A 43,538-nucleotide genomic window follows, 5' to 3' on the forward strand; every position below is an offset into this window, starting at 1 on the left:
ACTATATCAAAGCTCACCTTTATTCACACAGAGCATTTCATGGTAAAAAACATCTTCTTAGCATTTGGCTTAACATTACCCTTAATTGGCTGCGTGACCACGACCTCTCCAGTAGCGACCACCAAAAGCTACATCGTGGACAGTAAAACCTACCAAGCCACTGGCAAAAGCGAGCGCATCAAAACCATCGTCCTGCACTATACGGTGTCAGACAACGACAGATCGATCAAAACACTGACCACAGGCAAAGTCAGCGCCCACTATTTATTGTTAGATAATGACGATGATAAAATCTATAATCTAGTCCCAGAAAACGAGCGGGCTTGGCATGCAGGTGATGGCGGCTTTGCAGGACGGACGATATTGAACGATACCTCTATTGGCATAGAAATCGTCAATGCAGGGATTGCGCCTAAGTATCAAAATGCATTAAAAGACGGTAAGTTGGCGTATCATCCTTATGAGCATTATGTCGCCTTTAATGAGTGGCAGATTAAAAAGGTCGCGGAGTTGGTGCAAGATATCACGGCGAGATATGACATTTCACCAAAGAATATCATCGGTCATTCTGATATGGCACCCTCGCGCAAAATAGACCCCGGTGCAAAGTTTCCTTGGGAGCAACTGTATAAGCAATATGGCATCGGTGCTTGGTATGATGACGCTGATAAGCTTGCTTTTATGGATACAGACACATTTGCAGCGGCCACGATACCTGAGCTTAAGCAGCAATTTCGAGACTATGGCTATCAGATTAACAGTAGCGACGAGTGGGACAAAGCCAGTCGCGATGTCGTCTATGCGTTTCAACTGCACTTTAGACCCCGTAACCCAACAGGAACGGTAGACTTAGAGACTTATGCTATTTTAAAGGCATTGAATAAGAAGTATGCTGATACCAATGATTTTTATTAGGGCATGTCCTCATTTTAAAAATGGTAATAAAAATGAGATAAATTTCCGTCAAACGAGGAAAATAGCGTAGATAATATCAGGATATTAACCAGCTATTTGACGATGTATGGCAAGATTTAGCCATTTTTAGCCCATTTAGAGGATACTCAATTGAATTGAGGACACGCCCTAATTATGTCATCAATAATAAACGAGCTGTACAAGGAATTTTATGAGCACATTGTTTAGCGTAAATTTGAATAAATTGGCTTTAATCCGTAACTCGCGCGGTACTGATTACCCTAACTTGTTGACCTTTGTGAAAAAGCTGATTGACCTAGGGGTTAAAGGCTTTACCGTACACCCGAGACCCGATGAGCGTCATATCAGATACCAAGATGTCTATGATATCAGTGCATTCTTAAAGGACTACCCAGAGATTGAGTTCAATATCGAGGGCAATCCAAACGAGCAGTTCTTAAAGATTATCCGTGAGGTAAAACCGCATCAATGCACGCTCGTGCCAGACAGTGACGATCAACTGACCTCCGATCATGGCTTTGATATCATCACTCATCATGAGTTTTTATCAACGTTGAGTAAAGAGCTGCAAGCCTTTGGTACGCGCTGTGCGGTATTTATCGACCCTGATATCGAGCAAATCAAAGCGGTCATCGAGAGTGACGTACAGACGATCGAGATGTATACCGAAGAATGGGCGCGCGCCTACAGTAATGGTAAGAGCGATGACAAGTTTGATTTCGATGAGGTCAAGCAACGCTTTAGCGACTGTATTAATCTAGCCAATCAAAACGGTATCCGCGTCAATGCGGGTCATGATTTGAATTTGGATAATTTGGCTGATCTGCTTGCGCTTAGTGATATCGCTGAAGTGTCGATTGGTCATGCATTTACGATTGAATCATTGGAGCAAGGCATGGAGAATGTCGTGCGTCAGTATTTAGCAATTTGTGGTTAGTTCATACTAGGGCGTGTCTTCAATTCACTCGATAGTCATCTCAATGGGCTAAAAATGGCTAAATCTTGCCAAACATCGTCAAATAGCTGGTTAATATCCTAATATTATCTGCGCTATTTTTCTTGTTTGACGGCAATTTATCTCATTTTTATCACCATTTTTGAAATGAAGACACGCCCTAATAAGCAAATAGTTTGGTTCTATCAGTAGTCTTAATATCTACATTATCAGCGCAAACGCTAATAATATTAAAAAAGGAATCTTTATGTATCAAGACTTTCAGAAACACCTACAACAAGAAATCAATGATATACGCGCGGCAGGACTGTATAAAACTGAGCGCGTGATCACCTCTCCGCAAGATGCGCTCATCAAGATCACTGATGGCCGTGAGGTGCTTAACTTCTGTGCCAACAACTACCTTGGTTTGTCTGACCACCCTGAAATTAAAAAGGCGGCTATCGGAGCTATTGAAAACTCAGGTTATGGCATGTCATCAGTGCGGTTTATTTGTGGTACGCAAGATTTGCATAAGCAATTAGAAGCGGCGATTTCTAAGTTTTTTAATACCGAAGATACGATTCTTTATGCGGCTTGTTTCGATGCCAATGGCGGTGCATTTGAGCCACTGCTGACTGCTGAGGATGCCATTATTTCTGATTCGTTAAATCATGCCTCAATCATCGACGGTGTGCGCCTGTGTAAAGCAGCACGTTATCGCTATGCCCATGCAGATATGCAGGATTTGGAGACGCAATTACAAGCGGCGCAAGCACAGCGTTTTCGTTTGATTGTCACCGATGGTGTGTTTTCGATGGATGGTAACGTGGCGCCGATGGATGAGATCTATGCGTTGGCACAAAAATATGATGCCATGGTGATGATTGATGAGTCGCATTCAGCAGGCGTGGTCGGTCACACTGGTGGCGGCGTGACTGAATTGTTTGATCTACGTGGTGACATTGAGCTGATCACTGGTACTTTGGGCAAGGCCTTTGGCGGTGCTATTGGCGGCTTTACCACAGGTAAAAAAGAAATCGTTGAGATGTTGCGTCAGCGCTCACGCCCGTATCTGTTTTCAAACTCCATTCCTCCTATGGTGGCAGCGGCTGGGGTAAAAGCATTTGAGATGCTGTCGCAAGACAACACTCTACAAGATAAACTGCATGAAAATACCGCCTATTTTGTGAAGAAAATGCAAGATGCAGGCTTCGATATCAAGCCTACCGAATCGGCAATTTGTGCGGTCATGCTTTATGACGCCAATGTCTCGCAACAAATGGCAGACGCACTGCTTGAAGAAGGCATTTATGTGATTGGTTTCTTCTATCCTGTCGTGCCCAAAGACGAGGCTCGAATTCGTGTCCAGCTCTCTGCCGCCCATACTCGCGAGCAGCTCGACCAGTGTATCACTGCCTTTATCAAAGTCGCCAAGCAAATGAAAGTGATTGATTAAGCGTCGTTCGGTATTTGTTCGGTATTCACTCGCTAGATTCAACCATTAAGTACAACACCGTTAAATAAGAGAAAAGTATGAAAGCACTGGTTAAAGCCCATGCCAAAAAAGGCATCTGGATGCAAGACATGCCAGAACCTACTGTTGGCATCAATGACGTTAAAATTAAAATTAAAAAAACCGCCATTTGTGGTACAGATTTACACATTTATAAGTGGGATGAGTGGTCAGAACGAACCATCAAAACGCCGATGATCATCGGACACGAATACGTCGGTATCATTAGCGAAATAGGCGATGGTGTGAAGCACTTTGAAGTGGGCGACCGAGTCACTGGCGAAGGACATATCGCTTGCGGGCATTGCCGTAACTGCCGCCGTGGCAAGCTGCATGTGTGCGAAAACACCATCGGCGTGGGCGTCGACCGCGATGGCGCGTTTGCCGAATATTTGGTGATACCTGCCGATAATGTCATCAAGCTTGATGAGCGTATCAGCGATGAGATGGCAGCCATCATGGATCCCTTCGGCAATGCCACGCATACTGCCCTTTCATTTCCTGTCCTTGGTGAAGATGTGCTAATCACTGGTGCGGGACTGATTGGTTCTATGGCGACAGCGATTTGCCGCTTCGCAGGGGCGCGTAATATTGTGGTCAGTGATATCAGTGATTATCGCCTAGCGCTTGCCAAAAAAATGGGTGCGACCATGACCATCAACCCAGCCAAAGGTGAAACCATTGAAGGCGCCATTGCTGAGTTAAAAATGCACGGCTTTGATATTGGGCTTGAGATGTCAGGCTCGCCTCAGGCTTTTGATTCGATGATTAGTAACATGTATAACGGCTCTAAAATCTCTCTATTAGGCATTTTACCTAACACTACCACGGTGGATTGGAGCAAGATTATTTTTAAGGCGTTAACCCTAAAAGGTATTTATGGGCGCGAGATGTGGGAGACGTGGTATCAGATGGAGCAAATGCTGATTAGCGGTATTGATCTATCGCCCATCATTACCCATCGCATGCACATCGATGACTTTCAAGAAGGCTTTGATATCATGGAAAGTGGACAATGCGGTAAGGTGATTTTAAGCTGGGATTGATAACGTGGTGAGTCAGTAGTTGAGGAGTCGTGGTTAGGGTTTACATTATCACGACTAATAAAACGGCACTGAGTTCAGTGCCGTTTTTTATATGGTAAAAATTATACGAGGGATAAACTATGGGCGATTCTGAAGCTGAAAAACTTGAAAGGTATTTGGAAGAAAAAGCCAAACAAGATCAGGAAAAAGAGCATGTATCTGAGCCGCTCTCTGCTTATGATGCTTGTGTGCTAAAGGAAAGTGCTAAGATTCATGAATTGATAGCGGAGGCTCAGAGAATTATTGAAAAGTAAATCTGTGGAATATAAAACTGAAATATAAGAGGTGGGCTTTTTAGCTCACCTTTTTTGTGTATATAGATTGAGAACCAAACTAAAGCCCTCATTTAAATTGGTAGTAACGGACTATTGACTCACAAATATCTAAGGACTCAAATTGAAAGTATCCGCATCCAATATAATTAGCTGGGTAGAAAACAATAATAAAATAGCGCAGCAAGAGCTACCTCAAATAATAAGGCGGCTCTGCTTTCATGCAAAAGATACAAAGGCAATCTCGTTCCCTGCTGGTGACTCTACTTTTATGCCATCATGGGACGGAACTCTTGAATCAACTGACGGGAATGCATGGATTCCTGCTGGGAAATCCGTTTGGGAGATAGGTACAGATAGTTCAATAGGTAGTAAAGCTAATAGTGATTTTGGGAAAAGAACAGAAGACGCTTCAGAAGAGTTTAAAGCTGAAAATACTTATATCTTTATTACTCCCCGACGTTGGAAGAATAAAGAAAGATGGATTACTGACAATAAAAATACAGAAGGCTGGAAAGAAGTTAGAGCATATGATGCTACTGATTTAGAGGAGTGGATTGATAGTCAGCCTTCAAATGCAGTCTATATTGCAGAGGTTCTAGGGATTGGTGGCTACGGCATTAAAAGTGCTGAAGTTTATTTCAATGATTGGGCGCATCAATGTAAACCAGCTATAACTAAAGAAGCGCTAACATTAGGAAGAGAAAGCTCTTTCGAATCATTGGATAAAGAATTTACTAACAATTTTATTAAGGACAATTATTCAGTTATTAGTGTGTACTCTGACAGTATTGAAGAGTCTGTGATAAGTGCTATCGTTACCGTAATTAATAATAACAAGCTTCTCTTAAACTCTCTAGTAATTACTAATGAACAAGGTTGGCAATACGTTCAAAATAATCCAGAAGTTAAAATCATAATCTGTGCGTCACCTGAAATTGCTAAACAACCTAGTGTTAGAAACGACTTAACACTAATATCACCTCAATCATTAGGCAACAAACCTGCTGATGAGAAAAATATTATTCTAGAAAGAGCCAGTTACTCAGAGTTTGAGAAAGCTTTAGTAGCTTTAGGAGAAGAAGAAAGCGATGCAAAACGCTTATCACATCAAGCAGGTAGGTCATGGTCAGTTTACCGAAGACTTAAAGCTATCAATCCAGCTATCTCCAAACCTGACTGGTCAGACGGAAATTCTCTAGCTCTTAGTTTATTATCCCTGATTGGTTCATGGGACGGAAACAATGCAAATGATAAGGCTTTTGTGTCTTCTATTGCACAAACTGAATATCAAAATATTGAATCGGAGCTTTTGAAGTTAGCTTCTATTGATGATACGCCTGTAATGAAAATTGAGCAGGTATGGAAGATCAAATCCCCTGTAGAGGCATTACCTTTTGTTAGTAGTTCCATTAGCAGTGAGTTAGTCCAACACTACTTTGATAGTTTGCTTGAATTATTTTTAACAAAGCATCCAAAGTTTGAACTAGATATCAATCAACGCTATATGGCTAAAGTCATTGGTAAACAATTCCCTTATTCAGAAGTATTGCTTGAAGGTATTACTAACTCATTGGTTAAGCTCGCTGTCATAGGTGATAGATTCGTCAAGCTAACAGCTACTAATTTTCAATTTGAAATCAATCAACTGATAAAAGAAATATTATCAAACAATAGTAGAGAAAACTGGTTGACACTAGAGCCGTACTTTAGAAGCTTTGCAGAAGCTAGTCCAGAAGAATTCTTGGGTTCGATAGAAAAAGACCTTCAAAGAGACACTCCTTTAATTCAAACTTTATTTACAGAGAGTAGTAGTGACGTCATGACTGGTCGACGTTATTTCAATAACCTATTATGGGCATTCGAAGTTTTAGCTTGGAATCCTCGATACATTACTCGTGCCTGCAAAATTTTAATTGTGTTAGATAAATTTATAGTTCCTTCAAACTGGTCTAATAGTCCATTTAACACTCTTTATTCCTTCTTTAGACCATGGTTTCCACAGACCAATACAACTGTAGAACAACGTATAACACTGCTAGAACGAATCATAACGCTTGACGAAGAAACTGCTTTCAAAATATTTTTAAGACAAATAGATTTGAGGGGTGATCATGCATATTCAAATGCTCAGCCAGTTTGGCGAGATGATAATGCTGGTCATATTGTATTAGAAGCTGATATGCATAAAGGCATAGAATATGCGAATGACAGCATAATAAAATTAGCAAATCTTAATTCGGATAGAATTTTACAAATTCTTGAGTTATATATATTTGATAGTTTAGACTTATGGCAAAAAGTACTTAACTTGCTTTATGATTTGGCTAAATCATATATAGAAGACGATGTTCGTATACGCTTTCAAAGTAAATTAAGACAATTTAAAAATCATCACCCAAGAACCTCTTTGAATTCTGAGGATCTAACACGTCAGCTGGATTATTATATTGAAATTTTTAAACCCGAATCTATTGTTAATGAGTATTTATGGCTATTTACTAATCAAGCTGATAGCTGCTTTAAAGGAGCTTCTAATGATTACGATTACAAAGAGCGCCAAGAGATAGGCGATAAAAAAAGAATTGAAGCTATCATAGTAATCTATGAAAAATATGGAAAAGAAGTAATATTTAAACTACTAGCTAAATCAAATAATAAAAGACTCTGCTCAGTTGCAATCATTCAATCCAAAATTTTAGAGCCCAAAAATATCATAGATTTGTTAGTACAGAATATCGATTTATATGATCTTGATATCCTAGATAGTATTGTATGGTCTGAAGGCAACTCAAAAGTTATCACAAACTTTAAATTAATCATGGATGAATCAAATATATCTTCTATATTGAATAATGAAGATAAAGTTAGTTTGCTTTTGAACTTACCGTTTAATAAAAACGTATGGGATACAGCAAAGCTATATAACCTTGAAGATGAATACTGGGACAGGTTTAATGGTTATTTAGCTTGGATAGGCGATGTACAGGACAAAGAATACTGTATCGGGAAGCTTATAGAAAGACAACGTCCAGTGGCTTTATTAAATGCTATTAGCTTAAAGTTTACAGTCTTACCAGTCGAGCAGCTTCTACAAATTTTAGAGCTTTTTATTAACAACCCTGAAGATCAGTATAAAAATTTCGACAGTCATATAATTAAAGAGATGATTGAATATCTTGAAGAGCAAAGTGGTTTTGACGAGTCAAGATTGGTATATATAGAATATCAGCTGTTTTCATTACTTGGGTACGATGAAGCGATCAGGCTAAAAACTCTTTATAGAAATATAATGAATGACCCAAATTTCTTTATACAATTACTTCAGTCATTTTACTTAAAAAATGATGATGCACCTAAACAAGAAAAACCTACAACTCTGCACAACTACAAAATACTTGATGAGTGTGAGTTTTTACCAAGTATTAATAAAGATATGGAACTTAATGAACCTGATTTTAGAGCTTTTGTTAAAGAAGTTAGAGTGCGAAGCGAAGCTCTTGGTATTTTAGAAGCTTGCGATAGAGTACTTGGTCGAATATTATCTCACTCTCCACATGAAGACGATGAAAAAAGTATATTGACGATGGTGGCAGATGTTTTAGATTTGTTTGACGCTGAAGATTTGAGACGAGGGTTCTATTCAGGTACTATCAACCAAAGAGGTGCTCACTGGAGGGACAAAGGTGGAAAACAAGAAAGGGCTTTAGCAGACAAGTACAGACAGTATGCTAAACCGTGGATTATTTCACATCCTTATGTAGCTGAAATGTTTGAGAATATGGCACGTTCGTATGAAGATACAGCTAAATACTGGGACAACCACGATAAGCTGATGTCTGAAAATCTTCGTTAGCTACAAATAGTGGCCTTGAGACGCGTTTTAGCCCCGACTGTAGCGGTATCCTGCTGGTTTGGGCAAGTTGCGATGGCTAGGTTTTGGGGTGTCGACGCGAAGCAAGCGACGATCCAAACCGTAGACAGCGCCGCGCCCAGACTGGCAGATACAAGCGTAAGGCGGGAAATAGCTCCCCTACTCTTAAAAACACCCAAATCCCAAACACAAAAAAGGTGAGCTTTGAGCCCACCTTTTTATTTTAAAAAACCGCTATCTAAAACTATCAGCAATTGCTAGAGGTTTGAGTAGCGAGGAAAACATGCGCAAGCACTACATGTCGTAGGCTCAGCAAGTTTGACGAAGCTAATCAAGCATCTAGGTTTGCGACTAGCGCAACCAAGCACGAGCGTTACGGAACATACGCATCCACGCGCCGTCTTCATCCCACTCTTCTGGTTTCCAGCTGTGGTTATAGGCTTTTAGGTTACGCTCAGGATGTGGCATCATAATCGTCACACGACCATCAGTGCTACACAGACCCGTGACACCGCCGACCGAACCGTTTGGATTGAGCGGATACGTCTCAGTTGGATGACCTTGGCTATCGACATAACGCATCGCAAGCTGACCGTGTTTGGCCATACCGTCAATCTCTGTGTTGTCTAGTGTGGCATAGCCTTCACCATGCGCCACAGCGATAGGCAAGATGCTGTCTTGCATGCCTTTGAACAGGATAGACTTGGTACGCTCGATTTTTACATTGACCGTACGCGCTTCAAAGCGAGCTGACTCGTTAGCGATGAAGCGTGGGAAGTTATCTGCACCTGGGATGAGGTCTTTTAACTGAGCCATCATCTGACAACCGTTACAGACACCTAGTGAGAAGGTCTCAGGACGGGCAAAGAAGCGGACAAACTGCATGCGTAGTTCGTCATGGAACAAGATAGAGTTTGCCCAGCCAGAGCCTGCGCCCAATACATCACCATAACTAAAGCCACCACAAGCGACTAAGCCATCGAAGTCACGTAGATTGATACGACCACTGAGTAGATCGCTCATGTGTACATCGACCGCTTCAAAGCCAGCTTGGGTAAAGCCTGCTGCCATCTCTGTCTGACCGTTGACGCCTTGCTCACGCAAGATAGCAACTCTTGGTTTGCTATTATCAGAATCAGCGCGACTATTTAAGTACGGCTCTTCAACTTTTTGATTCAAATCAAAGTTCGGCGCAGCGATTAGGCCTTGATGGCTTGCATCAGCGATTAAGTCATACTCTTGCTGTACACAGGCTGGGTTATCACGGCGACGGGCGATTTGATAGCTGACCTGAGTCCACGCTTGCTGTAATTCGGTACGGCTAAAGCTAAGAGTATCATCACCCATGAGCGTTGGCGTTTGGATAAGCAGACTGTCTTCTTCCGAGCTTTGACCCACGAGGCTGAGCATATCAGCAACGTTAAACTCTTCTGCCAATTGCATTAGAGCCGCGACGTTTTCTGGTAATACTTGGATGACTGCACCCAGCTCTTCACTGAACAGCTGACCGAGTAAGTTATCATCCGTCAATGACAGCTTGATACCTTGACGGCTGGTGAACTGCATCTCAGCGATAGTTGCCAAGAGACCACCATCACCGATATCGTGATAGGCGCTGATGACGCCTTGTGCGTTACCCGCTTGGATAAAGTTAAAGAAATCGACCAAGTCGCTTGGCTGTGCCAAATCTGGGCAATCGTTACCCAATTGGCTCAGCGTTTGCGCAAGGATTGAACCGCCTAGACGCAGCTTGCCTTTAGACAAATCAATACGGTAGAACGCGCTGTCGCCATTGATTAGCTCCGGGGTTAGCGTTTTTGCCACATCAACCACAGGAGCAAAGGCAGTAATCACCAAACTCATTGGTGATACGACTGATTTATCCGCCTCACCTGCTTCACTACTGTCAGTCCAGTTAGCACGCATCGATAGCGAGTCTTTACCGACTGGAATAGCGATACCCAATGCTGGGCACAGCTCTTCACCGACTGTATATACCGCGTCAAATAATGCTGCGTCTTCCGCATCATCGCCACATGCTGCCATCCAGTTCGCTGACATCGTGATATCAGACAACTGAGCAATGCACGCACCAGCGATGTTAGTAATCGCTTCACCAATGGCTAGTCGTGCTGACGCTTGTGGGCTGATTAGCGCAACTGGTGTACGCTCACCGATACTCATGGCTTCACCGCTCATCACCTGACCATCTAACGCCACTAAGCCTGACGCTGTCACTGCACAATCAGATACGGGCACTTGATAGCGACCCACATACTGATCACGCACGACCATACCCGTGATAGAACGGTCACCAATACTGATCAAGAATGATTTGCTAGCGACCGTTGGATGACGCAACACGTCTTTGATAGACTCAGCTAAATTGACATCGCCAAGCTCTAATGCAGGTAAGCTGCTGTCATGACGCTCAAAGCTACGCTTCATCTTCGGCGTGCCACCGAGCAATACTTGCATCGGCATATCAACTGGCTGCTCATCCAATAACGTATCGTCAACGACCAGCTGACGGACATCGGTGGCTGTTCCCAAGATAGCATACGGGCAACGCTCACGTGCGCAGATGGCATCGAATTGGGCTTCGCTTTCTGGGTGAATCGCAAGGACATAACGCTCTTGCGCTTCGTTTGACCAGATGGCCATTGGTGACATGCCGGCTTCTAATGATGGAACTTTACGCAGATTTAGTATCGCACCCATCTCGTGGTCATTGACCAGCTCTGGCATCGCATTAGAGATACCGCCCGCGCCCACATCATGCAATGACACGATAGGGTTGCCGTCTTTGCCATTATTACTCACATCGACATCACTACCCGCTAGTGCCCAGCAGCGATCTAAAACTTCTTGGCAACGACGCTCCATCTCAGCGTTATCACGCTGCACAGAAGCAAAATCCAAACCTTCATCAAGGTCACCACTATCAACCGAAGATGCTGCACCACCGCCTAGACCAATCTGCATCGCAGGGCCACCAAGGACGATTAATAAATCACCTTGCTGAATGGTGTTTTTTTCAATGAGGTTGCGCTTGATATTGCCGTAACCACCTGCCAGCATGATTGGCTTATGATAGCCGCGCATCTCGCTGCCGTCTTTTGCCGCTGAGGTATCAAGCTGAAAGCTACGGAAATAACCACACAGATTTGGACGACCAAATTCATTTGAGAAGTTGGCTGAACCGAGAGGCGCTTCGGTCATGATCTCAAGACTGGTTGCCATACGATCTGGCGTACCGTAATCCTGAGTACTCAACTGACCTGATTGCTCCCATTTTTCAGCGAGCTCTGGGATATGCAAGTGTGATACATGAAAGCCTGTTAGACCTGCTTTTGGCTTACCGCCACGACCAGTCGCGCCTTCATCACGAATCTCACCGCCCGCACCTGTCGCCGCACCCGAATAAGGGGCAATCGCGGTTGGATGATTATGGGTTTCGACCTTCATTAAAATATCGATTTCTTCTTGATGAAAGCCATAAGGATGAATTGAATTGGCATCCATCGCGTCAGTCGGGATAGGATAAAAACGTATGCCGTTAGAACCTGCCATTACCGCGGCATTGTCTTTATACGCTGACAAGATACCTTGTGGATTGGCTTTATAAGTGTTCTTAATCATTTGGAACAGTGACTTTGGCTGTACTTCGCCATCGACTGTCCATTCAGCGTTAAAAATCTTATGACGGCAATGCTCTGAGTTTGCCTGTGCAAACATCATCAGCTCAACGTCCGTTGGGTTGCGTTTCAACTCATTGACATAAGCATTGATCAAATAATCAATATCTTCGACAGATAGCGCAAAACCAAACTCTGTGTTGGCTGCTTCTAGTGCCGTACGACCTTGTCCAATAACATCGATATGATTCAGTGATGCTGGCGCTTGATCGTCGAACAATTTACTGACATCGCTCAAGTCATAGACCAAGCTCTGCGTCATACGGTCAAACAACACCTGCTCAGCGGCAGTAGACAGCTTTTCACTGATCTTGCTATCGATGGTCAGCGTATAGACAACGACACGCTCGACGCGATTGATCGCAATTTCACAGTTATTAAAAATATCGGTAGCTTTACTTGCCCATGGCGATATAGTGCCAAAACGTGGACCTACGATGACTTGTAATTGATTGCTTTTTGGGGCTTCAAGGACAGTGCTACTGTCGACAGCAAGTAAGTCTAGCGCTTTTTTATGCTCATCACCTTCTAGTTCTCGTGATAACACATACACTTGCTGGGTATGGATTTGGCTGACATTTAGCTCGGTTTTTTGCTGGAACTGACTGATGAGTTGCTGCGTCTGAAAATCGGTAAGAAACGGTTGTCCGGCGATGGTCATCATAAAGGCATAATCCGTAAGATCAAGGCATCTCTGCCATGCAAAGTAAATGGTCTGGGTATTATAACAAGAAGCCCTGTAATAAGCAGGTCAAAACCAAGATAAATTGCTGATGCTTGCTATTCAATAATAGTGAGATCTTTGCCATCGTTGAAACCCTTGTTACTTTTACAACAGGCTACTTTCACAACAGAAACTTAACAGCGATGTCGTCACAATTTTTACCTAAAGCTTATAGTCCTTACAAACCCTCACATCGCCTTACGGGCAACCTATATAAACACAAGGTCACAACTAGGTATTCTAGTTTCAGTTGTTAAGGCGATGATCGTTTTTCTCAATTCATCTTGTTTTCAATACTTGGAAAACACTTAGCCTGAATAAAAACTACTATAAACAATCAACTATTTAATCACTACAATTCAATCAAAATAAAGAAAGGGAAATTTACTATGAGTAGACAAGACCATATCAATAAAGTGCAAGAATTGGTAAAAGACATCAAGTTTGCCATGATGACAACTCGCACTCACGAAGGCCATTTGCATGCCTGCCCAATGACAACGAGCGAGACGAGCATCGGTGCAAAAGAGATTTGGTTCATCGGTGACAAGAGTACCGAAACCGTGAGTGACATTGAGAAAGATCCGCAAGTAAACTTGGCTTATGTCAGTCAAGATGCCAAAAACTATGTCTCAATTAATGGTAAAGCGGAACTGGTTGAAGACCATGAGAAATTAGACGAGCTATGGTCGCCGATCTACAATGCTTTTTATGAGCAAGGTAAAGAAGATCCAAATGTACAGCTGATTAAAGTCGTACCACACGGTGCTGAATATTGGCTCAGTGGTAGCTCGGTCGTCAATATGTTTAAGATGACTACTGCTGCCGTAATGGACGGCAAAAAAGCGACCAATCTGGGCGAAAATAACTCAGTAACGTTATAAGTTATCTAAACCAGAAATAGCAAAATTAAAAACGCCAGTGGCTAATGCGACTGGCGTTTCTTTATGCGTTATCTATTTTCTATCGATAGGCATTACTGCGGTGGTTTCGCATAACCATTGTCTGCTGGATACGCTTGCGGTTGCTTAGATTTAGGTCTAGTAGGATCATATAAGCCATAGATGACTGTACCTATTACACCTGTGTTATTGATAGAGCCTGAGCTGGTATTAGCGGCATAAGCACTCTCTGGCTTGCTAAATATAAACGAAGCTACTGAGCTTTGGCTCTTACGGAAACCTTCAATCACCAAATTATCATGTGGATTTAGCACATATCCACTGTCATAGCGACTGGCAGCGCTGCCATTGAGGACATTGATTCCATCGACACTAGCGACGATTTCATAAGTGTTGTCGCTGTTATTATGATACACCAAACGGTAGGACTGACCCGCTTGACCTTGGACATAGTAATTACCCGAATCTCGATAGATCGATAACGTATCTGTGTCGGTTTCCATCGAAAAATCCACCTTGCCCGCCAGTAGCGATATGCTATTAACCGCACGTCCATTATAGGCTTTGTCTGCATAACGGACTTGCATCTGCTCGATAGGCTCACTGCTCGTACGGCGCAGATCAACAGTCGTCACTTTTGAGTCGACGTCATCACCCCACTTTGTGCCCAAACGCTCCGATTCTGCCGCGTCCTGAGTGGAACGTTCTGCAGTAGCGTCTGTTTGAATAGATTTTTCTCGCTGAATGGTTGAGGTGGACTCTTCCTGCATGTTTGAGCCAGAAGAACACCCCGTTAATAATGCCAACAATAATACGGCAGCGCCCGACTGTGTCTGATGTAATGTCATGCTTATTTCCTTATTTGAATGCCGTTTCATGATAGCTCGATCAATTTTCTTGTATTTTGTTCACTAATTTTGAGTATATATCAACCATACAAACAATGTCTAAGGCAAATAGGCAACATCAGCCATATTTCAAACAGACCCTAAAAAACGCCAGCGGCTAATGCGACTGGCGTTTTCTATTTAAATTTTATCATTTTTACGTTAAGGCTTTATACCTAACCACTTTGCTTTAAATACGGCCAAGCCGCCTTGAGATAAATCATCATCGACCATAGCGTCAAAATAACAGCAGCAACCATGAGCACATAACCGATCGTTTCGAGCGATTCCCAATTGAGCAATAACACCGTGATGGCAACCATCTGAAACGTCGTTTTTAGCTTGCCGACATACGACACCGCCACACTGGTACTTTTGCCCAGCTCTGCCATCCATTCGCGCAGCGCTGACACCGCAATCTCACGCGAGATAATCACAATCGCGGCGATTGCCATAATAATATTGGGATGCCATTGCACCAAGATAATAAGCGCCGCCGCCACCATTAACTTATCAGCGACAGGGTCTAAAAAACGACCAAAGGCTGACATAACATTAAGCTTACGGGCAAAATATCCATCAAGCCAATCAGTAATCGCTGCAATAATAAAAACGCTAGTCAAAAGTAAATGGCGTAACAAGCTATCACTAAATTCGCTCATGCCGACCCGCGCAATCACATTGTCTGAGATGGCAGGCATGCCAATCCCCATAGCAGGTGGCCAATAAGCAATCGCGACAAATAGCGGAATCATTAAAATCCGCGCGATAGTAAGGTTATTAGGCAAGTTAAAAATACTCTTGGTATTTTGCGGCTCCTGCGTATGCAAATGCGTATTCTCAGTCATGGCAAACCCAGTTTTATATAAACATATTAATGGTAGATAGCTTAGCATTTTTCACGCAGGTCGTCATGCCATCTCTTTAGCTATTCAGTTATCGATATGATGTCGGTTGAATTTAAAAGTAGTACAAGACAACCGAGTGTAGATGTATCTTTAATACTTCAAGCGAGGTTAACGCAGTAATATTTTTATAGTGGAATGACTATACTATTAAGACTAATCAATCTTTCATATATAACTACAAAACTCTGCTACGCATTTTTCAATGTTAGATATGACACGACTAAAAGACTCATCTATTGGAGATGAAATACGACGTTAATTTTCTCTCTCATAAGCTCTAAACGTAATGTCATGTAACCAAAATAGCCAAACCGCTGTCAATTGCGCTATGATAGCGATTCTGATAAAAACACTTGTACACTTAAATATGTAAGTAAATATATGCAGTTATTGAATTAAGCACCACCACCCTAATATTAGTTAATATAGCAAAACTCATAATAACAATAGGTCACAACCACTGCCTCTGTAGTTCCTTTACACGATCAGTTTTCCTCGGCCCACAGTTCCTCCTCTGTGGGCTCTTTTTTTGTCTATAATTTGTGCTTGGTTAAAGGTTTTTGTCATATACAAGTATGACTATCTGCAGAAATCTGTATCCCTTGATCACTAATCTCAAAAAACGGCATGTTAATTTTAATGGAAAACCCACCATAAGGTGGGCTTTTTATAATACAAATGATAAAGCTGTAAGGGCTTAATAAAACAAATAAAAATATTTAGAGCTTTACATCACTCAGTGTCATCGCCGTTATTTTAATTGGCACAGCGAATAGCCACGCAGTACCAGCAGTACAATAGAATCTGTTGTTATGATAAGACACGATTTGGGCAGTAAAATCGTTTGAATCTTGATCACACATAGCTTCTTCATCACTATTATCATCTACCGCACACCATATCTCATGGCAGCCATGCTCAAGCATTACACGAGTCAGCTCACTTCCTCTAAGCACTATATTCACCTCTAACTTCGTACTATTTTGTATATTATGTTATACGAATATAACTGTTTATTAGCAATTTGGGTAGCTTTATTTTCAATTAAAGTATTACAAATTAATACACAAATTTTCAGTTATAAGCGACTATAGATTTATATCATCATAAAAAAGTTCTACTTTTTTTACTGGTATGGCGCATTGCCATTCAATGCCTTCTTTACAGGAGAATTTATCGTTATCAAAAGAAATAATGTGCCTTAGCGAATCATATTCAGTGCTATCGATACTAGCCATCGCCTGCTCGTCGCTCTCATTACTGACCGCACATAAAACCTGCTTATTCCCTCGTGCTAGCATGGCACAAGTCAGCACACTACCTCTCAATCTGGTACTCATAAACTATCCTTTATTGTCAACAATTTATAGATTTCTTGCTATATCATATAGATATAGAGATACTATATAGTATATATTTATAGTCTCTTTAGTATTTAAGTGTATATGCACGTTAACTCGTCGCATCCATCGCTTAGTGTTTTTTAACTTTAAAGGGCTCTGAAAATTGTAAAATCAAAAAGCCAACGACCGATAATATAATGGCAATCTCATAACGACCGTAAGCCACCGAAATACCAATGGCACCCGTATTCCATAAGCTCGCTGCTGTGGCAGTGCCTTTTGAGCCTTTTTCATTTTTAAAAATCGCCCCACCACCGATAAATCCCATACCTGTGATGATGGCATACATGATTCTCGCTTCACCAGTAGCATCATAAATATCCATACCAACCAACATGAACGCGCATGACGCAATGGTTACCAGTGGAAACGTTCTTAACCCCGCGCCGTTGTCTTTCATCTCACGATTAAGGGCAATCGGTAATGACAATATAAAGGCGATACCCAACTGGAAAAAATGATAGCCCATCAGCTCTAAATCTATATCGAATCCAAACATCGTTATCACCTTTTCATATTAAGAAAACACCCTTAAAGTCCAGTTTCGGATAGCGTCAGTCGCTAAGTAAACTTTGGCCGTTACTTTGCTTTGTTGATTGCCTCAACCGTCTGTTGTGCCATTTGATAGCAACTTTCGATATTGCCTTGTCCGCACCAATCACCACTGACAATCCATTGGTGAGACTTGTCTATCAAGATGCCTAATGCTTCTTTATCACTATCAGTGACAGTGGCGGCATAACGCCAACGATGGCAATCTATTTGGCTAGGAGCATGGTCATCATTCCAATTCAATGCTTGCTTGGCAGCTATTAATAACTGCGTTTTGATCGTCTCCATATCGTCATCGACATGCTGCTCTGACCAGTCGTTGCGCGCATGAATAGTGACACTGGGTAGCAGGTCATCGCGAGCAGGTTTTTGGTGTTCGATAAATATTCTATCGAGTATAGAGTGATTGAGATAAGCCACATCCCAGTGTGGCGCTGCTTGAGCGCTTAACATTTTTGGTAATGTATCAAAATTATCCCACCCCAGCATCAGCGTATAGCACGCCAGCATTTTTGGCTTAGAAATCTTGGCTTGCTCAGCAAAGCCGCTCTCTGCCATTAACTCTATGGTCTGACCATTTGGCGCGGTACATATCACCCAGTCAAAGTGACCTAGACTCGCACCAGTCTCGTCAAATAGCTCAGTTTTTTTATCGTTTTGTGCCGCTAGAGAATTATCATATTGAGCCAATGGCGCAACGCGGGTTTTAAATTCTATGGTGCTGTACTGCAACTCATCAGCCAGTGTACGCCCCCAACTGGTCATTTTTGGCGTACTGATATAGCGGGCTTGCGTGGTGTTCCATTGCTCCTTACTCTGAATATCGGGCGCTTGGATATCAGGCGATTGAGTATCATGATTCGCTGGTGTTAAATCGATCACCTGCGCGCACCATGGCTGTAGCAATCCCGTCTCTAACCAAGGCGTAATGAATTGCTTAAAACTTGCCGTCTTAGCCGTAAAAAACTGCGCCCCAAATGCCCATTGCCAGTTTTTGCCAGTGTGGCTATCAGTACGATATCGAGTGGCTAAACGCCCTACGCTACGTGACTTTTCAAAGACAGTAATTTGCGGTAAGGGTGTTTGCTCACTATCTTGTGCTATGTTCTGAGCAAAGGCGCGCTCTAATAATGTAGCGGTAAACAGCCCAGTCAAACCACCACCAATGATAGCGATTTTTGGTGATTCTGTAGCGACAGCGGGCAAAGAGTGATTGGTCATAATGACAGCAGGCCTCATATAATGTTTGATAAAAAAGGGAGTGATAATAGTAGGAATGTTTTAGATAATATAGCTATCGTTAGATAAGATGGTTATAGAAAGTATTGAACCTTTAAAGTTTGTTGATATCAATATCGTCTGCGTAAAAAAGCCATGCTAGTTTTCATAACATGACTTTTCTGAACGCTAATCGTCTATTTATTGAACGTGCTTTTAGCAATATCTAATTATCGATACTTTAGCCTACTCTCCTCGCGCAGCTTTGACTACCTCAACCAGCTGATTAATCACCGAGCTATCCGCAAGAGTAGACAAATCACCCAAACCAACATATTGACCTGCTGCAAGGTTACGTAAAATACGGCGCATGATTTTGCCCGAGCGGGTTTTGGGTAGCGCTTCAACGATATGAATAGCATCCAAATTGGCAATCGGACCAATCTCAGCGCGAACATGTCGATTCAGCTCAGCCTTTAGCGCTTCTGTCTCTTTTTCACCCGATTTTAGAATAATAAAGGCACAAACGCCCATACCGCGAATCTCGTGCGGCATCCCGACAATGGCGGCCTCCGCTGTCGCAGGATGCGCGACCACGGCGCTCTCAATTTCTGCTGTTCCCAGACGATGCCCTGCGACGTTAAGCACATCATCGACGCGACCCGTGATCCAGTAATGTCCATCTTCGTCACGCTGCGCCCCATCACCAGTGAAATAATAACCGGGATACTCACTAAAATACGTCTGTAAAAAACGCTCATGGTCATTATAAATAGTACGCATTTGCCCCGGCCAACTGCTGTTAATTGCTAGGTTTCCTTCAGCAGAGCCTTCTAGCATAGTACCGTCACTATCAACAATCTCTGGTTTGATACCGTACAAAGGATTCATCGCTGCGCCCGGCTTAAGGGCGACCGTGCCCGGTATCGGTGCCATGAGGATGCCGCCTGTCTCAGTTTGCCACCAAGTATCTACAATCGGACATTTGCCACCACCGACGACATGATAATACCAGTCCCATGCTTCTGGATTGATCGGCTCGCCGACTGTTCCGAGTAGCCGCAAACTTGAACGATCGGACTCCCTCACAAAGACATCGCCCTCCTTCATCATCGCTCGAATCGCCGTCGGTGCAGTGTACAGAATGGTCACATCGTGCTTATCGATAATATGACCGATGCGTGCCCATGTGGGATATTCTGGTACACCCTCGAACATCACCGTCGTCGTGCCATTGGCAAGCGGTGCGTAGGTTGTATAGGTATGACCTGTGATCCAGCCTACGTCCGCAGTACACCAGTAGACGTCATCGTCTTTAATATCGAACACATCTCTAAAAGTAGAAAGAGCATAGGTGATATAGCCGCCTGTGGTATGCAGCACACCTTTAGGTTTGCCAGTAGAGCCAGAGGTATACAACAAAAATAGCGGGTCTTCGGCATTCATGACTTCTGGCTCGCAATGTTCTGACTCGCCATCGACCAAGTTATGATACCAAACATCGCGGCGACCACTCATCGGTACAGAATTACCCGTACGATGAACGACAATGACGTTGGTCACGCTATCAGTGCCATCCATATCTAGTGCCCGATCGACATTGGCTTTGAGCGGCGTATGCTTATTACCACGTAAGCCTTCATCAGCCGTAATGATGATTTTTGAGCGACTGTCTATCAGGCGATTACCCAAGCTCTCAGCAGAAAAGCCACCAAAGACCACGGAATGTACAGCGCCAATACGTGTACATGCCAGCATCGCTATCATTGCTTCAGGTATCATCGGCATATATAAGGTCACGCGATCGCCTTTTTTGACCCCAAGCTTACGCATGGAATTACCCAAGCGACAGACCGCTTGATGCAGCTCTTTAAAGGAGATGATTTTGTGCAGTGAAGGGTGATCACCCTCCCAAATAATGGCAGGCTTGTAAGGATTTTTTTTGACATGTCGGTCGAGACAATTGACAGAGATATTCAACTCGCCGTCCTCAAACCATTTTATGCGAAAATCATCCAAATCATAGTTAACGTCGCTGATTTTGGTCGGTTTTTTTATCCAATCGATCAGCTCGGCACGCTTCGCCCAAAAAGCATCATTAGCCTGAGGTGATTCGATAGATTTTTCGTAGTCTTCGCGGTATTGTTCAGCGGTAGTATTGGCAGCAGCGATAAATTCGGCCGCAATGGGGAATGATTTTTGAGTCATCGTATTTGTCCTTTTTAATTATTATGACCTGCACGCATAACGGTCGAAAACGACTGCCTGTACAGGTGATAAGGGTCATCTTCCATAATGTGTGACACTCATGGTTAGTTTGACAAATAAGCAGAACGGTTGCAAGGTATCAACAGCCATTCATAACAATATGCCTATATAGCGGTATACTTGATCACCCATGATAAAATTTATTGACGAGGTGTGGTTTTGCATCTACTCGCTTTTACTATTGCTATTGATTAATTTAAAACATGTTTTGATTTTGGTATAAACAAAGGCATCATCGTCCAGATATCAGATAACGATATGACATTTAATCCTTGTAACCTTGTATGAAATATGGACAATAGCTACACGCGAGATACGACGCCAAAATACACCCTTCACCAAACCCTATTATTGACCTGCTGCTATAAAGATAAGCAATCGACTCTGTTGTTAATTCGATGACGGATTTGGTGGCTGGTTTTTTAAACCCATTATTTTATGAGACTACCATGAGCAATCACCGCAATGCATCACAATACACCCACTATGATGTCATCATCATCGGCGCTGGCGCGTCAGGGCTATACTGTGCGCTCACAGCGGGTCGCCGTGGTCGCCGCGTGCTAGTATTAGACCATGCCAATAAAGCGGGCAAAAAAATCCTCATGTCAGGTGGCGGACGCTGCAACTTTACCAATTACTATGTGGAGCCTGAACACTTTATCGGTGCCAATCAACATTTCTGTAAATCAGCGCTCAGTCGTTATCCCAGCTGGGAATTTATCAGTATGGTGGCAGCACATAAGATCCCTTACCATGAGCGCGAACACGGTCAGCTATTTTGTGATGATTCAGCGCAAGATATTTTGACCATGCTCCTCGCGGAATGTACGGCAGCTGGCGTACAAGTAAAGCTAAATGCGCAGATTGACAGTGTACAAGCTATCGAAAATGACAAGAACGCCAAATTTGAATTTCTGACTAGCAAGCAGCTTAGTAAAAAGGAAAAGCAAGAGAGAAAAGAATCCGCCAATCAAACCAAACTGCCGCAAACAGGCTACCGCTGTGAGTCACTCGTGGTCGCCACGGGCGGACTGTCTATTCCAACGATGGGAGCCAGTGGTTTAGGATATGAATTGGCGCAGCAATTTGGGCACACGCTGATCGCAACCGATGCAAGCTTAGTGCCTTTTACCTTTACGGATAAAACGGGTGAGCTTATTCGATCTTTGGCTGGTATTAGTTTGCCAGTCATCGCTAGCAATCAGCGTATCTCTTTTAAATTACCTATGTTGTTTACCCATCGCGGGCTGTCAGGCCCTGCTATGCTACAACTATCAAACTATTGGCACACTGGCGAGACCATTAGTATCAACCTGCTGCCAAATATCGACATGACAGCGCTGCTCCTTGCTCACAAAAAATCACACCCAAAGCAACTCATTCGGACGGTCGTCGCGGATTATACCGATAGTGGCGATGACAGTAATAAGCTACCAAAAAAACTGCTTGCCGCGCTACAAACGCACCTTTGGGACGATATCAAAGATACCGAACTTGCCAATATTAAAGATGAGCGGCTGACGGAACTTGGCGCGACTTTGAATGGCTGGCAGCTCAAACCCTCTGGTACAGAAGGCTATCGTACCGCTGAGGTGACCCGCGGCGGCGTAAAAACTGATGAAGTCTCCTCAAAGACCATGCAAAGCAACATGCAGGAGGGCTTATACTTTATCGGTGAAGTGCTGGATGTTACTGGTTGGCTCGGCGGTTATAACTTCCAATGGGCATGGGCCAGTGGCTTTGTCTGCGGTGAAGTGGTTTAGCCTCATTTAATCATAACGATTTGGCATTGTTTAATCATAAACAGTGCTTATCGGCAGCACTTACAGATAGCGCTTACAGACAACATTTATAAACATTGTCATGGCTAAATGCCCAACACGCCCTAATGAGATATCACTATTTTTATTCTACTTAAGTTGCCTTTTATCGACATTAGCCCTTGATAAATTATTAAAATAAACACAATATAGGTGGCTATAAATGTAGCGTAACTTAACAGAACTTTTTTATTAAAAAACATGTTTCGTCTGACGAGGTAATAAATGCGTCCTATTAAAAATATTCATGGTGATAAAGCGCCGCACTGGGTAGGTGACGGCTTTTATGTAAAGACCTTAATCAATCATCTTGACGATAATCCTCATTTTAATTATAGCCATACCGACCCGTTTTTGTTATTTGATTATGGCAAACCAACGACCTTTGATCCGAACCCCAATTATAAAACACAGCCGCATGGAGTCGGACAGCATCCACACAAAGGCTTTGAAACCGTCACTATCGCCTACGAAGGTGAAATCAGTCATGCCGATTCAGTGGGCGGGCAAGGGATTATTCAAAAAGGCGATGTGCAATGGATGACCGCAGGTCGTGGCATCATGCACGAAGAGTTTCATTCCGAGGCTTTCGGTCAACGCGGTGGCGTCTTCAGTATGGTGCAACTGTGGGTTAACTTGCCAAGTGCGCACAAACTGACCGACCCAAACTATCAAAGCATCAAACGGGCAGATCTGCCTATCGTTGAGCTGATCGACAGCAGCAACCCTGACCACCAAACGACGATTGGTAAGGTGGCTATCATTGCTGGTGTGTGGCAAGAAATCACAGGCGCGGCAAATACCTTTACTCCGATTAACTTATGGGATATTGAGCTGCATACTGCGGGTGCGACGACGTTAAAAGTGCCCAACACCCACAATACGCTACTGCTGGTACAAGAAGGTGAACTACTGGTCAATGGTACGTCAGTCAGTGCTGGCAATTTGATTCAATTTGATGCGCCAACTCAGCACCGCACTGATGGGCAAGCTGAGCAAAGACTGACTACTGATGCCATTGAGCTGCATTATCCTGCTACCGAAAATGGCGAGCAAGCACCAGTCAAGCTTTTACTATTGAGCGGCGAACCTATCGGCGAACCAGTCGCAGGTTATGGACCCTTTGTAATGAACACCCAAGAAGAGCTCCGCCAAACGTTTCGGGATTACCAAACGGGCAACTTTGTTAAATAGTTAAAATACAGGCATCAAAAAGCCACCTGACGCAGACCGTCAGGTGGCTTTTTATTATGTACTTATGTATCGGCTAACGGTGAGGGTATTTTTAACACACCTTAAGGTTAGCTAATCATAAGGGCAGCTGATCATCCATTATGCTTGATTCAGGAACGGATAATCGGTATAGCCTTCATTGCCACCACCATAAAAACTCTCTGGATGCTGCTCATTGAGCGCCGCCCCTTCTCGGATACGCTCAACCAAATCAGGATTGGCGATATAATCACGGCCAAAAGCAACCGCATCGATATAGCCATCTTTGATGTTTTTCTCCGCTTTTTCAGCAGTATAGCCACCAGCAGCAATAATCATATTATCAAAAGCATCACGGACACGCTGACGGAATGCATCACTATAAGGCGTACCACCTGCCCAATCAGGCTCAGAGAGATGCAAATACATCAGACCACGCTTGTTGATCTGTTCAACTAGCCAGATGTTTTCGTCTTCGTTGTAGCCTGCTTCTACATTGTTAAACGTGCCAAGTGGCGAGATACGAATACCCACATGATCAGCATCCCACGCATCAACACAAGCATCGATGACATCAAGAGTCAGACGCGCACGATTCTCACGGCTACCGCCATACTCATCATCACGCTGATTGGTTTGCTCAACCCAAAACTGATGCAATAGATAACCGTGTGCACCATGAATCTCTACCCCATCAAAGCCTGCTTCTTTAGCATTTTTGGTCGCTTGGGCAAAATCAGCGATGACTTGCTTAATCTCATCAAGTGTCGCTGGACGTGGCGTGGTCGCTTCAACGCGAATGGCGTGGTTATTGCTATCACGCAATGACGTACGCACACCGACATGCACATCAGACGCTGAGATCGGCGCTTTGCCATCAGGCTGCACGCTTTCATGCGCGACCAATCCTGTGTGCCATAGCTGTACGACAATTTTGCCACCTTTGGCATGGACATTATCAACGATGGTTTTCCACGCAGTGATTTGATCTTGGGTATGGATACCCGGCGCGCCAGCATAGCCCTTTGCCTGAAAAGATACCTGCGTCGCTTCAGTAATAACAAGCCCAGCACTCGCACGCTGTGAATAATACTCTCCAGCAAGTGCCGTCGGTACATCACCAGGTTCGATCGAACGCAGACGTGTCAACGGTGCCATGATGATGCGGTTTTTTAGGGTTTGCGTACCCATTTCTACGGGTTCAAATAAATTATCGTGTGCCATAAAAAGCCTTATTTGTTGTTATAAAACCATAATGATTGGTTTGTTATTAATGAATAAATAGCGCGCTCGTTTTTCAATACGCTATTTATAATCCGTAGTCTTTATAGGGGGCAAACATGATAATTCCAAGGAAAAATGACCAACAAAAATATCAATATGGCATGATATCGGTATTGATAATACTCATTATTCAACGCCTCTTATTAGCCTATTAAGCGAATGGCTTTAATCATTTAAAAACATAAATAGAAAAATAATATTATTTATCAATAACGTGTATTCATAACCTTTCAGCCAAAAGTCTACTTGGAGCGTGTTGAACGATGACCCAATCGAGATTTTTACAACTTGAGCATCTTTTTAATGGACAACTCTAAAGACAAGTAAGTGCCAAACAATATCACCATCGAGCCGATGATCGCAGGTGTGTCCAATGCTTCACCAAGCAATAAGTAACCCAATATAATCGCAAAAATCGGAATCACCAAGGTAATACTGGTTGCGCGCATAGGACCAATACTTTTTATCAATTGATTCATAAAAATCAAGGCAATGGCGGTTGAAAACACGCCAATACAAATGACAGAAACCCAAGCAGTAAGGCTAATGCTTTTACCATATGGGAATTCGTAGACTGCTATCGGCAACATGATCACACTGGCAATGATGAGCGAGCCTGCGGTAATAGCGACTGGTGATACATTGTATAAGTAGTTTCTGGTGATATTGGCACCGACGGCATAACCGACACAGGCCAATAACGCATAGCCCATTGGTAGCAACCCTGAACTTGACTCTGCGCCCTGCCCGCTACCGCCAAATAAGTTTTCACTCATCAAAATAATCACGCCGATCACGCCAATGACTAAACCGAGAATTTGTGTTCTTGACAGTCTGTCTTTAAAAAAGGTACTGGCGATGAAACCGCTCATCATCGGCACAGACGCATTAAGTACCGCCAACACCCCTGCGTTTACCGAGCGCGCTGAAAAGGCAAACAGGATAAAGGGAATAGCCGCAGAAAATAATCCAACCAGCGTCAACACTTTCCAATTATCCCGTATGCCCTCTCTGTTTTTTGGGCTGATTAAAACAAAAACCAGCATGGTCAGCCCAGCCAAGACCACACGAAGGCTCGCAAAAGCTAACGAGCCAAACTCAGGCACGCCGATACGATAAAAAATAAAAGACAGCGACCACATAAAGGATAAGGTGATAAAAATAATGAGGTCGCGGTTAGACATGGGGTGATCCTATCAAGCGTTAGACGATTGCTCCTTACTTATAAAATGGCTATTTATGAACTTCTCGTTATGAAATGATTGTTATCAATAAATTCATCATAAAAGCGCAGTTATAAAAGGCTCAGTCGTAAAAAGTATCGTGTGATAAAAAAACCTCGATGATAACTTTTTAATTGCTCGATTGATGTTGTATTTTCTGTATTTATCGCTGATTTCTTCTACAAATTCACTTTATCCAAAATAAAGTCAATATCCTTATCGCCGCGCCCTGACAAATTGACCAAAATCGTCTCATCCGCTGACATATCCTTGGCAATTTTCATTGCATAAGCGATGGCATGTGCCGACTCTAAGGCAGGAATAATACCCTCAAGGCGCGACAATGCCATGAACGCTTCTAGACATTCAGCATCAGTTGCCGACTCATAAGTAGCCAGTTTTAAATCTCGCAGATGTGAATGCTGTGGTCCAACCCCTGGATAATCAAGACCGGAGGCAATCGAATGTACGGGAGCTGGCTCGCCTTTTTCATCGAGCAGCACGTAGCATTTAAAACCATGAATCTCACCTTTCACGCCGAGCGACATCGTCGCCGCATGATTAGGGGTATCCAGACCTTCACCTGCGGGTTCCACGCCTATTTTTTCTACATCTTTATCATCAAAAAAGCCGCTAAACATACCAATTGCATTGGAGCCGCCGCCAATACAGGCCACAACCTTATTAGGTAGCCTACCGGTCGTCGCTAGGAACTGCGCCCGTGCTTCATGTCCGACCACCGATTGAAAGTAGCTGACCATTTCAGGATATGGCGCTGGTCCCAATGCCGAGCCAATCGCAAACATACTGCTATCAAGCTCATTCAAATAAGTCTCAAAAGCGCTATCGACTGCTTCTTTTAGCGTACCCGCGCCACGCGAGACTGGCACGATATTGGCACCCAAAATCTTCATACGACTGACGTTTGGATGCTCCTTTTTAATATCGACCACACCCATGTGAATCTCACACTCCAAACCCATCAATGCTGCTGCCGTTGCCAACGCTACGCCATGTTGCCCCGCACCCGTTTCGGCAATCACCTTTTTTTTGCCTAATTTTTTGGCTAACAACACTTCACCCAGACAGTGATTAATCTTATGCGCGCCCGTATGATTTAAATCTTCACGCTTAAAATAAATCTGCGCGCCGCCGCAGTGCTCGGTCAAACGCTGCGCATGATAAATAGGACTTGGACGACCAACATAGGTCTCACGCAAGCGCTTCATCTCAGCAATAAAATCGTCATTTTTAATGATTTCACGAAAGCCTACTTCGATTTCTGCCATGGCTTTGGCAAGCTCAGGATGACCGATTTTGCCACCGAACTCTCCGTATAAACCATCGTCATTGGGCAAAATTGATTGATGTAATCCATAGCCAGTAGCGGTATTTTGCGTTGTCATAGTTAAGCCTTATTATTTTAAATGAAGTATTAGCATTAATATTTTTGCCGAATTATTTAGCTTTTTTAAGGATAAGAGTATTTCAATGTATTTGTGTTCTAGTACATTGAAACAAGATAATAAGGTAAATTCCCTATTTGGTCAAGTTTACGACTTACTATAAAAATAATTTGCTAAGTAACTGGTTAAGTCATTAACTAAAAACTTGCAAGAATAATCAGTGAATTAAAGTTCGACTTGCCTATAAGTATTACAGCAATCGTGTGACTGAAATAATAATGCAACCTATGTTTGCTAATATGATGCTCGCTTGGCTTAGCGCATCTTTGCGGTTGAAAGCTAATATTATTTCATACGGGCTTTTTAGCTTAAATATCAAATTAGGATACACCATGCAACGACGCCAACTGATTAAAGCCATGGGTTTAACCTTAGGGGCTATCAGCACCTCCGCTACGGTGAGTGGTTGCCAAGCGCTTGCCAAGCAGCCAAAGCTACCGAGTCAAGTCATCCAAGCTGGGCATTTTCCTAATATCATCGTTGGTAGTGGCTATGGTGGTGCGGTATCGGCGCTGCGATTGAGCGAAAAAGGTCATAAAGTGTTGATACTTGAGATGGGTATGCGCTGGGACAGAACACCCGAACATGATACCTTTTGCAAAATGATTAGCGCTGATAAACGCTCAAGCTGGTTTAGCAATATGCCAAACGCCCCTATTCCGATTCCAATCCCTATCAGAAAATATCCTGGGGTGTTGGATTTAATCGAATACGACGATATGAAAGTATTCGCAGGGCGTGCTTATGGCGGCGGCTCTATCGTCAATGGCGCGATTGCCATTCAGCCAAGACGCTCGCACTTTGAAGAAACGTTCCCTTGGATTGATGCTGATGAGATGTACGACACTTACTTCCCTCGCGCAATGCGAGAATTAAAAGTCAGCCAAATTCCTGAGTCGTTTTTTAATCAATCCGAGCACTACGAATTTACTCGTTCAGCTGAACGCCAAGCTTCAAAGGCGGGACTAAAAACAGAGTTCTTTGGTAATAGCTACGATTTTGACTATATGCAAAAGGAAGCGCGCGGCGAAGTCTATAAATCTGGCCTTGGAGGTGAAGTTATCTATGGCAATAACGCGGGTAAGTTTTCACTGGATTTAACCTACTTAAAAGACGCTGAAGCCACGGGCAATGTCACGGTCAAAACCTTGCGCAAAGTTAATAGCATTCAAGCGCTCGATAACGACCAACTGCGTTTAGAAGTCCATGTCATCAATAAAACTGGCGGCATTGATAAAGTGGAGCATTACACTTGCGATAAGCTCTTCCTTAATGCTGGCAGTACGGGCACTTCAGAGTTACTGCTTAAAAGCCAAGCGGAAGGCAAGCTTAATAACTTAAACGAGCATATTGGTCAACATTGGGGGCCAAACGGTAACATCATGACGGGACGCAATTTCGTCCACGCGGCTGGCACGACCCAATCTACTATTCCAGTCAAGGGCATCAATATGTGGGACGGTGATAGAGACGGCTCGAAGTACAAAATCTTTGCCGAACTCGCGCCCTTACCACTAGGACTTGAGACGTGGACGACGCTCTATCTCGCCATCACTGACAATCCAGAACGTGGCAACTATTACTATGATAAAGCCAGCAAAACCGTCAAACTAAATTGGAAACGCGAGCAAAATAAGTATTCAGTAAATGCTGCCAAAGAGCTGTTAGATAAGCTAGCCAAAGTAAATGGCGGCTCTACTTCAAGCCTTTTATTTACCAAAGGCTTCGGCGATAACTTCTGCTATCACCCACTCGGCGGCTGCGTATTAGGCAAAGCGACTGATGAGTTCGGTCGCGTCAAAGGGCATAAAAATATCTACGTGCAAGATGGCGCGTTAATCCCCGGTAGCGCTGGCGTCAATCCATATGTATTTATCACAGGACTTGCTGAGCGTAATATGGCGGCTATTTTGAAGGAAGATTTTGGGTAGGGTTTAGTAGGATTAAAACGCTTTTTAGGAGCGTTTTTTGGGTTTGATGAATTTGACCTTGCTACCCACTTCTATCTGCTCATGTGAGAGATTGTTTATTGAAGTAAATGATCGATATTATATGATGCTTTATGCTATCAGCAAATTATCCAACACACTTTTATTAATGACCAGTTTACGTATACCATTAAAAGCAAGCACGTTACCTTCTAGCATCGTCCTGTATTTTTTGTTTGTTATAGTACTTTATCTTCTACTAGGATGAATACGTTCTTTTAGAATCTTAGCTAAATCTTCAACAGATAATGGACCAAAATTCATAGTTTCTTGTATTTCTTTAAACATATTAAGCATTCTTTCATGACCATCTAAAGAAGGAAAATGTGAGTTGAAGTTTCGACCTTTAAACTCTTCAAATCGATCCAATTCATTTACAATGAATGATGCTATCCCCATATAAGATGATTCATTATTACCATCGAAGCCAGGGAACTTAGGATTCTCACCAAATGGCTTAGCAACAGTTTCCTGTAAGTATTCTTTTTCTTTTTCTGAAAGTTGTTCATAGCTATATTCTATAGAGCTCCACATACCTAAAATATCAAGAACTTCTTTAACAATCTCTGGATCGTCTTGATCTTCAAAAGGTATTCCAGAATACTTCCAAGGTATCGCCCAGATATTGTTACTAAAGATTGCAGAGCGAATAAATTCTGACTCAATTTCTCCATTAATTTCTAATCGATCATATAGCTCACTAAGCATTAAAAGTATAAGCTTTTCACCATCTGAAATTTTCATGATATTTACCAAATTTATTTAGCTGAAACAGGATACTCTCGCTGCTCATCAGCGAGATCTTTAACAAAAGGCATAAAGCTATTTATCTTATAATATATGCGCTTTCCTACATTTTTTATGACTTCAGGACTGGATGCTTCTGATAGATCCTCAATATCTTTTTTCAACTCATCGCATAGTAAACTAGCCTTGTTCACGAAATCATTAGAAAAGTTTGAGCTTTGCTCATTAATAAACCTTGCATACTCTTCAACATCCTTTGCAATACTATGAAAATCAATACCTTTAAGATTTTTCGTATTGCATGAAGGTCCTATTCTTGAAACGACAGATAATATTCTATCTGTTTGTGCATGAACCTTTGACACTTCACCTAATCGTCTTCGATCAATCATTTCGTTTCTAGCTTCCTCTGCTTTAGAGGCTGATGCAGCGGCTTTCTTCGCTTCCAAGAATGCCCATACAGCAGCTCCTATAGATGCAACCGAACCAAATATCGATAATAAGCTTTCCATCTATACCTCGAATTTCCTTTACACTTCACTAACGCAATATCTAACAGAATAATACTAGCGAGAATATATGGTTTTTTATGTTGCAAGAGATCGTTATATACTTTTCCACTCATTCATTCTTTGTCGAGATATTTCTACTGCACTCTCAGAGAATAGTTCAGGATAGCGAAGTATTACTGCTTCGAAAGCATAGGCTTCCAAGCCCATCTCTAATAATGCGGTATAACCTTTTGTCTCAGATTTACGATCAACAGCGCGCTCGACAGCATTAATTATTCCGTATTTTTGAATCATTGGCCAAGTTCTAGATGCGCGTGTTTTCTTACCATTTTTGGCACTTAGCACCTCTTCATAAGCATAGACTGCTTTTATAGCTTCTTTCTCTGCCGACGTTTCAGCACCATGATTTTCAGCTTTTAAGTGAATAGCTCGTTCTTTTGCTTGTTTTACCAAATCTTCTCTGCCTGCATTCAAAGCATTTTTAGCAAAAATCTCACATTTCTTAGGAGTGTCTAAGTTTTTTATCCTTTCATTCATAACCAAACCTCTTCTTATGCATCAGTTAGCTGGTTTGAACCAATGCTATTTGTTACTTAATATCAGTCGTAATCATAACAGAAAGACTAAAAATAAGTTAACTTCTTAAAACCTCAGACTTAAACCGCTCCCATACCACACACCCATTGAATTCCAACCTCGCATCAGCAACAATGACAATGACAATATCTATTTATAACATTCAATATAGAAAAACCATTCGAGAAAAAGGACAAACAATGAAACTGCGTATCTTGAAATCTGCCGTGACCAACCCTTGGTTTAACCTCGCGACCGAGGATTGGATATTTAATACGCTCAATCCCGACTCGCACACGCTATTTTTATGGCGCAATAGCGAAACGGTAGTCATTGGGCGCTCACAAAATCCGTGGGTGGAATGCAAAATCGATAAGATGGAAGCCGACGATGTATTTTTGGCGCGGCGTCAGAGTGGCGGTGGCGCGGTATTTCATGATTTGGGCAATACTAACTTTACCTTTTTATCACCCAAAGCCGACTACGACCAAGACGCGAACTTTACCATTATCATCAATGCGCTAAAAAAGTTAGGCATAGACGCGGATTTATCAGGTCGTAATGACATGCAAGTCGGTGATAAGAAAATATCAGGTAGCGCCTTTAAACATGCCGCCGATCGCAGCTTTCATCACGGGACATTACTCGTAAATGCCAACATGCAAAAGCTAGGCGATTATCTCAATCCGCATCCGCTTAAGCTGAAAGCAAAAGGCATTAAATCTGTCCGCGCTCGCGTCGCCAATTTGGTTGAGTTTAATGAAGACATCAATCACGAGAGCTTATCAGATGCGATTATCGAGGCATTTTGCGAATACTATCGCGACAAAGATTATGGCGACACTACGCCAGTAGAAGAATTGGATGAAGCCAGTCTCGCCAAGCAACCGACATTGAACAAATATTATCAACAAATGGCAGATTGGGATTGGCGCTTTGGTAAAACCCCTGAATTTACCCATCACATTGAGACACGCTTTGATTGGGGCATCATTGATTGTCACCTTGATGTGAAGCAAGCAGTGATATGCGATGTGGTTATCTTCTCTGATGCGCTAAACGTTGAATTAATCGACCTATTAAAAGACACATTGACAGGTATTAAATATGACAAACGTGAGATTAAAGCTAAGTTTGACGAGTTATGCAAAGCACATCCTGAGTTGGCAGTACAAATTGATGACGTGTCTAAATGGCTGACTAGTGAGATGGCAGGTTAGATTTTTGCTTGTTATTGATAATTAGTAAAGAGACTCAATCTCTTATTGGCGTCAATATTTCAATCGCCTTTATACTTTGTACAGATTAGGCTTGCTGTCTAGATCATGCTCTTAGATAAACTTAAGTTTGATATTTTACGCTTTAGCCATCTATAATGTGATGCAAATAATAGATCCGCTATAAAAGTCCAAACTTTAAACGTTTAAGCAAGGTAGCACTATGGCAGCCTATATCACCGTCGGCGCAAAGACCTCTCACGGTGGGACGGTCATCTCCGGCTCACCGCACACCACTCATAACGGCATTCCTGTCGCGCGTAAAGGCGATAAAGTCATCTGTAAAAAATGCAAAAAGGTGACCACTATTCTGAGTGGTGATGCCTCCTTTATTGTCGATGGTGCGCCTATTGCTCGCGGCGGCGATGTCACCAGCTGCGGCGCTAAACTGATCGCTAGTCAGCAGTCTTTTGCGGAGTCGGGTTTTGACGTAGGTAGTATTGAGCAGGCAGCGCCTTTGCAGTTTGCGAAGTCGGAGCCTGATGCTTTATTTGGGAATAGCTTTGTAGAGGATGATGAGGAGCCTACGGAAGATGACTATGTCATTACTAATTTAGGTGATGACGTTGATAAAATTGCAGCTGACTCACCTACGTTGCAGGAAAATATCAAAGATTTGCAAGAAGCAGATTGGAACATAATGTATGGTCCTGATTCTGGAGGAACATATACTAATTATGAAGATAGAGAAATAGTAGTTTCTGAATATTATAGAGATAAGCCAGCTATGGCTATGCATGCGCTCACTCATGAGGTAGGTCATGCTACCTATCAAGGAGATATCGACATATCAAGTAGAGATGCTTATATTGATAGTAAGCTAAAAGGAGAAGGAGGCGCTGCGATTTACAGTGTCATGATCAGAGAAGAGTTACTAGATAATGGTGCCATAGATATTATGAAACCGCATAGTGATCCAAATGAGCTTAAAACTCTTGTATCAGCATATGAGAAATATGGTGATGATCATAGCGCTTGGAGTGAAGCGGGAAAAGTATATGGAAATCGTAAGACATCTACTACAGGTGAAAAATATAACGACTTTTACGGTAACCGTTATGATGAATATGAGAACGAAGGCAATTTAAATGAGCTGCTATTGAATTTTTAAAAATAGTATTTACTACAGTAAAATAAATTTTTACTAATAATAGTAGTTTATTAAAAAATATAGGTTGATACTTGTGACTAACGATAAAACAAAAAAAATCATTAGAAATATTTTACTATTAAGTACAATAATGTTTTATTGCACAACTGCCCACTCATCTATTACTATGAACAATGCATCCCATATAGATATTGATAGCTTAAATGAAGAAAAACGAATGCTTTTTAACACAATTGACTATTTTTCAAATAACTACCCGTATTCAATTCATCAAGTTGAAAATTTTTATAACCATCAGTTTCAATTAATTGAAGTAGCGCATGGTCTTAATAATTTTTTTGAAATTTCTCAGGACACAAACGAGCATCCTTTTATTCAGGACATAGACTTAAGGGTAAGTGATATAAATAGTAAGTTGCTTATTATTGATTTCAAAAATCCTATCTGCTTCAATATTTCTGAATATAATAAATTAATATCTGATTACAAAAAATCTTATAACAGTCACTTTCAATCATACTACCGCGTTTTAGATAAAAAGAACGATATAGGAAAAGTCTTTCTGACTAATAGGTTAGTTATTGTTGGCATAAAAGATCACATAAGAGGCTACAGCTCCTCCTCAAATCAAAGCAACAACTCAAAACCTTTAAAAATAATCAGTGATTTAGAGAAAGAAAATAATAGTCGATGTATTACTAACTTAACATTTAATACATTTGATTCGATAAAACCAAAACGTTATGGTCGCTACATTAGAAAATAAACGATAGATGGTTCTGTGGTTTTATACTCAATGATACATAGCGCCCAGAATAGCTTAAATATCAGGGACACATCTACCCAAGTCTGGCTTTAAATATAAAGCTTTTATCGGAGGTAGTAAGATCCGGCTCACCACACACACACCACACCACTCATAACGGTATCCCAGTCGCGCGTAAAGGCGATAAAGTCATCTGTAAAAAATGCAAAAAGGTGACCACCATTCTTAGTGGTGATGCATCCTTTATTGTCGATGGCGCACCCATTGCACGTGGCGGTGATGTCACCAGCTGTGGCGCTAAACTAATTGCCAGTCAGCAGTCATTTGCGGAGTCAGGTTTTGATGTAGGCAGTATTGCGCAGGCAGCGCCTTTGGTGTTTCCTAAAACTGATCCAGAAACTGTACTTTCTAACTTTGCAGCTTCTGACAACAAAGATTCTGTAGATGAAATGTCTGATGATGAGTTAGGGATGTGGGTTGACGTATCTACTGAACAAGCATTGAAAGACGGTGGGCTTTGGGCAGGAGCAGGTACTCCCGAAGAGCTAATTTATCAAGAACGTCTTAATTCTCTCTGGATAGATGTCAATGGTGATCGTGCTAAATATTATGAAGGTGTGCAAAAAATTGGTGATGAGGCGGGATTAGTTTTTGACATTATGTCATTTCCGCTAGGTTTGGGTGCTTTATCTGCTAAAACTAGTGTTAAAGCTGGACAGTACGTGATTCGAAAACGAGCGGTAAGTAATAACAATATCTACAGAGACTCTGAAAAAGGTTTCGACTGGACTTCTACTAAGAAAAGATATCCTAATACAAACCTAGCAGAGCATTGGAGTAAACATAGCAAAGAATTTCCTGAGCTAAAATCTCAAAATGACTACTATCGTCATGCTCAAGAGTTTGTCAGTGACCCTCCGCGTGGAACTTTAAATAAAACAAGAAAGAATGGTGATACGGTTTTATATAATCCGAAAACAAACACATTTGCCGTCAAAACGAAAGATGGTGCACCTCGAACAATTTTTAAGCCTGATGCTTCCACACATCCCTACTCAACTAATTTGGAATATTTTCATGCTCAATAGAGAGTTACACAGTTGTAAAATATGCGGTTACTATGATGAGGATTTCTTGCCATGGGGTCTTGACGGTGAATCCCCATTATATGAAATATGTCCTTGTTGTGAAGCGGAGTCTGGTTATGAGGACTTTACCTTAGAATCAATTATTCATAATCGTAATAAGTGGATTGAATCTCCAAAATTTAAATCGGATGAGAAATATAGAGAACAATTAGTTAACTATTTAGAATATTTAAAGCGCATTAAATAACCTAGTTTTGAAAAATATTATTGAGTATGTAGGAAAATAATCAGTGAAAATAAGAGGTAGAGAATATAAGTTTTCTGATATTTCACTTATTGCATTCGTTGTTATTTTATTTGTATGGACTGTAGACTTAGAACCAAATAAAGAGCTTGAAATATACCAACGAGAATTGGTTGAGAAAGAAAGCTGGCTTATATCCGAACTTGATACAATTGCTAAGTTTATGAACTTCAAAGTAAGCGATCATAGTCATTCTAATAGGGATGTGTGGTACACATCCAGATATGCAAGCCCCGAGTTTGACAAGAATAGACTGTTACATTTACATGGCTTTCTTCTCAAAGAAGGCTGGGTAGATATGACTGATAAAATTGACAAAAACGATTATATAGCTAATACCTCAAGTAGATCTGATAAAACAGCCAAACGTGTCCGTATTCTATGTAAGGATAAAGCTACCATTTTTATGTATATGACCGACATGCAAAATGATTATCTTATTGATTTATTTAAAGCTCGTACTTTGGTAGAACTTAAATATGATTACAGCTTACCTTGTTATGAATTGAATGAAAAAAAAATATGATAATTCTATTGCTATAGAGTTAGATAATTAATATTAGACTAAGTATAAAGTCATGTATCAAACACCTACTAGCTGAAAGCAATGAGAACTCTATGAAAAAACTACCCTTAGCCACAATCAGTATTTTAAGTATTTCCCTATTATCCACTTATGCAAATTCAGCCAGTTTTGATTGTAAAAAAGCGACTACTTGGGTAGAAAAAACCGTTTGCGAAAGTCCTGAGCTATCTAAGCTTGATAAGGCGATGGCAAAAAAATATAGAAGCGATCTCAATAATGCAGCTAACGACGAAGACAGCGAAATCTACAAAAACAATGTGATTATAGATCAAAAGTTATGGTTAAATTTTCAACGGAATAGTTGTAAAGATACCAATTGCCTTATACGTGAGTATGAAGAACATATCGGAGAAAAGACAGGTTCTGAATGGAACGATGATTTAGGCTCTTCTGATTTGCCTGATAAAAAGGCGTTTGGAGATTTTTCTAAAAACTTCCAGATTTCAGTCTATAACGTAGACGGCAAACGCAACAATACTTTTCAAGATGCAACGAATACTTTATCGATTAATAAGGTTGATAATAAACCTCATATCTCTGTAATTGAAAGCATCCTGATTTTTAATAATTTACACACCTGTGAGATTGAAGGAAGCATTGCAACATGGTCACAAAATCACTGGGTGATTTATGATAATAGCCAAGATAAAGAAGTTAGGCTAAGGTTATATCCTGCACCTTATAAAGGTAAGAATCAGTTACTATTAAGAGACGTTGATTATCAATTTAGCTCAGGGCGTTGTGGAGTGCGCGGCTATTTTGACAGTATTATATTAGAACATCAGTAAGTGAGCCGAGTGTCTTAATATTGCCTGAAGCAATATTATGCTGAACTGAAGCTCTATTACAAGAAACTAAATCTACCAAACCAAAAAAAGCGGCAAGATAATCTATCTTGCCGCTCTCATTACTTCTGAACTAAGCCCTAAATCGCAGCCGCAACCTCAGCACCATCTCTTATAGCACGCTTAGCATCCAGCTCAGCAGCAAGTTTTGCACCACCGATTAGATGATATTGCGCGTCAGGTGCATCACCGACATTTGGCATCAGCTCAACGACCGACTCTTGACCGGCACAGACCACGACACTATCAACACGTAATAGCTGGCTTTGACCTTGGTTATTGGTAATCCAAATACCTTCGTTGGTGATTTTATCGTACTGCGCACCTGAAACTTGGATAACGCCATGCGACTTAACATGAGCGCGATGTACCCAGCCCGAGGTTTTATTCAGACCACTACCCAAGCGACCTTTGGTACGTTGCATCAAGTACACTTGGCGGATAGGTTTGATGGCTTCAGGCTTAATCAGTCCACCATCAGTTTGATAGTTAGTATCGTTAGTCACGCCCCACTCTTCACGCCACTCGCTAACTGACTGTGCTTTTGGACGGTAGTTTGGGTCTTTTAAAAGTTCAGGGCCCAGCTCATCAAGCGGCTGACCATGCTTGGCGGTCAGATATTCACTAACGTCAAAACCGATACCGCCAGCACCGATGACGGCAACCGTATCACCAACTGATTTTTCACCAGAGAGTAATTCCGCATAGCTCATTACTTGTGGCAAATCTGCGCCTTCTAACTTGCCAGCTAGGCTTCTAGGGACAACACCAGTTGCGACGATGACATGATGGAATTTGGCTTTCTCAAGCATGGCTTTATCAACTTTGGTATTGAGTTTAATCTCAACGCCTAAGTGCTCAAGCTCATTAATATAATAGCGGATGGTCTCAAAGAACTCTTCTTTACCAGGGATAACTTTGGCGTAGTTAAACTGTCCACCTAAGATATCTTTTGCTTCAAATAAGGTAACCTCATGCCCACGTAACGCGGCGACGTGAGCCGCTGACATACCAGCAACACCGCCACCGATGACGGCCACTTTTTTAGGTTTTTTGGTTTTCTTATAAACTAATTCTGTCTCATAACACGCTTGTGGATTAACCAGACAAGTCGAGCGTTTATTTTCAAAGGTATGATCGAGACAAGCTTGATTACAGGCGATACAGGTATTAATGCGATCGGCTTGACCATCTTTGGCTTTATTGACCCAATGGGCATCGGCTAAAAATGGACGCGCCATTTGAATCATATCAGCCTGACCACTAGCCACGATTTCTTCAGCAGTTTCTGGCATATTGATACGGTTGGCCGCCATCATGGGAATGCTAATATGCTTTTTAATTTCAGCAGTGAAATCTACAAAAGCGGCACGCGGTACGCTGGTGACAATCGTCGGTACACGCGCTTCATGCCAGCCAATACCGGTGTTCATAATGGTGACGCCCGCTTCTTCTAACGCTTTGGCGACGGTGATGACTTCATCCATAACGTTGCCGTCTTTGACCAGATCAATCACTGACAAGCGGAATAAGATAATGAAATCTTCACCGGCAGCTGCGCGTACGGCTTTGACGACATCGACCGCCAGCTTCATACGACCTTGAATATCACCGCCGTATTCGTCGGTACGTTGATTTACATGACGCGATAAAAACTGATTGAGCAAATAACCTTCTGAGCCCATGATTTCCACACCGTCATAACCAGCCTGCTTGGCAAGTTTAGCCGAACGGGCATAATCCTTTACCGTTTGTTCGATGTTTTTAATGCTCATCTTACGCGGCTTAAAGGGTGAAATTGGTGATTTTATTGGACTAGAGGAGACGACAAACGGATGATAGCCGTAACGACCACTGTGCAAAATTTGCATGATGATTTTGCTGTCATATTTATGCGCCGCACGAGTCACACGCTGATGGTTAATCACGTCCGCTCTGCTATTCATCGTGCCACCAGCAGGGAGTAACCACCCTTCGCGATTGGGCGAAATACCGCCCGTAATCATCATCGCCACGCCACCTTTGGCACGTTCAGCAAAATACGCCGCCAGTTTACCGTAGTTATAAAAACGGTCTTCAAGCCCCGTATGCATCGAACCCATTACCATGCGGTTTTTAAGCGTCGTAAAGCCCAAATCGAGCGGCTCAAATAAATGTGGGTAGTGTTCATTGGTGCTAGCAGTTTCGATGGTATTGGCAGTGCGGCTGGCGGACATATCATTTTCCTTATGAATGGTTTGTGGAAATGCTTGTTAAAGCTGGCTGGGCTTTTTAAAAGTTAAGATTTTTAAAAATGAGGCTTTTAGAAATAGTTAAGCGATAGGATTTAACATCACTGGTATCGTAACACACCGTCATTATCATCAGCTATGCAGACAAGCGACTGATGAGTGAACACTATGTGCATTAGACTAATTGATCATGCGATCCAATATAAGCAAGCACTAAAAACATACTCGCTTTTCACAGAGCATTGTCTATAATGGACGAACAAATATTTACCGTGAGTCACCTATCGGCGAGTTGCTACAAGGAAGGTCAGCAAAAATATTAATAACTTATCAAATTGTGATAAATAGCGAAGCCAACTTTATAGCAAGTTTGTAGCGTATTCACCGAATTATAACAGCAAGATAAAGGACTATCCCCATGACAGACTTCCACACAGGTCTCGGCAAAAATGCTGCCAACCATCAACCGCTTACCCCTATCGACTTTATTATCCGTAGTGCTCAGGTCTATCCTGATAAAACCGCTATCATCTATGACGATTTAGAACACAATAACCTCACGCAAACGTGGCAACAGACTTATGACCGTTGTCGTCAATTGGCGGATGGTCTACGTAAATTAGGCATTGATAAAAATGACACAGTTGCGGTCATGATGCCAAACACCCCAGCGATGGTCGAATGCGCCTTTGGTGTACCTATGTCAGGTGGCGTACTTTGCACCCTTAATACCCGCCTCGATATCAATGCCCTGACCTTTTGTCTGCAACACTCAGAAGCCAAAGTGTTGATTCTAGACAGCGAGTTTGCTGAACATGCTGAAATTATCGACGAAGCATTTCCTAATCTCATCGTGATTCATGCGACAGATGCGGCGCTCAATACTGAACGTTTTGGACAAATGAGCTACGAAGCATTAATCGCCAGCTCAGACAGTTTGGATAATTGGGAAAAGCCGCTCGATGAGTGGGATGCTATCGCCCTCAACTATACCTCTGGCACCACGGGCAAACCCAAAGGCGTGGTTTACCATCATCGCGGTGCCACGCTCAATGCCGTCTCCAATATTTTAGATTGGGATGTGCCCAAGCACCCGATGTATCTATGGACGCTACCATTATTTCACTGTAATGGTTGGTGCTTTCCCTGGACGATTGCCGAACGTGCGGGCGTCAATGTCTGCTTGCGTAAGATTGATGCTGATTTGATTTTGCAGCTGATTGCCAAGCATAAAGTTAGCCATTATTGCTCAGCGCCTGTGGTGCATAATATGATTGCTGGCGGCAAGCCTGAATATAAAGACGCCATCAATCATGAAGTCAAAGGCTGGGTCGCTGGTGCGCCGCCGTCTGAAACCATGCTCGCTGCCATGGAAGCTATGGGCTTTCATATCTCTCACGTTTACGGTCTTACCGAAGTCTATGGTCCAGTCACCGTCTGCGCTGAGCAGCAAGAATGGGATGAACTGGATGTCGCTACTCGTGCACAAAAGAAATCACGTCAGGGCGTAACGTCACATTTGATGACTGGCTTTGAGCTGTTTAAACAAGGCACCACGGAGCCAGTTGCCGCGGATGGCAAAGAGATGGGTGAGCTGGCACTACGCGGTAACATGGTGATGAAAGGTTATCTAAAAAGCCGTAAAGCGACCGAAGAAGCCTTTGCTGATGGTTGGTTCCGTACTGGTGATTTGGGCATTAAATATCCTGATGGTTATATAAAAATCATGGACAGGCTCAAAGACATTATCATCTCAGGTGGCGAAAACATCTCTAGTATCGAAGTCGAAAACATCTTATATAAAATGCCAGAAATCCAAAGCTGTGCGGTCGTTGCAGCGCCGCATGATAAATGGGGTGAAGTGCCCGTCGCCTTTATCGAGATTCATGAAGGCAGCACCTTGCAGCGCGACACTGTGATGGAACATTGCAAGCAACATTTGGCGGGTTTTAAAGTGCCCAAATATATTATCTTTGCTGAAATTCCAAAAACCAGCACCGGTAAAGTGCAGAAATTTGAGCTGCGTCAAGCGGCTAAATCATTAGCACACGAAACGCCAAAAGTAACGGCTAGCGCTAAGTAAGACTTTATCATTAAGCCTTAATAATACGGAAGTATCGTTAATATTAATGAAGCATCATTGATAAAAAAGGGTCAGCCTAATCGAATTAGACTGACCCTTTTATTGCGCTAAAAAAACCAAGCCAATGTTAATTAAGCTTAGGTTCTAGCCACTGATACACCAACATCCCGACTATCATCGCAGGAATAAAGACATAAGCCTGCCACTGTCCTGTACCAAGCAGCACAATACCGGGGCCCGGGCAAATACCAACCAAACCCCAACCGATACCGAATAGCATCGCGCCAATCAGTAGTTTTTTATTAATAGTGGTTTTGGTTGGCATCTCAATTGATGACCCAGTCCAGCTGGTCTTTTGACGCTTAGCCAATTGTACACCGACTATCGCTACCATTAGACCGCCGCCCATCACCAGTGCCAGAGAAATATCCCATGCACCAAAGACGTCCAAAAAGCCCTGTACTTTAACAGGATCAGTCATACCTGATATCAGCAGTCCAAAGCCAAATAATAACCCTGCCAGTAATCCAATTATATTTTTTAGCATGTTTTTTCTCGCTGTCTTTATTTTTTCATAATAGTACTAAAATCTTTCTTCGCAACGTACTTTCTATGTGATGTTTAAATCAAACCCAAGACATGACGACCAATATAAACGGTCACAATACCAAATAACATAAAGGTCACCGTCGCCGCCATCGAACGTGGCGACAGTCGCGCATTACCGCAGATACCATGTCCACTGGTGCAACCTGAACCCAAACGTGTCCCAAAACCAACTAGCAATCCTGCCCCAATAAGCAGTGGCAAAGAGCTACTAATCTCTATATCAGGTAACGGTTTTACCAGACCATAAAGTAATGGCGAGATAACAAGACCAAGTATGAATAACACCTGCCACATCTCGACGCACTTGGGTTTAAGAAGACTTGAGAAAATACCACTAATACCCGCAATACGACCAATGCCCAATAGCAAGATGACCGTTGCAACGCCTAGCATCAGCCCGCCTACCAAGGAAATTGGCGTAAATGCCTGCCAGTCTATTTGTATACTCATAATAGTTACCTAAGCCAATTTTTATCAAAACAGTTTTGAATGTCGTTTTATATAAATACATTATATTATAAAATATAATAAATAGGTAAAAAAATACTGAACCCGACCAATGCCCAATAGCAAGATGACCGTTGCAACGCCTAGCATCAGCCCGCCTACCAAGGAAATTGGCGTAAATGC

Annotated in this window: 34 protein-coding genes; 17 read left to right on the top strand and 17 right to left on the bottom strand. The window is 42.3% G+C overall.

What is annotated here, in order from left to right:
- Nucleotides 1–39 precede the first annotated feature (39 nt).
- From JMX95_RS03845 to JMX95_RS03870, 6 genes are all read left to right on the top strand, one after another.
- Nucleotides 40–915: an N-acetylmuramoyl-L-alanine amidase gene (locus tag JMX95_RS03845; RefSeq protein WP_201560021.1), complete on the top strand. Its 876-nt coding sequence runs from the start codon at nt 40–42 to the stop codon at nt 913–915.
- A gap of 211 nt (nt 916–1,126) precedes the next feature.
- Nucleotides 1,127–1,873, top strand: a complete 747-nt coding sequence (locus JMX95_RS03850) for a pyridoxine 5'-phosphate synthase (protein WP_109591153.1) — start codon at nt 1,127–1,129, stop codon at nt 1,871–1,873.
- 265 nt (nt 1,874–2,138) lie between these two features.
- Nucleotides 2,139–3,329 carry a glycine C-acetyltransferase gene (gene kbl, locus JMX95_RS03855; RefSeq protein WP_201560022.1) on the top strand — a complete coding sequence of 397 codons (1,191 nt, stop codon included), beginning with the start codon at nt 2,139–2,141 and terminating at the stop codon, nt 3,327–3,329.
- Between the two features lie 77 nt (nt 3,330–3,406).
- Nucleotides 3,407–4,432 carry an L-threonine 3-dehydrogenase gene (tdh, locus tag JMX95_RS03860; RefSeq protein WP_045443351.1) on the top strand — a complete coding sequence of 342 codons (1,026 nt, stop codon included), beginning with the start codon at nt 3,407–3,409 and terminating at the stop codon, nt 4,430–4,432.
- A 119-nt stretch (nt 4,433–4,551) separates the two neighbouring features.
- Nucleotides 4,552–4,725, top strand: coding sequence for a hypothetical protein (locus JMX95_RS03865; protein WP_201560023.1), 174 nt, complete (start codon nt 4,552–4,554; stop codon nt 4,723–4,725).
- A 142-nt stretch (nt 4,726–4,867) separates the two neighbouring features.
- Nucleotides 4,868–8,599 carry a hypothetical protein gene (locus JMX95_RS03870; RefSeq protein WP_109591149.1) on the top strand — a complete coding sequence of 1,244 codons (3,732 nt, stop codon included), beginning with the start codon at nt 4,868–4,870 and terminating at the stop codon, nt 8,597–8,599.
- Nucleotides 8,600–8,968: 369 nt separating this feature from the next.
- Here the strand turns inward: JMX95_RS03870 and purL are convergent, their stop codons facing one another.
- A complete protein-coding gene (purL, locus tag JMX95_RS03875) occupies nt 8,969–12,979 on the bottom strand; it encodes a phosphoribosylformylglycinamidine synthase (protein ID WP_109591147.1) in 4,011 nt (1,336 codons plus the stop codon).
- 449 nt (nt 12,980–13,428) lie between these two features.
- Between purL and JMX95_RS03880 the strand changes: the two genes are divergently transcribed.
- Entirely contained in the window at nt 13,429–13,923 is a 495-nt protein-coding gene (locus tag JMX95_RS03880) for a pyridoxamine 5'-phosphate oxidase family protein (protein WP_109591145.1), read from the top strand.
- Between the two features lie 92 nt (nt 13,924–14,015).
- Here the strand turns inward: JMX95_RS03880 and JMX95_RS03885 are convergent, their stop codons facing one another.
- From JMX95_RS03885 to acs, 7 genes are all read right to left on the bottom strand, one after another.
- Entirely contained in the window at nt 14,016–14,789 is a 774-nt protein-coding gene (locus JMX95_RS03885; protein ID WP_201560024.1) for a hypothetical protein, read from the bottom strand.
- Nucleotides 14,790–15,004: 215 nt separating this feature from the next.
- Nucleotides 15,005–15,676 (bottom strand): CDP-diacylglycerol--glycerol-3-phosphate 3-phosphatidyltransferase, encoded by a 672-nt coding sequence (gene pgsA / locus JMX95_RS03890; RefSeq protein WP_045443785.1) that lies wholly within the window; start codon nt 15,674–15,676, stop codon nt 15,005–15,007.
- A 779-nt stretch (nt 15,677–16,455) separates the two neighbouring features.
- Nucleotides 16,456–16,692, bottom strand: a complete 237-nt coding sequence (locus tag JMX95_RS03895; protein ID WP_227675952.1) for a hypothetical protein — start codon at nt 16,690–16,692, stop codon at nt 16,456–16,458.
- A gap of 132 nt (nt 16,693–16,824) precedes the next feature.
- Nucleotides 16,825–17,076: a hypothetical protein gene (locus tag JMX95_RS03900; protein WP_201560025.1), complete on the bottom strand. Its 252-nt coding sequence runs from the start codon at nt 17,074–17,076 to the stop codon at nt 16,825–16,827.
- 133 nt (nt 17,077–17,209) lie between these two features.
- Nucleotides 17,210–17,638 carry an MgtC/SapB family protein gene (locus JMX95_RS03905; RefSeq protein ID WP_055123559.1) on the bottom strand — a complete coding sequence of 143 codons (429 nt, stop codon included), beginning with the start codon at nt 17,636–17,638 and terminating at the stop codon, nt 17,210–17,212.
- Nucleotides 17,639–17,718: 80 nt separating this feature from the next.
- Nucleotides 17,719–18,912 (bottom strand): NAD(P)/FAD-dependent oxidoreductase, encoded by a 1,194-nt coding sequence (locus JMX95_RS03910; protein ID WP_201560026.1) that lies wholly within the window; start codon nt 18,910–18,912, stop codon nt 17,719–17,721.
- Between the two features lie 243 nt (nt 18,913–19,155).
- On the bottom strand, nt 19,156–21,117 hold the full coding sequence (gene acs / locus JMX95_RS03915; RefSeq protein ID WP_201560027.1) for an acetate--CoA ligase: 1,962 nt from the start codon (nt 21,115–21,117) through the stop codon (nt 19,156–19,158).
- Between the two features lie 509 nt (nt 21,118–21,626).
- Between acs and JMX95_RS03920 the strand changes: the two genes are divergently transcribed.
- Nucleotides 21,627–22,943 (top strand): NAD(P)/FAD-dependent oxidoreductase, encoded by a 1,317-nt coding sequence (locus tag JMX95_RS03920; RefSeq protein ID WP_201560028.1) that lies wholly within the window; start codon nt 21,627–21,629, stop codon nt 22,941–22,943.
- A 282-nt stretch (nt 22,944–23,225) separates the two neighbouring features.
- Nucleotides 23,226–24,194, top strand: coding sequence for a pirin family protein (locus JMX95_RS03925; RefSeq protein ID WP_201560029.1), 969 nt, complete (start codon nt 23,226–23,228; stop codon nt 24,192–24,194).
- A gap of 138 nt (nt 24,195–24,332) precedes the next feature.
- On the opposite strand, the gene JMX95_RS03930 is transcribed toward JMX95_RS03925, so the two are convergent.
- The 3 genes from JMX95_RS03930 to trpB form a co-directional block, all read right to left on the bottom strand.
- Nucleotides 24,333–25,436, bottom strand: coding sequence for an alkene reductase (locus JMX95_RS03930; RefSeq protein ID WP_201560030.1), 1,104 nt, complete (start codon nt 25,434–25,436; stop codon nt 24,333–24,335).
- Nucleotides 25,437–25,777: 341 nt separating this feature from the next.
- Nucleotides 25,778–26,680, bottom strand: a complete 903-nt coding sequence (locus tag JMX95_RS03935; protein WP_087814531.1) for a DMT family transporter — start codon at nt 26,678–26,680, stop codon at nt 25,778–25,780.
- A gap of 218 nt (nt 26,681–26,898) precedes the next feature.
- The gene (gene trpB, locus JMX95_RS03940) at nt 26,899–28,125 is read right to left on the bottom strand and encodes a tryptophan synthase subunit beta (RefSeq protein WP_201552523.1); all 1,227 of its coding nucleotides are present in this window, start codon (nt 28,123–28,125) and stop codon (nt 26,899–26,901) included.
- Nucleotides 28,126–28,517: 392 nt separating this feature from the next.
- On the opposite strand from trpB, the gene JMX95_RS03945 reads away from it, so the two are divergent.
- Nucleotides 28,518–30,116, top strand: coding sequence for a GMC oxidoreductase (locus JMX95_RS03945; protein WP_201560031.1), 1,599 nt, complete (start codon nt 28,518–28,520; stop codon nt 30,114–30,116).
- Nucleotides 30,117–30,362: 246 nt separating this feature from the next.
- On the opposite strand, the gene JMX95_RS03950 is transcribed toward JMX95_RS03945, so the two are convergent.
- The 3 genes from JMX95_RS03950 to JMX95_RS03960 form a co-directional block, all read right to left on the bottom strand.
- The gene (locus tag JMX95_RS03950; protein WP_087814528.1) at nt 30,363–30,917 is read right to left on the bottom strand and encodes a YfbU family protein; all 555 of its coding nucleotides are present in this window, start codon (nt 30,915–30,917) and stop codon (nt 30,363–30,365) included.
- A gap of 14 nt (nt 30,918–30,931) precedes the next feature.
- Nucleotides 30,932–31,432, bottom strand: coding sequence for a hypothetical protein (locus tag JMX95_RS03955; protein ID WP_087814527.1), 501 nt, complete (start codon nt 31,430–31,432; stop codon nt 30,932–30,934).
- A gap of 93 nt (nt 31,433–31,525) precedes the next feature.
- Nucleotides 31,526–31,969 carry a hypothetical protein gene (locus JMX95_RS03960; protein WP_087814526.1) on the bottom strand — a complete coding sequence of 148 codons (444 nt, stop codon included), beginning with the start codon at nt 31,967–31,969 and terminating at the stop codon, nt 31,526–31,528.
- Between the two features lie 239 nt (nt 31,970–32,208).
- On the opposite strand from JMX95_RS03960, the gene JMX95_RS03965 reads away from it, so the two are divergent.
- The 6 genes from JMX95_RS03965 (at nt 32,209) to JMX95_RS03990 (ending at nt 37,928) form a co-directional block, all read left to right on the top strand.
- Nucleotides 32,209–33,228, top strand: coding sequence for a lipoate--protein ligase (locus JMX95_RS03965; RefSeq protein ID WP_201560032.1), 1,020 nt, complete (start codon nt 32,209–32,211; stop codon nt 33,226–33,228).
- A 220-nt stretch (nt 33,229–33,448) separates the two neighbouring features.
- Nucleotides 33,449–34,396, top strand: a complete 948-nt coding sequence (locus JMX95_RS03970) for a PAAR domain-containing protein (protein WP_201560033.1) — start codon at nt 33,449–33,451, stop codon at nt 34,394–34,396.
- A gap of 73 nt (nt 34,397–34,469) precedes the next feature.
- Complete coding sequence (locus JMX95_RS03975; protein ID WP_201560034.1) at nt 34,470–35,162, top strand: hypothetical protein; 693 nt, start codon at nt 34,470–34,472, stop codon at nt 35,160–35,162.
- Nucleotides 35,163–35,257: 95 nt separating this feature from the next.
- A complete protein-coding gene (locus JMX95_RS03980; protein ID WP_227675957.1) occupies nt 35,258–36,250 on the top strand; it encodes a PAAR domain-containing protein in 993 nt (330 codons plus the stop codon).
- A 290-nt stretch (nt 36,251–36,540) separates the two neighbouring features.
- Nucleotides 36,541–37,080, top strand: coding sequence for a hypothetical protein (locus JMX95_RS03985; protein ID WP_201560035.1), 540 nt, complete (start codon nt 36,541–36,543; stop codon nt 37,078–37,080).
- 92 nt (nt 37,081–37,172) lie between these two features.
- Complete coding sequence (locus tag JMX95_RS03990) at nt 37,173–37,928, top strand: lysozyme inhibitor LprI family protein (protein WP_201560047.1); 756 nt, start codon at nt 37,173–37,175, stop codon at nt 37,926–37,928.
- Nucleotides 37,929–38,065: 137 nt separating this feature from the next.
- Here JMX95_RS03990 and JMX95_RS03995 read toward each other — a convergent pair whose 3' ends face one another.
- Nucleotides 38,066–40,201 carry an NADPH-dependent 2,4-dienoyl-CoA reductase gene (locus JMX95_RS03995; RefSeq protein WP_201560036.1) on the bottom strand — a complete coding sequence of 712 codons (2,136 nt, stop codon included), beginning with the start codon at nt 40,199–40,201 and terminating at the stop codon, nt 38,066–38,068.
- A 433-nt stretch (nt 40,202–40,634) separates the two neighbouring features.
- Between JMX95_RS03995 and JMX95_RS04000 the strand changes: the two genes are divergently transcribed.
- Complete coding sequence (locus tag JMX95_RS04000; protein WP_109591098.1) at nt 40,635–42,299, top strand: AMP-binding protein; 1,665 nt, start codon at nt 40,635–40,637, stop codon at nt 42,297–42,299.
- A gap of 127 nt (nt 42,300–42,426) precedes the next feature.
- On the opposite strand, the gene JMX95_RS04005 is transcribed toward JMX95_RS04000, so the two are convergent.
- Both JMX95_RS04005 and JMX95_RS04010 read right to left on the bottom strand, forming a co-directional pair.
- Nucleotides 42,427–42,846: a DUF6691 family protein gene (locus tag JMX95_RS04005; RefSeq protein WP_109591096.1), complete on the bottom strand. Its 420-nt coding sequence runs from the start codon at nt 42,844–42,846 to the stop codon at nt 42,427–42,429.
- Nucleotides 42,847–42,920: 74 nt separating this feature from the next.
- Nucleotides 42,921–43,358, bottom strand: a complete 438-nt coding sequence (locus JMX95_RS04010; protein ID WP_109591094.1) for a YeeE/YedE family protein — start codon at nt 43,356–43,358, stop codon at nt 42,921–42,923.
- Nucleotides 43,359–43,538 lie beyond the last annotated feature (180 nt).

This window comes from Psychrobacter sp. NC44 (assembly GCF_904846655.1).
GTDB lineage: Bacteria > Pseudomonadota > Gammaproteobacteria > Pseudomonadales > Moraxellaceae > Psychrobacter.

Bases quoted from the DNA above. Each gene is read 5' to 3' on its own strand.
- JMX95_RS03845 (WP_201560021.1), top strand. From the start codon at position 40: ATGGTAAAAAACATCTTCTTAGCATTTGGCTTAACATTACCCTTAATT.
- JMX95_RS03850 (WP_109591153.1), top strand. From the start codon at position 1,127: ATGAGCACATTGTTTAGCGTAAATTTGAATAAATTGGCTTTAATCCGT.
- kbl (WP_201560022.1), top strand. From the start codon at position 2,139: ATGTATCAAGACTTTCAGAAACACCTACAACAAGAAATCAATGATATA.
- tdh (WP_045443351.1), top strand. From the start codon at position 3,407: ATGAAAGCACTGGTTAAAGCCCATGCCAAAAAAGGCATCTGGATGCAA.
- JMX95_RS03865 (WP_201560023.1), top strand. From the start codon at position 4,552: ATGGGCGATTCTGAAGCTGAAAAACTTGAAAGGTATTTGGAAGAAAAA.
- purL (WP_109591147.1), bottom strand. From the start codon at position 12,979: ATGATGACCATCGCCGGACAACCGTTTCTTACCGATTTTCAGACGCAG.
- JMX95_RS03880 (WP_109591145.1), top strand. From the start codon at position 13,429: ATGAGTAGACAAGACCATATCAATAAAGTGCAAGAATTGGTAAAAGAC.
- JMX95_RS03885 (WP_201560024.1), bottom strand. From the start codon at position 14,789: ATGACATTACATCAGACACAGTCGGGCGCTGCCGTATTATTGTTGGCA.
- pgsA (WP_045443785.1), bottom strand. From the start codon at position 15,676: ATGACTGAGAATACGCATTTGCATACGCAGGAGCCGCAAAATACCAAG.
- JMX95_RS03900 (WP_201560025.1), bottom strand. From the start codon at position 17,076: ATGAGTACCAGATTGAGAGGTAGTGTGCTGACTTGTGCCATGCTAGCA.
- JMX95_RS03905 (WP_055123559.1), bottom strand. From the start codon at position 17,638: ATGTTTGGATTCGATATAGATTTAGAGCTGATGGGCTATCATTTTTTC.
- JMX95_RS03910 (WP_201560026.1), bottom strand. From the start codon at position 18,912: ATGACCAATCACTCTTTGCCCGCTGTCGCTACAGAATCACCAAAAATC.
- acs (WP_201560027.1), bottom strand. From the start codon at position 21,117: ATGACTCAAAAATCATTCCCCATTGCGGCCGAATTTATCGCTGCTGCC.
- JMX95_RS03920 (WP_201560028.1), top strand. From the start codon at position 21,627: ATGAGCAATCACCGCAATGCATCACAATACACCCACTATGATGTCATC.
- JMX95_RS03925 (WP_201560029.1), top strand. From the start codon at position 23,226: ATGCGTCCTATTAAAAATATTCATGGTGATAAAGCGCCGCACTGGGTA.
- JMX95_RS03930 (WP_201560030.1), bottom strand. From the start codon at position 25,436: ATGGCACACGATAATTTATTTGAACCCGTAGAAATGGGTACGCAAACC.
- JMX95_RS03935 (WP_087814531.1), bottom strand. From the start codon at position 26,680: ATGTCTAACCGCGACCTCATTATTTTTATCACCTTATCCTTTATGTGG.
- trpB (WP_201552523.1), bottom strand. From the start codon at position 28,125: ATGACAACGCAAAATACCGCTACTGGCTATGGATTACATCAATCAATT.
- JMX95_RS03945 (WP_201560031.1), top strand. From the start codon at position 28,518: ATGCAACGACGCCAACTGATTAAAGCCATGGGTTTAACCTTAGGGGCT.
- JMX95_RS03950 (WP_087814528.1), bottom strand. From the start codon at position 30,917: ATGAAAATTTCAGATGGTGAAAAGCTTATACTTTTAATGCTTAGTGAG.
- JMX95_RS03955 (WP_087814527.1), bottom strand. From the start codon at position 31,432: ATGGAAAGCTTATTATCGATATTTGGTTCGGTTGCATCTATAGGAGCT.
- JMX95_RS03960 (WP_087814526.1), bottom strand. From the start codon at position 31,969: ATGAATGAAAGGATAAAAAACTTAGACACTCCTAAGAAATGTGAGATT.
- JMX95_RS03965 (WP_201560032.1), top strand. From the start codon at position 32,209: ATGAAACTGCGTATCTTGAAATCTGCCGTGACCAACCCTTGGTTTAAC.
- JMX95_RS03970 (WP_201560033.1), top strand. From the start codon at position 33,449: ATGGCAGCCTATATCACCGTCGGCGCAAAGACCTCTCACGGTGGGACG.
- JMX95_RS03990 (WP_201560047.1), top strand. From the start codon at position 37,173: ATGAAAAAACTACCCTTAGCCACAATCAGTATTTTAAGTATTTCCCTA.
- JMX95_RS03995 (WP_201560036.1), bottom strand. From the start codon at position 40,201: ATGTCCGCCAGCCGCACTGCCAATACCATCGAAACTGCTAGCACCAAT.
- JMX95_RS04000 (WP_109591098.1), top strand. From the start codon at position 40,635: ATGACAGACTTCCACACAGGTCTCGGCAAAAATGCTGCCAACCATCAA.
- JMX95_RS04005 (WP_109591096.1), bottom strand. From the start codon at position 42,846: ATGCTAAAAAATATAATTGGATTACTGGCAGGGTTATTATTTGGCTTT.
- JMX95_RS04010 (WP_109591094.1), bottom strand. From the start codon at position 43,358: ATGAGTATACAAATAGACTGGCAGGCATTTACGCCAATTTCCTTGGTA.